We start from the raw sequence: 56,906 nt of genomic DNA, 5'->3' as shown, positions 1-56,906 counted from the left end.
TGAGGTCCAGGAGATTTGCCGGCGCTACGGCATCCCGTACAACACCGGCCCGCTGCACAAGCAGTTCGCCTCGGTGGTGCGCAAGATCGTCCGGCTCGCGCTGCCGAACCGCTGACCACGACCGGCGCCGCACCCTCGGCGCCGGACGTAGGTCTTGCCGTCAGCAAATCGGTGTGCTGAGGTGTGCGAGGGTCGAGACCATTCTTGGAAGGAAGCGTTGATGCGGGCTGCAGTGGCGGCGATGACGGTATTGGCTGCGGGTGCGTTGAGCGGGGCGGGGATGGCCTGGGCCGAACCCGCAGTGCCCAGCGCCGATCAGCTGACCTCCGAGCTACGGTACGTGCTCGACACCGGCGTGCCGGCCGCCGACCGCGCCGCCAAGCTGGCCGGTGGTCAGGCCGCCGTGCCGACCGCCGACAACATCGCCAACCGGCTGAACACCTACGGCGGCATGGTGAACTGGCAGGTGCAGAACCCGGTGGTCAACGGCGATCAGCTGGACGCCCAACTGGCGGTGTCGATTCCGTTGTTCGGCACCAAGACGCACAACATCTACTGGGTGAACCAGGACGGCACCTGGAAGCTGTCGAACCCGTCGGCCTGCGTGATCGCCAACAACGTCGCCGGCGTGGACTGCACGGTCTAAGTCAGCGCTGACAGGCCGGGCACCAGTACTGCACCCGGTCGGCGTCGCGGTCGGTGACGATCAACGTCCCGCAGCGCCGGCACGGCAGACCGGCCCGCCCGTACACCCACAGCTCACGACCGCGGCGGGTATCACCGGTGGTGACCCGCTGCACCCGTAATCGGTTGGCCCACAACATCTGTTGGGCCCGGGTGACCAGCCGGTGCGGATCGGGCAGTTCGGCTACCGCTGAGGTGGGTCGCAGGCCGAACAGGAAGCACAGCTCGTTGGCGTACACGTTGCCCACCCCAGCCAGCACCCGCTGATCCAGCAACGCCTCGGCCAACGCGCGCGACGGCTCGGCCACGAGGTTGGCCGCGGCGGTCTCCGCGGACCAATCAGCCCCCAGCAGATCTGGCCCCAGCTGCGCGACGACGTCCTGGTCGCCTGCGCGGGGCAGGACCTCCAGCACCCCGAGGTCGACGCCGACGGCGCGGGAATCGGCGGTCTCCAGAATGATCCGGATCTGGTGGGCGGCCGCCCGCACCCGGCCGGTCTGCCAACTGCCGTCCATCTTCAGATGCGAGTGGATGCTGGCCGCACCGACCCGGATGAACAGATGCTTACCGCGGCTGAGCACCTCATCGACGCGTTGGCCGCTCAGGTCGACGGTGGCGTACTGCGGCACCCGGACATCGCAGCGGGTCAGGGTCTTGCCGGTCAACGCCTGGCGCAACTTCTCGGCGGTGCGGTAGACGGTGTCGCCCTCGGGCATCAGCGCAGCCGCAGTCCGCGCGGTGTGCGGGCGAACCCGGCGGCGATCACGGCCTGCGCGACTGCGGCGTCCCAGTCAGCCAGCACCGGCACGCCGTCGATGCGTTCGATCACCAGCGCATCCACCCGCCGGGTGGTGACCAGTTCGGCCAGCGCGCGAGCGGCCGCGTCGTGCACCTGCGGGTCGGCGCTGAAGGACAGCAGTGAGCGTCCGCCGCGTTCGACGAAGAACGCCAGCTCACCGTCGACCAGCGCCACCAGCGCGCCGGCTTTGCGGCCGGGCCGGTGCGCGGTCTCGCTGTCCTCGGATCGGGTGGGCCAACTCAACGCGGCGCCGTACGGGTTGGCCGGGTCGGTGGCGGCCAGCGCCACGGCCACTCCGTCGCGGGTGCGGCCGTCGACGCCGTCGGCGAAACTGCGCAGCCGGTCCACGGTGGCCGCGGTGGCGAACTGCGCCCCGCCCAGCGATTCGATGAAATAGCCGCGCTGACAGCGTCCGGCCTCTTCCATCGTCTTGAGCACCTTGTACAGCGTCGCGAACCCGCCGGGCACGTTCTCGGCTGCCACTGCTCCCTTGGTCAGCACGCCGTGCCGACCAAGCAGCAGATCGGCGGTGAAGTGCGCCCGCACCGTGGAGTCCGGCTCCGGCGCCGGCAGCGCCGACCACCGGCCCGACACCCGGGCGTCGGTACTGCGCAGCTGCGGGTTGGCCACGTGGTAGCGGCTCATCCGCGGTGCCCGGCGCTGCCGATGCGCGGTCGAGCTGCGTCGACCCGAGCGGGGTTCCCCGAGCAGCCGGGCCCGCACCGGCGCGAACGTGTCGCCGGTGATGTAACCGGACCAGATCAATTGCCACAGAGCATCTTTGAGTTCGTTCTCGGGCACACCGGGGACGTCGAACTGGCGGAAGAAATACGCACCGCCGCCGGCCAGCGCGTCCAAGATGCCGTGCTGGGCCAGGTTCAGGTCCAACTGTGTGGGTGCGGTCAAGGTCAGCGGCGCGGTGTCGGCGGGATGGAAGGCCACCCAGCCGTCGCTGCCGGCCAGCTCGCCGGCACCCGACCACAACACCTCGCCGGAGGCCAGCAGTTCGTCGAGCATGCCGGGCTGATAGTCGCGGACCCGCTGACCGAAGATCAGCGGCTCGACCGCCGAAGCCGGCAGCGGCACCCCGGCCAACTGGTCGATCACCGCGGCCAGCCCGTCGATCCCGGAGGTCGCCTCGGCGCCCAGCTGCTGCCAGGCCGGCAGGAACCGGGCCAGCGCCGTCGTCGACACCGGCTCGATCTGGGCCCGCAACGCAGCCAGCGAGCGTCGGCGCAGGATCCGCAGCACCTCGGCGTCACACCACTGCTCACCGACGTCGTCCTCGGTGAACTCACCCCGGATCAGCTTGCCGTCCAGGGCAAGTCGGCCGAGCACGTCGGCGCAGACCCGCAGGCCCAAACCGAACCGGGCGGCGGCGGACGCGGTGCTGAACGGTCCTCGGGTGCGCGCATACCTGCCCAACAGTTCGCCCAGCGGGTCTAACACCGGTTCCAACAGCGCGGCCGGTACCCCGACCGGCACGGCGACCCCGACACCGTCGCGCAGCCGGCCGATGTCCTCGACCACGGCCCACCAGGTGTGCCCGGCGTAGCTGAGGGGCATCACGCGTTTGGCGGTGTGCAGCCCGTGCAGCCAGCCCCCGACGTCGGCCACCTCGGCCCGCTCGACGATCTCGTCCTCGGTGAGCGGGCCGAGCCGGCGCAGCAGGTCGGCCACCCCTTCGGCGTCGCGGGCCTTGCGGTCCTCGGACAGGTGCTGCAACTGGCGGTGGGTGGCGATGCTGACGTCGGCGTCGAGCAGCTCGCGCAGTTCGATCCGGCCGAGCAGTTCGGCCAGCAGTGTGGGATCCAAAGCCAGTGCGGCAGCGCGGCGTTCGGCCAGGGGGCTGTCGCCCTCGTACATGAACGCCCCGACGTAGCCGAACATCAGCGACGCCGCGAACGGTGACGGGCTGGGGGTCTCGACCTCCAACACCCGCACCCGGCGCGCGGCGACACCGGCCATCAGGTCGGTGAGCGCGGGCACGTCGTAGACGTCTTGTAGGCATTCCCGCACGGCTTCCAGCACGATCGGGAAGTCCGGGTAGCGCCGCGCGACGTCGAGCAGCTGGGCCGCGCGCTGCCGTTGATGCCACAGCGGGGACCGCTTGCCGGGGTGCCGGCGGGGCAGCAGCAGCGCCCGGGCCGCGCACTCCCGGAACCGGGACGCGAACAGCGCCGAACCGCCCACCTCAGCGGTCACCACGGGTTCGATCTCATCGGGTTCGAAGACGAACAGGTCTGCGCCGGGCGCAGTTTCGACGCCGGTGTCAGGCAGCCGCACCACGATCCCGGAGTCCGAGGCGGTCGGTTTCTCGTCGATGCCGTACCGCTCGTAGAGCCGTTTGCCGACCGCCAGCGCCAGCGGACCGTGCACCCGCAGCCCGTAGGGGGAGTGCAGCACCACTCGCCAATCGCCGAGTTCGTCGCGGAACCGTTCCACCACCAGCGTGGAATCCGACGGCACGGTGCCGGTGGCGTTGCGTTGCTCGTCGAGCAACTGCCACAGGTTGTCGCCGGCGTAGGACGCCAAACCCAGTTCGGCGCAGTGGGCATCGAAGGTGGCGCGGTCCAGGGCGGCCAGCTCACCGGTGAACGCCCCGATCGCGGCACCCAACTCGACCGGGCGGCCCACCCCGTCGCCGCGCCAGAACGGCAGCCGGGCGGGTTCGCCCGGCGCCGGCATCACCAGCACCCGATCGTGGGTGATCTCGGTGATCCGCCAGCTGGTCGCGCCCAGTGAGATGACGTCGCCGGGCCGCGACTCGTACACCATTTCCTCGTCGAGTTCGCCGACCCGCGCCGGTTTTTCGGTGTCCGCGGTGGCGGCCAGGTAGACCGTGAACAGTCCCCGGTCCGGGATCGCGCCACCGGAGGTGACGGCGAGTCGCTGCGCGCCGGGGCGGCCGGTCAGCACGCCGGCGTCGCGGTCATACACGATGCGGGGCCGCAACTCGGCGAAATCCGTCGAGGGGTACTTGCCGGACAACAGATCCAAGGTGGCCTCGAACGCGCTGGCCGGCAGCGTTGCGAACGGTGCCGCCCGGCGCACGATGTCGAACCAGCGTTGCGCATCGAGGGGTTCGGACGCGCACGCCGCCACCGTGTGCTGGGCCAGCACGTCGAGCGGATTGGCCGGCACCCGCATGGTTTCAATCTCGCCGGCGCGCATCCGCTGCACGCTGACCGCGCAGTCGATCAGGTCGGTGCGATGCTTCGGGAACAGCACCCCCTGGCTGATCTCACCGACCTGGTGCCCGGCCCGGCCGATTCGTTGCAGGCCGCTGGCCACCGACGGTGGGGCTTCCACCTGGATCACCAAATCGACTGCACCCATGTCGATTCCGAGTTCCAGGCTGGAGGTGGCGACGACGGCTTTGAGCTGGCCGCTCTTGAGCGCATCCTCGACGTCGGCGCGGGCTTCCTTGGACACCGAGCCGTGATGTGCGCGGGCCAGTACCGGTTCGGCGCCGTAGGTTTGGCCGCTGCCCAGCAGCTGCGCCGGCGCGCCGCCGGCCACCTTCGGGTTGTGCCCGCCCAGTTCGATGCCTTGCCGTTCGGCGTGAATCTCGTTGAGCCGCGCCGTGAGCCGCTCGGCCAACCGCCGGGAGTTGGCGAACACGATCGAGGAGCGATGCGTTTCGATCAGGTCGACGATGCGCTCTTCGACGTCGGGCCAGATCGAGCCGGCATCCAGCGTGCTCATGTCCGGTACCGGGACCTCGACCCGCAATTCGAAGGTCTTGGCCGCCGGCGGCGCGACGATCCGGGTCGGCGCCTGCCCGGACAGGAACCGGGCCACCTCCTCGGGTGGGCGCACCGTGGCCGACAACCCGATCCGCTGCGCGGGCTGGGCGAGCAGCGCGTCCAGACGTTCCAGCGACAGCGCCAGATGCGCGCCGCGTTTGGTGCCGGCCACGGCGTGCACCTCGTCGACGATCACGGTTTGCACCTCGGTCAACGTCTCGCGGGCGGCCGAGGTGAGCATCAGGAACAGCGACTCGGGTGTGGTGATCAGGATGTCCGGTGGCTTGGCGATCAGTTCCCGTCGGCGTTGCGGCGGGGTGTCCCCGGAACGCACGCCGACGCTGATCGCCGGCGGGGTCTGCCCATTGCGTTCGGCGATCCGGGAGATACCGGTCAGCGGGGTGCGCAGGTTGCGTTCGACGTCGACGCCGAGCGCCTTGAGCGGGGAGATGTAGAGCACCCGGGTGCCGCGGCGGGCGGCGTCGTCGTCGGAGCCGCGGCGGGCGAGCTGGTCGATGGCCCACAGGAACGCCGCGAGCGTCTTACCCGAGCCGGTCGGGGCGATGACCAGCGTGTTGTGCCCGTCGGCGATGGTGTCCCAGGCCTGCTGCTGCGCCGGGGTGGGCGCCGGGAAGGTACCGCTGAACCAATCCCGGGTCAGCGCCGAGAAGCGCGCCAGCGGATCGGTGAGCGGGGCCATCAGACCATGGTGCCAGCGGGCACCGACACTGCGGCGCCGGACGCCGTGGGGTAGGCAGCGGGGCCCGGACCGGAATACGATTTGCTGGTGGTAGCGGGGGATTGGCGGCCGAGCGTGCCCGCGGCCACCATCGGGGCGCCGGCCAGAGCCGGCTTCGTGCTGAGCCGACCGGCATTGCTGCACCGGTTGACTGCGACCACCCCCGGTGACCTGATCGTCGTCACCGCACCGGCCGGCTACGGCAAGACCACCGCCGCGCAGTTGTGGGACGAGGCCGACGGCCGCCCCTTCGCCTGGCTGCGTCTCGACGTCCTGGATGCCGATCCCGCGCATCTCGTGTTGCATCTGGCGAGCGCGCTGGACCAGGTGGTCTCGATCGGCGCAGCCACCCTGCGCTATCTGCGCGGTGCGGGTCGCGACCCGGTCAGTCAACTGGTGCCGGCCCTGGTTCGCGCGCTCGAGCAGCAGCAGGTCGTGATCGTGCTGGACGACGTCCACACCCTTACCGCCGAAGACGCGGTGCATACCCTGCAGTCCTTCGTCGCTCACCTCCCGGCTTCGGTCTCGGTGGTGCTGCTGGGCCGTTCGACGCCGCCGGTGGAGCTGGCACGACGTCGCTTGCAGCGCAACGTGTCCGAACTGGGCCCGGCTGAGCTGAAGTTCTCCGAACCAGAGGCCGCCGCGGTGCTGCATGCCGTCGGCGACGCCGACGAGCCCACCGTGCGCGCCGTGGTCGAACGCTGTGAGGGCTGGCCGGCCGGTGTGATGCTGGCGGCCTTGGCGCTGCGCGACGGTGCCGCGGCGGTCGGTTTCACCGGGCGCAACCGGCTGGTGGCCGACTACCTGGTCGAGGAGGTGCTGGCGCGATTGGACCCGGACACCCTCGAGTTCCTGACCGAGTCCGCGCTCCTCGACCGGTTCTGCGCCCGCAGCCTCGACACCATCCTGGGCCGTTCGGATAGTCGGCTGATGCTGGATCGGGCTCTGCGCTCGGTCAACGGTTTCCTGGTGGCTCTGGACGACGAGCGGCGGTGGTACCGCTACCACCACCTGTTCGGCGACCTGCTGCGGGCCCGGTTGCGGGACGACGATCCGGAGCGGTTCCGTGAGGTGTCGTTGCGGGCCGCGGACGCGCTGGCCGAAGCCGGTGACGTCGACGGGGCGCTGCAGCAGGTCGTCGCCGCCGGGGACCGGGCGCGCGCGGCGGCGCTGGTGGGCGCCGAGGCCGTCGTCCTCGGTTTCGACGGCCGGGCCGGCGTATTGGCCCGGCGCATCGCCATGCTGGATGACCGGACCCTGGCCGAGTACCCGGACGCGGCGATCGCGAACGCCTGGCTGGGGGTGACCGCCGGCGACGCCGCATTGATCCAGCGATCGCTGTTGGCCGCCACCCGAGCCGACCGCGGTCAGCCGCTCGCCGACGGCACGCCCTCGGTGAAAGTGGCTGTTGCGCTGGTCAATTCGTTGGTCGGAGTGCGCGGACTACGCGATGTGGCGCACAGTGCGGAGCAGGTGCGTGCGGCCGGCAACTACACCGTGAACCGCTGGTGGGGTGCGGCCACGGTGATGTACGGCGCAGCCGCCGCCATGCGCGGTGAGCCGCGGGTGGCGCGGGCGGCATTGGAATCCGCCTTACCGGCCACGACGAATCTGCCGGGTTTTCATGCTGCAGCGCTGGCGCATCTGGCGCTGCTCGACCTCGCCGAGGGCGACGACGCCGGTGCGCGGCAACGCAGTGCCAGCGCGCGGGCCATCGCCGACGAGCACGACCTGTGCGATCTGGTGCCGATGGTGGTGGTGTACGCCACCAGCGCGGTGCTCGCGGCACGGTCCGGCGACGAAGACCGCGCTCGGGCCGCAGTGGCGATCACCGAGCGGCTGCTGGGCGGGCTGGGCTTCTTGGCCGCTCGCACTGCTCTGTTGGGCCACGGGTTGTTGGCGTGGACCGCTGCGGTGCTGCGCGACGAGGACCTGCTGAGCGAGCATCTGGACGCCGCCGATCGCGCCGCCCGACGCGAACCGGACGCCCGGGCGCTGGCGCAGCGCATCGAGCGGGTCCGGGCGATGGCCAATACCGGCCAAAGACCGTTGTCGGCAGCCGAACTGAGGCTGCTGCCGTATCTGGCGACGCACCTGTCGCTGCAGCGAATCGCCGATGCGCTGATGATCGGACGGGAGACGGCCAAGAGCCAGACCGCCTCGATCTACCGCAAGTTCGGGGTGTCCTCGCGCACCGCTGCGGTTGCCGAGGGCAAGCGAATCGGACTGATCCCGCGGTAGCTCGGGTGTCGGGTCCTCAGAACGAGAATGCCAGCACGGTGTGCTCGAGTTGCAGCACGGTATAGAGGCACACTGCCAGCAGCAGGATCGTCACGATCCAGGCCACCCAGACCACGGCCCGGGTGCCCTTCCAATGCCGACCGTTCAGCCAGCCCCGCAGCCCGGACTGCTCGTGAGGTGCCTTGGCGTCCATGAGGGCAGCCTACCCAGCCGTCGTCGCGATTTCGGTGCGTTTAGGGGCGGTCACCGCACCCAAACGCACCGAAATCACCAAGTGGCGAGGTTGCGCCACAGGTTGCGCAGACTGTCGGTGCCACCGAACAGCGTGGTGAAATGCGTGGAATCGACGACGACGATGTCACCGACGCGCTCACCGGCGGGCGGCATCCAGACCACGGCGTTGAACTCGGTGTGGCCGGCCGCGGTGAACGGGTGCGGGCGGTGCGGATCGACGGGCTGACGGGCCAGCACCCGCACGGCGTCGCTTTCGGGCACGGTGAGCTCATAGTGCGGCAGATGCTGATGGAAGCTCAGCGTCGGCACGCCGGTGAGCAGGCCTGGCCCGTCCAGATCCGGGAACCGGGTCAGCGGTGCAATGTCGCGGGTGCCGGTGACGACGGCCGGCCGCAACCCCCAGACATTGTGGACGGGCACGTTCAGCGCTTGCATCAATGCCCGGGTGTAGTGACTGAAGCGCTGTTGCCGGGGCACCAGCGGGTCGCCGTGGTGTTCGTACTCGACCTGACGCTGGGCCAGATCGTCGGTGAAGCCGACATCGTGGTGCGGAGCCAGCACCAGACAGGTTCCGTCCCGGCGCAGCCATGCGGTGAGCGCCTCGACTTCGGCTGCGCTGGGCTGCAATCCGGAACCGAGGTGGTCCAGGCCGAACACCATCAGGGTGTCGACGTCGTCGAGCACCCGCTCGTCGATCGGCTGGTGGTAGCCGGCCTGATCGACGCGCTGGAACACCGCGACCGGATGCCCGGTCAACTCACCGGCCAGGTCCTGGAACGCCAAGGTGGACCGATGGAACAGCTCGAGGGTCCCGGCAATGCCCTGCAGGAAGTTCGCGGCGTCGAACTCCGGTGTCTCATAGGCCGGGTACACCGCGTTGCGCACCTCGGTCAGCGTCGAGAACCGGTTGGCCATCGCGGCCGGATCACGTTGCGCTTCCCAGGGATAGCTCCAGGTCCAGTAGATGCTGATCCGACGCCGCCCGTCGCGGGCTCGCGGGACGTGGCCCTGGTTGTAGGTGCGTGCCGGCCGAGTCGTCATGAGTCCTCCAGCCCTGCGAGGTAGTGCAGCGCCCTGATCCCGGGCAGGAAGAAGTACGCGCCTCCGGTCAGTGTGGTGAAGGCCGGGATGCCTTTGTGTACCTTGCGGATCGGACGTTTGGGCACGGTGAAGTCCAGGCTGCCGTCCTGGCTGCCGCAGATCGGGTCGTGCTCGTTGCTCAGTTCATGGAACGTCTTGTCGTTGATCCAGACGTTCTGGGCGAACTCGAACTGTCGGATCAGGCTGGCGCAGATGATGAACGCCGCGATGCCGCGGTCGACGCCGTCTTCCGGGGCGCCGTCGGGCAATGCCGGTCCGTAGGTGGCGCCGCGCCGAATCATTCTGCGCCGGTTCATGTTGTGCGCGGTGTCGCGCGGGTTGAGCCGCCGTGCATGGGATCCCAGCGGGCAGGCGTAGCCCAGTGGATCCATCTGTCCGTAGTCGAAGTCGTTGTTGCGCTGCGGGTCTGCACCCAGTTCGGGGTCATCGGCGGTCGGCGCCAGCACCAGCGGAGCGCCACTGCGCCAGCGGCCCATGAACTTGGCCGCCAGCAGTTCCTGTTCCTGCGGGGTCTCGGCGTTGTCGGCCAGATAGGAGCGGAATTCGCCGACGTGCTCGCGCAACCGGCGGTAGGCCATGAAGCTGCCGTTACGGGACAGGATCTCGGGCTCCGGTTGGCCGGTGGCCGGGCCGTCCTCGTCGGGATAGCCGAGCACGAACTCGCCGGGCTCGAGCGCGTTGCCCGAGCCGGGGGTGGGCTCTTCACCGGACCCCTTCATGACGGGCTGGGAGAGCCGGTCCCGGAAACCGAAATGGTCGTGCGCATAGTCGAACGGCGGGTTCGCGTTGAGATCGAGGTGGGAGATGCTCCGCACGCCCGGGCAGCGGGCCAACAGCGCGTCGTGCTCGCCGATGCAGCGTCGGTGTTCGGCCTCGGTGCGGGCGAACAGGATGGCGATGGCGTGCACGTCGTCGCCGGCCAGACCGTCGACCCAGTGCTGCGGTGCGTTGGCGCCGGTGTCCCCGAGGATGTCGGCGCGCGCTGCCATGCCTTCGCGGAACTCGGCCGGGAACGTCGCGAGATGCGCGTCGGGCACACCGAGAGCGCGTAGCCCGGTCCAGGTGAACGCCAAGGTGACCCAGCGCTCGGAGTCGTCCAGGGTGGCGCGGGCTGCGGTGGCTGACTGCACCACGTCGAGCATCTCGGTCAGCCAGGCCCGTCCGGCAGCGACGGTGTCGAACGACAGGAACTCGTAGCGTCCGGTCAGCGCCGGTGTGCGGGTGACCAGGATGTGCTGGATGTCGTCGAGTTCGAGCGTCATTGCATTTGATCGAGCATGTCCGAGAACGCGGACTTCAGGCGCAGCGCCTTCTTGATCTCGTCGGCGGTGACATACGGGTACTCGCCGTATTCCAGGAAGCTCGGGCATTGGTGCTCGCGGACGAACCGGATGAACGCCTCGGGGTTGGTCTGCCAATCCTCGGGGAAGCCCTCGAGATTGGTGAACACCGTGGTGATCCCGGTCTGGCTGAACAACTGCACCGCGTCCTCGGTGTACTTGTCGAAGTCGGTGTCGAAGATGCCCTGGTATTGGAAGTGCAGACCGGAGCCGACGTCGAACAGCTGCCAACGCAGGTAGTGCAGCCGTAGCGGGGCCAGGACGTCGGGAGTGGCCGCGACGGCCTCCTCGATCTGCTTGCCGTAGGCCCGGATCGCGGCCTCGCGTCCTTCCTTGACCTTGGCGATGATCGAGAAGCCGTAGCAGGCCGGGGTGCGCGGGTAGACCGGTCCGTAGCGGCCGCGTTCGAGCTCGAAGTAGCCCTCCGGAGGGATGGCGAGAGCCGCCGGGGCGGACCCGGGCTGCTCAGTATGTCGTGACATTCGATTCCCCTCTGCTCACGCGCCCCCATCCGTCGCTGTGAGGCGAATGGGCCTGGGATCAAGGCGAATTGGCGACTCTAGGGGTATCGCCGCAGGCCTCGACCCCAGGTGAGCACGGACGCTACCGCACACCTGTCACCAGAATCCCAGCCAACCGCCCCGATCGCAGGAATTTCCCCCGATCCGGGGGATGTCGCCGGGGTTGCCGGTCTCTACAGTGAGCGAGCCAATTCTTGGTGGGGCGGGGACTTCGTAATCACGCGGAGCCGCTCAGTCGGATCTACTATTTGGTAGGTGCGTAATTTCGGGGCGATGCACGAGGAGTCATATGATGCGGTGGGTGTATTTGCTCGTCGGACCCGCCATGGTGGCATCGGGTTTGGGATTTGCGGCGCCGGCGTTCGCGGAGTGCACCAGCGCGAACGGCACGACGATTTGTTCGCAGGGCGATGTGCGGGGACCCGATACCGGCGACGGACCCAGTGGTTCCGGTCCGGTGGTGCCCTACCCCTGCGAATACGACTGGTATTGCGACGATTGGGATCTCGACGTGATCGTCGATCCCGGACCGGGATGGGACCCCGGACTGCCGGGCCGACCTGGAAACCGACCGGGCATCGGTCCGCGGCGTTGATGACACGACAGACTTTGAAGGAGCAATCAATGGCCAACCTCACCATCCTGCGCCGCGCCGCCGTCACCGTCATCGGTGCGTCGGCCCTGCTCGGCTTGTCCTCGATCCCGGCGCTGGCCGACGATCCACCCGGTTGCACCTCGGCCGACCTGGCCGGCGTGATGGCCAACGTGGCCACCGCGACGTCGGTGTATCTGCACACTCATCCGGACGTCAACTACTTCTTCACCGACCTGAAGGACTTGTCGATGGAGGAGAAGAAGACCAAGGCGATCGAATACCTCGACGCCAACCCGCAGGTGCGGGCCGAGCTGCAGGCGATCCGGCAGCCCAGCAAGGACTTCCGGGCGCGCTGCGGCGGCACCGGGGCCACGCCGACCGAGGAGTGATTTCGGTGCGTTTGCGGGTCGTCAGCGCCCGCAAACGCACCGAAATCGCTAGGAGAACTGCACGCCCTGGGCCAGCGGGAGCTCCGACGAGTAGTTGACCGTATTGGTGGCCCGACGCATGTAGGCCTTCCAAGCGTCCGAGCCGGATTCGCGGCCGCCGCCGGTGTCCTTCTCGCCGCCGAACGCCCCGCCGATCTCGGCGCCCGACGTGCCGATGTTCACGTTGGCGATCCCGCAGTCCGACCCGTCGGCGGCCAGGAAGCGCTCGGCCTCCCGGACGTCGGTGGTGAAGATCGCCGAGGAAAGACCTTGCGGCACTGCGTTGTTCAATGCGATTGCTTCGTCGAGGGTGTCGTAGGTCAGCACGTAGAGAATGGGCGCGAAGGTTTCGGTGTGCACGACGGCGGTCTGCTCGCCCATCCGCACGATCGCCGGTTCGACGTAAAACGCACTCTCGTCGCCGATGTCGCGGCGCTGCCCACCGAACACCTCGCCGCCGTCGGCGCGGGCCTGTTCCAGCGCGCCCACCATGTCGCGGTAGGCGGTCTCGTGGATCAGCGGGCCCACCAGCGTCCCGGCCGCGGCCGGATCACCGATCGGCAGACTCGCGTAGGCGCTGCGCACCCGAGCCACCACCTCATCGGCTACCGAGTGGTGGACGATCAAGCGCCGCAACGTAGTACAGCGTTGCCCGGCGGTACCGGCCGCGGAGAACACGATGCCGCGCACGGCCAGATCCAGGTCGGCCGACGGCGTCACGATCGCCGCGTTGTTGCCGCCCAGTTCGAGCAGCACCCGGCCGAACCGGCGGGCCACCCGCGGACCGACCGCACGGCCCATCCGCACCGAGCCGGTCGCTGACACCAAGGCGACCCGGGTGTCATCGACCAGGGCTTCGCCCACCTCGCGTCCGCCCAGCACCAGCCGGCCGACCGCGGCAGGGGCGCCGACGTCGTCGGCCGCGCGCTGCAGCAGCGCCTGACAGCCGAGCGCGGTCAGCGGCGTGATCTCCGAGGGCTTCCACACCACGGTGTCGCCGCACACCAGCGCGACCGCGGTGTTCCACGCCCACACCGCGACCGGGAAGTTGAACGCCGTGATCACGCCGACCACGCCGAGCGGATGCCAGGTCTCCATCAGCCGGTGCCCGGGCCGCTCGGAGGCGATGGTGCGGCCGTACAGTTGCCGAGACAGTCCGACGGCGAACTGGCAGATGTCGATCATCTCCTGCACTTCGCCCAGTGCCTCGGACGTGATCTTGCCGGCCTCCACCGTCACCAACGTCGCCAGCTCGTTCTTGTGCTCGATCAGCAGCTCACCGAGCCGGCCCACCAGCGCACCGCGTACCGGCGCCGGAGTGCTCCGCCAGGTCGAAAATGCTTCGGCTGCTTGTGCTATCGCCTGCTGCGTCGCGGTGACGTCGGTCTCGGGAACGGTGAACAGCACATCCCCGGTGATCGGCGTGCTGGCGGGCAGACCATGACCGCCGGGCTCACCCAGCGCGACGTTGGCGCCGACGGCCTCGAGTGCAGCCCGGGCGCGGGCGCGCAGTTGGTCGGCGGTGACGGTGACGGTATCCATGGTGGTCATGATGCCGCTTTCTGGTAGAGGGCGTAGGGGTCGGCGATGTCCCGGTTGAGCGCGGCCGCCAGCCAGGATTGTGAATAGCCGCCGACGTCGTCGGCGTCGGTCATCTGGGCCGCCGAGTCGAGGTTGGAATGGAAGATCCCAGCCGCCGAGGCGGGCAGGAAATCCTCGTAGACGACGGGTTTGGCCGGGTCGCCGCTGCGGTAATAGGCCAGCTGTTCACGGGCCATATCGGCGTCGGTGGCTGGAAAATAGTCCTGCCAGACCGCGGCCGGATCGGGCTGGCTCATCGCCTGGTCATAGCGTTGCCGGCCTTTGGGTGTCAGCGCGACACCTCGGGCCTCCACCTCGCCGAACCGCACCCGCAGGGTGCCGTCGCGCACCGTGCCGTCCGGTTCCCGGAACCGACGCGGTTCGGCCAGTGCCCGAAATGAGGTCTGGCGCAACAACACTGCCGGTCCGGCCGTACGCGGTGGGCCCTGGATGGCGTCGATCATCTCGATGCCGCGCCGGGTCATCCGGGCGTACAGGTCATCGATGTCGAGTACCCGCGGGGTCAGGTGGTTGATGTGTGTGGTGCTCACCCCGGCGATGTCGGCGGCCAGCGCCGAGACCGCGGACAACTCGTCGTACCAGGCCCGGTCGATCGGGGTCCGGGACAGCGCGAAGGCCGCCACGGCCCGGTCGACGAACTCCTCGGCCGCCCCGGCCGGGCAGCCCCCGTCGGTGCCGATCTGGCGGGCCTGCGCGATCAACGCCGGGTCGAACAGGCTGCGTTGCGCCAGGAAGCGCTCGACGCGGGCGCGCAGATCCGGGCTGAAGAACCGCGGATCGGCGGTGGTCAGCATCGAGGTGAACACCCGAAATGGGTTGTGCGCCAACTCGTCATCGTCGGTGGGCCGAAACGCTGTGGAGATGACCGGCAGCGCGGAAGTGGCGTCGCGCAGATCGTAGTAGCCGACCGGGTACATGCCGAACGCGCCGAACAGGTCGGCGACCGCGGCCAGTTCGGTGGCGCTGCCGACCCGGATTGCACCGTGCCGTTCGGCGGTGACCCGCTGCAGGCTGCCCAGCCGCTCGGCGCCGGGATTCGCCGCGACGTAATCGGCATTCACCTGGGCGCTGACTTGCACCAGGGTGGTGTAGGCGGGGACTTCGGCGCCGTACATCCGGGACAGGGCATGCGCGAAGCGGGCGCGCAAGTCGCGGCTGGGGATCATGCGCGACTCGCTCACCACGCGCCCGTCCTGCGATAGTCTCCGGCGGTGGTCTCCGACGAACTCGACGGCATCGACCGGGTCCTACTCCGAGAATTGATCGCCGATGGTCGAGCGACGCTGGCGCACCTGGCGGCCACGGCCGGGTTGTCGGTGTCGGCGGTGCAGTCGCGGGTGCGGCGGCTGGAATCGCGCGGCGTGATCACCGGGTACACCGTGCGAATCAATCCCGACCTGGTGGGCCAACAACTTTCGGCGTTCGTCGCGATCACTCCTCTGGATCCCTCCCAACCCGATGATGCCCCCGCTCGCTTGGAGGGGATAGCCGAAATCGAATCGTGCTCGTCGGTCGCCGGTGAGAACAGCTATGTGCTGCTGGTCCGGGTGGCCTCGGCGCGGGCGCTGGAGGGGCTGCTCCAACGGATCCGTACCGCGGCCAACGTGCAGACCCGCAGCACGATCATCCTACAGACATTCTTCGATGACAGACGCTCTGTGCCGGAATAATTCCGGTAGAGCGTGGCTTTGACGGCATAGGCTCCGAAGGCCGGGCCGGGCGTCGGAACTGACGGCGTAGGTTCCAGCCTCCGGGCGGGGTGTGGCTCGGGTGTCGAGGTGCGCCGCAATCCTGTTTTCAAAGCTCTGGCTGCGCCCAACGCCATGGCTGCGATTTCTGTCGACCCCGACAAAGCGGCAGCCCTGAGGTAGGCCCCGACACTGCGCCCTACCTCAGGGTTGCCACCAGGTAGGGGGACGGCGAAATCGCAGCCCTGAAGACGGTCGGGGTCCTAGCAAGAAAATCGAACGGCCCTGCCCTGGGCCCCGAAAGTTTCAGGGCTGGTGGGCCCGGGGGATTCAGGCCTTCTTCGCCGGGGCCCGCTTTGTCGCAGCCCGCTTGGCCGGGGCTTTCTTTGCGACGGTCTTGGCGGCCGTCTTCTTGGTGGGGGACTTGGCCGGCGCCTTCTTCGCAGCCGTCTTCGTCGGCGTCCGCTTGGCCGCAGTCTTCTTGGCCGGCGCCTTCTTTGCGGCCGGCTTGGCCGCCGGTGCCTTCTTGGCCGGCGCCTTCTTCGCAGCCGTCTTCGTCGGCGTCCGCTTGGCCGCAGTCTTCTTGGCCGGCGCCTTCTTTGCGGCCGGCTTGGCCGCCGGTGCCTTCTTGACCGGTGCCTTCTTGACCGGCGCCTTTTTCGCAGCTGCCGAAACGTTCAGCTCGGCCAGCGCTTCTTCGACGGCCTCTTCCACGGCTTCCTCGGCGGCCTCTTCGGCAGCTTCGGTCGCGGCGTCGGTGGCGTGCCGGGTGGCCAACGCATGCCCGACGCCCAGGCCCAGCGCCACCGGCCAGGGGATCAACTCGGTGACGCCGAGCAGCACCAACACGCCATAGAAGGCCAGCTGATCCGGCGGCGGAACGCCCACCTTGCCGATAACCGGCAGGTTCACCGAGAACCTGCGGGCATCGCGCACCAGCTTGGACAGGTCGTTGTGCGTCGAAACGTACTCGCGAGTGGTATCCAACATTTCATTTCCCATTCAAAGTTAGGTAACCCTTGCCTCAAGGCGCGCTAGGGCTTAGGCTCCCTGTTGTGAGCGACGTCATGCGCAACATCGACACCGACACCCTGGTCAAGTCCGGGGCCCGGTTGTTGACCCCGGCGGTCGAGCACTTCTACGCCGTCCTGGTCCGTGTCGGCATTCTCTCCATCGACGACTGACTCCTCCAAATCCTCGGCCATCCGGTCGATGAGCGAGGGCACCAGCTGCGAAACAGCGCCTGCCGCGACGGCAGCACCGATCGCCTGCGCCCACCCCACCGGGCCCACCGGAGTGCAGCCGAACAACTGACTGACACCCGGCGTGCTGATGATCCCGGCCATCATCGCGACCGTCCCGACATTGGTGGTCACCACCAACGGGTCATGCGAATCCGACAGTGTCTGCATCATCTGGCTGAGCACCAAACCGATCAAACCGACCGTCGACGCGCGCGCCGGTGACCCCACCGGCAGCGCCATCGCCCAGGCCAACGTGCCACCCAGCGTGGTGAACACGCCACGTGCGGCGACCGCACGCCAGATCGCGGCCTCGTCGTGCCGGACTTCCTCGTCGGTCTCGAGCTGCTGGCTGACCGCCACCGCCGCGGCCGGCAGCGCATCGGTCAACATGTTCACCAGCAGCATCTGCCGGGCGTTCAGAGCCGGTCGGCCGGTCAGCGCGCTCGAGATCAACCCGAAGCTGACCTCACCGACGTTGTGGCCCAACAGCATCGACACCGCTGAGTGCACTCGTCGCCACAGCTGCTCGCCCTCGTCCAAGGCCTGCACCAGTGCGCCGATCTGGCCGTCGAGCAGCATCACGTCAGCAGCCATCCGGGCCGGGTCGGAGCCGGCCGACACCACACCGACACCCACCGATGACGCCCGGATCGCGGCGGCGTCGTTGGCGCCGTCGCCGACCATCGCGGTCACCAGCCCGGCGGTCTCCAGCGCCTGCACCACCTCGACCTTGTGCTCGGGTGCCATCCGGGCGAACACCAGGTAGCGCTGCGCGGCCTGCTGGCGTTGCGGTGCGGTCATCGCGTCCCATTCGGTGCCTGTCAACACCTCCTCGGTGCTGACCGGCAGGCCCAACTGGTTGGCGATCACCGCTGCGGTCAGCGGATGGTCGCCGGTGATCAACCGGACGCCGATGCCGCGGCGCTGCAACTCCTCCAACAGCGGCCGTGACCCGGCACGCGGGGTGTCGGCCATCCCGAGCAACCCCAGCGGCGACAGGTTCGCAGTGCACAGCTTGGCGAACTCGATCGGATCGGCGGCTGCCCGGCGAGCCTCGGCGTCGGTGACGGTGCGTTCGGCCACCGCCAACACCCGCAGACCGTCGGCGGCCATCTCCGCCAATGCCTTACGGCGACGGGTCATCTGGGCGCGGGTGCCCTTGACGGCCGGGCCGAGCTTCTCCGGTGCGCCCTTGACCACCAGCCGGTTGCCGATCAGCGCCGCGGCGAACGGCCGGTCGGACTGGAACGGCAGGAACGCGTCGAAGGGCACCGGAACGACACCGATCTCGTCGGCGTACTCGCGGATCGCCTGATCGGTGGCGTGCGTGGCGCGGCCGGTCTCGTCGATCACCATGGTCTGCACGGCCGCACCGATGACGTCGGCCTCGGTGACGCCGGTGATGCTGCGCACCGAGATCACCCGCAGTTGGTTCTGGCTCAGCGTGCCGGTCTTGTCGAAGCACACCACGTCCAGACGCGCGAACGCCTCGATGGCCTTCGGGTTGCGGATCAGCACCGAGGACCCGGTCAGCCGGCGCGCCGACGCCGACTGCGCCAGCGTCACCACCAGCGGCAGACCCTCGGGCACCGCAGCCACCGCGATCGACACCGTGCCGGAGGCGGCCTCGTGGATCGGGGTGCCGCGCAGCAGGCTCAACACCCCGACCAGCCCACCGCCGGCCAAACTCCACGGCAACGCGCGCCGGGTGATCTTCTGCAACTGCGCGGCCAGACCGACCTCGCTGGACTTCACCGGCGACATCGCCATCGCACGTCGCGCCGCGCTGGCGGCACCCGGCGCGGTGACCATCGCCACGGCCCGGCCGGCCACCAAAGTGCTTCCGGCATAGATCATTCCGGTGCGGTCGGCCAGCGTGACGCCCGGCGTGGCCTCGGTGTCCTTGCTCACCGGCAGCGACTCACCGGTCAGTGCGGATTCGTCGACCTCGACGCCGTCGACATACACCAGTCGGGCATCGGCGGGCACCACCTCGCCGGAGCGCACCTCGATGACGTCGCCGGGCCGCAGCTGCCGGGACGGCACCGATTCGCTGCGCTCGGGGTGCTCCCAGTCGCCGATCACCCGGCGCGCCGGCGGTTCCTGCACGGCCAGCAGTCGGCCCAGCACACGCTCGGCGTGCACGGTCTGATACGCGCCGATCGCCGAGTTGACCACCAGCACCGAACCCACCATCACCGCATCCAACGGCGAACCCAGCAGCGCACTGGCCGCGGCGCCGGTGGCCAGGATGGGGGTGATCGGATCGGAGAACTCCTCGCGGATGGTGTTGACGTAGTCGCGCACCGCATCCAGCGCCGAACTGATCCGCTGGGCCGGCGGGGTTTCGGCCAGCGCAGCCAGGGCGGCGACCGCACCGTTGGCGCCGTTGTCATCCTCGTCCGACTGCGCCAGCAACCGCACCACTTCCTCGACCGGCAGCGCATACCAGTCGTGGCCGGGCTCCGGCGCCGGCAGCTCCTCGTCGAAAACCTTGCGGCCCAGGTTGAATCCGGACCACAGCCCGGCGGTGGCGGTCAGGTCCACCGAGGCCGGTCCGCTGCCGGGCACGGTCGGGATCAGCATCAACGCACCCAGCACCGAGCTTCCCGCCGACATCGCCACCCCCTTGCGGGCGGCCTCGCGGGCGGCCGGCAGGGTGCGCAGCACCCGCCAGGCGGCCCCCAAGTTGGGCACCAGGATGTCCGAACCCCACGGTGGGGCATCGCCGTCGCGCACGACGCCGACGGCGACGTCGGCCTCCAGCGCGGCGGTCTCACCGCTTTGGGCCAGCAGCAGCACGGTGGAGCCGTGGCTGCGCAATTCGGCGACGATCTCGGCCAGCGTGTCATCCAGTGAGTCGCCGGGCTCCCGCAGTTCGTCGAAAGCCTGTCGCAGCGAATGCAATCCGTCGTCGGCAATCGAGATGACGCGGGCTTTGGCGTTGCGGGCCTCGGTCAGCAGCGCCGCCGCGCGGGTGTCACGCACCGACGAGATCAGCGCTTCGCCCTCGCCGCTGTGCTTGCCGGGCAGTCCGGCCATCGAGTTCCAGCCCGGTGCGAACAGGCCGTCGTCGAGTGCGGCGACGGCGGCTTGCCAGGTGTTCGAGCGCTGCCCGTTGTCCACGCCGCGGACCCGGCTGACGGTCAGTTGGTAGGTGAACAGGATGCGCGGGTCGACGACGATGGTGTCGACTTCGGCCAGCCAGCGCAGCGTCTGCGGGTGCAACACCAGGCAGCCGTGGTTGTGCAGGCCGCGGCCGATGCCGATGGCGAACGATTCGCGCACCGTGCGGATGGCGCGCGGGGTGGCGACCTGGGTGGCCGCTGCGGCCGTCGCCGCGGTCTCGTTGCGGTTGAACAACGCCAGCAGGGCGGCCGCACCCAACCCGACGCCCATCGACGTCTCGGCGTAGCGGGCCCCGGTCTTGGCGTGCACGCCCTGGTTGCCGTTGCGCGCGGTCAGCACGTCACCGGACTTGGCGGCCAGTTCGGTGAGTTTGGCTTCCGCGGCCCGCCAGGCCACCCGACCGTTGAGCGCTTCGGCGGCCAGCATGGCGCGGGTCATGGTGCCCGACAACAACGTGGCCGGCGAGGCCGACAGCGTCGCGACCGCGGCGCCCACACCGGCGAACGCCAGATCGGCCCCGTCCACGCCGAGTACCTCTTCGATCCGGCGGCGCACCGCGGGATGGTGATCGGCGATCGACAGCGGCACGGTCAACAGCTTCGGCAACCCGCGCACCGGCAACAGGCTGCCGACGAACGCCGCGCCGAAGCCGGCCGAGGACACCGCGGTGGCAGCCATCCGGCTGGCCAGCACGGCGTCGTCGCCGGGCAGCGAGTGGGCGCGTTCCCGGACCGCACCGGCCTTCGGGTCACGCAGGCCGGCCTCGGCGGTGGCCACCACGTGCGCCAGTGCCTCGGCGGTGGGCCCGCCGGGCCCCACCGTGATGACCGCGCGCGCGGTGGGCCCGTTGATGTGCACGGTGTCGACCCCGGGAACATCACGCAGCGCGCTGATCACGGTGTCGGCCAATGCTTTTCCGCCGGTGTCCAATCCGCGCACCTCGACCCAGCGGGATGCGCCGGCCGAACTGTAGCGGCGGGCGGGGGTGGCGCCGGCGGCTTCGGCGATCACGCCGGCCACCGACTGGGTGGCAGCCAGGGTGTCGGCCAGCGCACCGGCCGCCGCGGACGTCGCGCTGCCGACCACTGCCTCGCCGACCGCTCGGCCGATCCCGACGGCTGATTCACCGGTGACGAGCGCGGCGCCGGTGACGGCACGAGCAACTCGCAGCGGTGCGCTGAACAGACCCATCGCCACCTCTCTAAGGATGCGGGTTCAGTCTATCCACGCCCGCGCGTGTCCCGGTCCGAGCTGAGCAGGTCAGCGGCCCAATGTAGGCAAGTGTCAGCTCATATTCGGCCCGGCTCCGGACACCGTCGACTGGTCCCCGCACGGCCCGGTTCAAGCCCGGGTCGCCTGAACCGTGCGCACTTCCGGGAACCGGTCCTGCACGGCCTTGGCCACCAGATTGCGCAACGTCGCGGTGCGCAGCGAGCACTTCCCGCAGGTGCCACCGAGATGTACGACCAGGGTGCCGTCGTCGCTCAGCGACTGCACCGTGATGTCGCCGCCGTGCGAGTCGACGTACGGTGCCACCTCGCGGCGCAGCACCGCGCCGATCTGCTCCAGCAAGGTACCGCGGTCCAGAGATGAAAGTGCCTGGAACAGAACAGTTCTCACGCGCTGGCCGTCGCGGACCCAGCTGCGCCCGTCGGCCAGCCGGGTGCGGATCTCGCCGGGGGAGATGACCAGATCGACCAGGGTGCCGTCGGCCAGCAGACCCGACATCTCGGCCGTCGGCTCGGTGAGCGTGCCGGTGTCGGCCACCCACCGCAGCGTCATCGGATCGGCCGTGGTCTCCGGGTGCAGCTGCGCGAGCGCACTCATCCGGTCAACCACATCGTGATGTAGCGGCCGGCCACACCGCCCACCCAGGCCAGCGCGAACATGTACACCCAGGCCACGATGGGCCAGCGCCAGGTGTTGGTCTCGCGCCAGATGGTCGCCACCGTCGACATGCACAGCAACGCGAATGCGAAGAAGATCAGCAACGCCACCAGCGTCGGTGCGGTGAACAGCGTCTGGCCGGCGTCCGGGCCGGACAGCCAGGTCGCGGTGCGCACCGCGTCGATCGGGTTCTCCGGATCACCCGCGGCGAAGATCTGACCCATGGTCGCGACGAACACCTCGCGGGCGGCCAGCGCGCCGATCAGGCCGACGCAGATCCGCCAGTCGAAGCCCAGCGGGTCGAACAGCGGCTGCAGGAACTTGCCCAGGCTCGCGGCGTAGGAGTTGTCCACCACGAACGAGGCGGCTTCGTCGGGCTCCATGCCCGCGGTCTCAGCCGCGCGCGCCGGCAGGTTCAGCAGGAACCACAGGACGATCGAGGCGGCCAGGATCACGGTGCCGGCCTTGCGCAGGAACGCCTTGGCCGAATCCCACATGGACAGGAACACCGACCTGACCGACGGGAACCGGTACGGCGGCAACTCCATGTAGAACGGCAGCATGTCGCCACCGAGCACGACCTTCTTGAACAGCCAGGCCGTGGACATCGCGCCGATCCCGCCGAGCAGGTAGAGCCCGAACATCGCCAGACCCTGGGTGGACACCGGGCCCCAGCGCGAGGACGGGTCGATCAGCAGACCGATCAGCAGAATGTAGACCGGAAGTCGGGCCGAGCAGGTCATCAGTGGTGCGGCCATGATGGTCGCGATCCGGTCCCGCGACGACGGCAGCGTGCGGGTGGCCATGATGCCCGGCACCGCGCAGGCCACCGAGGACAGCATCGCCACGAACGCCCGGCCTTCCAGCCCGGTGGTGGCCATGATCCGGTCCACCAAAAACGCCGCGCGGGCCATGTAGCCGATCTGTTCCAGCAGCGATATCAGCAGGAACATCAACACGATCTGCGGGATGAACACCAGCACCGCGCCGACACCGCCGATGATGCCGCCGCCCAACAGCCCGGAGATCGTTTCGTTGGTGATGTTGTCGCTGACCAGACCGGACAGCCAGCCGAAGAACTCCTCGATCAGGCCCTGCAACGGTGCGGCCAGCGTGAAGATCACCTGGAAGAACAGGAACATCACCGTGATGAAGATCAGCGTGCCCCAGATCGGGTGCAGCAGAACGCGATCGATCATTGCCGAGCGTTTGTCGGCCTCGGGTGCCCGGTACTCCGCGGCGCGCAGCACCGAGGAGATCCAACTGTTGAACTCGTTGTCGTCGCGAGGCGGCGGAATCGGTACCCGCGGCCAGTTGTGCGGTGCGGCCATCAGTTCGCGCAGCGGTTCGAAGCCCTTGCCGCGGCTGCCGACCACACCGACGACCGGCACCCCGAGTGCGGCCGAGAGCTTCTCGGTGTCGACCCGGCCGCCGCGGTGGGCCAACTCGTCGGTCATGGTCAGGATCACCATGGTCGGTTTGTCCAGCGCGATCACCTGGGCCACCAACGACAGCGAACGTTCCAGCACGGTGGCGTCGACGACGACGGCCAGCGCGTCCGGCGGGGAGATGCCTTCCATGTCACCGTGCAGCAGATCGGCGACCACCTGCTCGTCAGGGCTGACCGGGTGCAGGCTGTAGCTGCCGGGCAGATCCTCGACGGTGAACTTGACCGTGCCGCAGTGCTGGCAGGTGTGCTTACCGGTGCCGACGCTGCGGCTGACGGTGACGCCCGGGTAGTTGCCGGTGCGTGCGCGAATGCCGGTGAGCTGGTTGAAGACGCTGGTCTTGCCGGCGTTCGGGCTGCCGACCAGCGCGATCCGGACCTGTCCTTCCGGGGCGTCGACGGCGCCGACGCCGTGGCAGGCCGGCGCGCTCATTCGGCACCCTCAACGAAGATGTGCCGGGCCTCGTGCCGGCGCAAACACATCTCGTAGCCCAGGATGCGGTACACCGTCGGATCGCCGAGTGGTGCTACCCGCAGCGCCTGCACTTCGTTGCCGGCGCGAAAACCCAAGTGCCGCAGGCGCAACGCGACGTGGTCCGGGGCGGCGTCGCCGATGGCGGCGATGCGGGCCGAGGTGCCGACCGCGAGGTCGGGCAGTTTGCCGAAGCTTCCGGTACCGGCACCGGACGGTGCACTCTCACCCATTGCCATCGCCCCCGTCTTTGACGTGTAGGACAGTTCCTACTTAGGTGAGGTTAGCCAACAGCTGGGTGGTTTACCTGCCGCATTGGTCCCTGAAAAATCCTCGTTCCCTAGCCGGTTATGTAGGAAAAATTTCGATAGACTGTGACTTATGTCGTCATCTATTTCGAATGCGAGGGACTTTGGGCCCATTCAGGTCCTGCCCCGAGATGTTCGCGACGTACTGAGCCGCCGGATGCTGACCGACGGGATGGACTTTGTGCTCGACCTGGAGCGCTCGCAGGGGATCTGTTTGGTCGATGCGCGCGACGGCCGACGGTATTTGGACATGTTCACCTTCTTTGCCTCCTCGGCATTGGGGATGAACCATCCGGCGCTGACGTCGACGTCGTTCCGCGAGGAGCTGGCCTCGGCGGCGGTGAACAAGCCCAGCAACTCCGACGTCTACAGCGTGCCGATGGCCCGCTTCGTCGAGACGTTCGCCCAGGTGCTCGGGGATCCGGCGCTGCCGCATCTGTTCTTCGTCGACGGGGGAGCGCTGGCCGTCGAGAACGCACTGAAGGTGGCGTTTGACTGGAAGAGTCGGCTCAACCAATCCCGCGGACTCGGCGCCGAATTAGGCACTCGCGTATTGCATTTGACCGGCGCGTTCCATGGGCGCAGCGGCTACACCATGTCACTGACCAACACCGACCCGGCCAAGGTGGCGCGGTTCCCGAAGTTCGACTGGCCGCGGATCGAGGCGCCGTATCTGCGGCCCGGGGTGGACATGGATGCGCTGGAGGCTGCTGCCTTGCGGGCGGCGCGGACGGCGTTCGAGACGTGGCCGCATGACATTGCGTGTTTCATCGCCGAACCCATCCAGGGCGAAGGTGGCGACCGGCACTTCCGGCCGTCGTTCTTCGCCGGGATGCGGGCACTGTGCGACGAGTTCGACGCGCTGTTGATCTTCGACGAGGTGCAGACCGGCTGCGGGCTGACCGGTACCGCGTGGGCCTATCACCAGTTGGGCGTTACCCCGGACGTGGTGGCATTCGGCAAGAAGACTCAGGTGTGCGGGCTGATGGCCGGCCGGCGGGTCGACGAGGTTCCCGACAACGTCTTCGAGGTCGGTTCCCGGCTGAACTCCACCTGGGGCGGCAACCTGGTCGACATGGTGCGGTCCCGGCGGATCCTGGAAGTCATTGCCTCCGAGGGGCTTTTCGACAATGCCGCCCAGCAGGGCGAGTATCTGCTGGGCCGGCTGGGTGAGCTGGCCCGGGCGCATCCGGATTTGGTGCGCGACGTGCGCGGACGAGGGTTGATGTGTGCGTTCAGCCTGCCGGACGGCCAGCAGCGCGACGAACTGCTGCGCCGGCTGTGGGATCGCGGCGTGATCATGTTGGCCAGTGGTGTGGACAGCGTGCGCTTCCGCCCGCCACTGACGGTGTCCCGGTCCGAGCTCGACATCGCGGTGCGCGCAGTGGGTGATGCGTTACCTTCTGCGTTACCTTCCGCATTCATTTAGCGTCCAGGTAGGCGTTTTGCGGGTAAGTCGCTACCACGATTCGCACTCAATGCAGCTTGGGTAGCACTGCGCCTCACTGCGCAGCTTGCGCGGCACTACGCCGCAAGATGCGCCGCAACTGAGCCAGGTCCGACCCGCCGACCAGCAGGCAGCCGTGTCGCTCGGCAAGGCGGTGCGCGGCCGGGGTGAACGTCTGGTTGGACACCACCATGGTGTGGGCGCAGTCGTGCATGGCCGCGCCGGCCACCACCTCTTGCACGGCGCCGGGGCCGACCGGCCGGGCCTGCCGCTTGCATTGAATGGCAAGACGATTGGGCCGTCGTCCCGCGATCAGGTCGACCCCGAAATCGCCGGACAGCGCCGTGGTCATCACCGGCAACCCACTGCTGCGCACCACCTGCGCGATGTGGTCTTCGAATTCGGTGCCGGACATCTCCGCCTTCGAGAGGTGCAGCAGTTCGCGTCGACTCGGCGTCCGCAGTCCCCGTAGGAATGCCGGCGTCATCGACACCAGCGTCGGCGCGCCGATGCCGGCCGCCAGACTCCACCACGGCCCGCCGCCGTAGGCGTAGCCGGCCACCCCAGCGACGGTTCCCAGCGCCAAGAACCACTTCACCCGGGACACGCTCGAGATCGTAGAGCCGGCCACCGACATCTATCGTGAAGACATGACCGTGGCCAAACGAGAACGCGCCGCTCTGGTGACCACCTTGCGCTCGGCTGACCCCGACGCGCCCACCCTGTGTGAAGGCTGGACCGTGCGCGATCTGACTGCACATCTGGTGCTGCGCGAATACCGACCCGACGCCAGTGCGGGCATCGCGATCGCGCGGTTCGCCGACTACACCGCCAAGGTGCAAGACCGGATGGCCGCCGAGAGGTCGTACGCCGAGCTGGTGGACAAGGTCGCCGACGGTCCACCGCTGTACTCGCCGTTCAAGCTGATCGACGCCGTCGCCAACCCGGTCGAAATGTTCGTCCACAACGAAGACGTCCGACGAGCCCAACCCGGTTGGCAGCCGCGCCCGCTCGATGATGCGACCTCGGCTGCGCTGCTGCGGCCGTTGAAGTTGCAGGGCAAGATGATGGTCGGCAAGGTGCCCGCCCGGTTGACGTTGCGGCTGCCCGACGGCACCGACGTGCTGACCACGGGTTCGGGCCCTGCGGTCACGGTGACCGGTGATGCCGGGGAGTTGATCCTATTCGCGTTCGGCCGCAAGGAAGTTCGCGTCGAGTACGACGGCGATGAGGCGGCGGTGGCCGCGGTCAAGGACTCCAAACGCGGTATCTGACCTGGGCCGGCGAGTCGCGCCGGCGCCCGAGCTCACACGCGAGCGATTGCGGCAGCGTCTGACACCGCGAGGCCCAGCGAAACTGCATTCCACCGGGCAGGTTGGCGTCGTTTCGGCAACCCGGGGACAATGGCAGTCATGACCGAGCCCGAAGCACCTCGTCCCGGCGGAGACAATCTAGGTCGTGAGGACAGCTACACCCGCGCGGCCATTCGCTTCGGTCTGATCGGCACCATCATCGGCGTCGGGGTCCTGATCATCGCCGCGTGGCTGGTGAGCAGCTGCGGCGAGGCCACCGACACCGCGATGTGCGGCACACCGGCGCGCCTGGCTTTAGGTGCCGCTGCTCCGGTGGTGCTGTTCATCTTCGGCGCCACCGCGTTCTGGCGGACCTACCGGGTCTGGAAGACCCGCGGCACCTGGTGGGGCTGGCAGGGCGCGGGCTGGTTCTTGATGATGGTCATGCTGATCACCCTGACCATGGGCTTCCCGGCGATGGCCGGCCCCGTTCTCAACTAGCCCACTCGTAGCTCAGCGGTTTCGCTCTACCATCTCCTTCCCGCTCTACGGGCCTGAAGAGCGGGACGGAGACGGAAGAGCGAATAGCGGTAGGCACCCGAAGAGCGGGACGGAGACGGAAGAGCGAACAGCGGTGGGCACCTGAACAGCGGCAGGCACCTGGGATCTAGCGTGCTTCGTCGGGGTCGGGCAGGTCCACGATCACCTGCTGGTCCTGCCAGTCGGCAGGATCGGCCTCCATCGGGGCGGGCGAGGCGGGGTCGGTGCCCTCGTGGTCGTCGTCGCCGTTCAACCGCTGGTCGACGGCGTCGGCCTCGGGCACGTCATCGGGAAACACGGCATCGTGGGGCACGGACATCGGGTTGCCTCCTCGCAGTGAGCTGAAACACCTGTCGCCGGCCAAGGTTTGACCATTGACAATCGGTGGGTATCCGGACCTCACCATGATCTCATCGACGACAGGTTGCGATATCAATGCGCTATGGCTCGGGTGCTTGCGTGGCTGACGCGGGCCGTCGCTGGGGTAACCTCAGTCCGATATCGCCGGGAGGCCAGCACATGTCGAACAACGGAGGCGCACGCCGCGTGGGCCCGCAGGGTCCGCGTTCCATCGAGATCCGCATTGCCGCGCAGTTGGAAAACCTCGCTGTGCTGCGCACCATGATCGGCTGCGTCGGCACCTTCGAAGACCTCGACCTCGACGCCGTCGCCGACCTGCGGCTGGCCGTCGATGAGGCCTGTACCCGACTGATCCGATCCTCCTCGCCCGAGGCCACCTTGGTCGTGGTGCTCGACCCGCGCGACGACGAGATCGTCGTCGACGTTGCCACCACCGGGCTGGCCGAAGGCGCCGAACTGATCCCCGAGGGCAGCTTCAGCTGGCATGTGCTGACCTCGCTGACCGACGACGTACACACCTTCGAGGATGCCGACGGAGCCGGCTCGGGGGCGGGGATCTCGATGTTGACGAGACGAGCGAGTTCCGCCCGGTGAGCCCCCGCGCGTCACGGTCACGCTCGACTTCGGAGTACGCCGACGTCCCCGATATGTTTCGGGAGCTGGCGCAGCTCGAGGAGGGCTCGGCGGCGTTTCAGCGACACCGGGACACCATCGTGGAGCGCTGCCTGCCGCTGGCCGATCACATCGCCCGCCGGTTCGACGGCCGCGGCGAGTCCCGCGATGACCTGGTTCAGGTCGCGCGTGTCGGCCTGGTCAATGCGGTGATCCGCTACGACGTCGAAACCGGCTCGGACTTCGTGTCTTTCGCGGTGCCGACGATCATGGGCGAGGTTCGTCGGCACTTCCGGGACAACAGCTGGTCGGTGAAGGTGCCGCGTCGGCTCAAGGAACTGCATCTGCGGCTGGGGACCGCGACCGCTGAGTTGTCGCAGCGGCTGGGTCGCGCCCCGACCGCCAGCGAGTTGGCCGCCGAACTCGAACTCGACCGCGAAGAGGTGGTCGAGGGCCTAGTGGCCGGCAGCTCCTACAACACGCTGTCGATCGACAGCGGCGGCAGCGGCGACGAGGACGCTCCGGCGATCGTCGACAAGCTCGGCGACATCGACACCGCGCTGGACCAGATCGAGAACCGGGAAGCGCTGCGTCCGCTGCTGCAGACGCTGTCCGAACGCGAACGCACCGTGGTGGTGCTGCGGTTCTTCGAGTCGATGACGCAGACCCAGATCGCCGAACGAGTTGGGGTATCGCAGATGCACGTCTCGCGGCTACTGGCCGGCGCGCTGGGCAAGCTGCGTGAACGCCTCGAATAGGCCCGCCGCCGAGCATGTCTCCGATGCCGCGTCCGGGGCCATCCGGCACCATGGGTCCTCGGCGCGGGCGCGGGCGATCGGCATCCTGCTGGCGGCCGGCGCCGGGACCCGCTATGGACAGCCGAAAGTTCTTGCTGAAGACGGTGATTGGCTGGCCAAAGCCGTCGCAGCGCTGAGCGAGGGCGGCTGCGACGACGTCGTCGTGGTGTTGGGGGCCGCGCGCCCGCCGGTCCCGGCCCCCGCCAGAGCGATCCTCGCCGAGGACTGGCAGCAGGGGATGTCCGCCTCGCTGAAGGCCGGACTGCGGGCCGCCGATGGCACCGACGCTGATTACGCGGTGCTGCATGTGGTCGACACCCCCGATGTCGGCGCCGACGTCGTCGCCCGAGTCCTGCAGGCCGCCACCCAGACCGGCCTGGCCCGCGCCACGTTCGGTGCCCGCCCCGGCCACCCGGTGGTCATCGCCCGCCGCCATTGGCAGCAAGTCAGCGCTACAGCACGCGGCGACCTAGGTGCCCGCACCTTCCTCGAAAACCGCGACGACGTCGTCGCCGTGGACTGCGCCGACCTCGCCGGCGGCCACGACATCGATCAACGTTAGGCCGGATCGCGCGCGGGACGGCGACTGCGCAACGGCCGGAGCGTGGTCGATCCGGCCAGATCGGGGAGTTGGTGTGTTCTCTCTGGATTGCTATGGGCCAGTCCAACACCATGGCTGTGAATTCGCCGCCGGCCGACGAATTCACAGCCACGGTGTTGGGCTCGGCCTCGCCACCTACATCACGGCTGCCACTGCGTAGGTCTCACGCCCGCCGGCAACCCTGAGGTCGGGCCCGCGCCTAGCACCGAAATCGGTCATGCCGGGCAGAAAGAAATGGCACAACGCCGAGGATTGCAGTCACTATCGAGCCAGGATCCTCGGCATAAGTGCCAGGCGGCCAACGGGCCAGCGGCCAACGGGCCAGCGGCCAACGGCCAACGGGCCAACGACCAACGGCCAGCGGCTAGAGCAGTCCCAGCGCGGCGACCGCGTCACGTTCGGCCCGCAGTTCGGCCACCGAGGCGTCGATGCGACTGCGCGAGAACGGATTGATGTCCAAGCCCTCGACGATCTCCCAGCGCCCGCCGACCGAGCGGCACGGGAACGAACACACCAGCCCCTCGTCGACGCCGTACACCCCAGGCGACGGCAGCGCCACCGAGGTCCAGTCGCCTGACGGCGTGCCGTGCACCCAGTCGTCGATGTGGTCGATCGCGCCGTTGGCCGCCGAGGCCGCCGACGACGCCCCGCGCGCCTCGATGATCGCGGTGCCCCGGCGGGCCACGGTGGGGATGAAGTCGTCGGTGAGCCAGTGCGTGTCGGCGGCGTAGTCCGCACCGGAACGCCCGGCGACCACAGCGTGGAAGATGTCCGGGTACTGGGTGGGCGAGTGGTTGCCCCAGATGGTCATCTTGGAGATCTCGGTGACCGGCACCTTGGCATGCCGGGCCAGCGCGGCCACCGCCCGGTTGTGGTCCAGCCGGGTCAGCGCGGTGAACCGCTCGGCCGGAATGTCGGGGGCGTGCGCGGCAGCCACCATGGCGTTGGTGTTGGCCGGGTTGCCCACCACCAGCACCCGAACGTCCGAGCCGGCGCCGTCGTTCAACGCCTTGCCGGCCGTGGCGAAGATCTGCGCGTTGGCCGAGAGCAGGTCGGCGCGTTCCATGCCCTTGCTGCGCGGCTTGGCACCGATCAGCAGCGCGACGTCCACACCGTCGAACGCCTTGACCGGATCGGCATGAATTTCGGTGCCGGCCAACAGCGGGAAGGCGCCGTCGTCGAGTTCCATCACCACGCCCTCGGCGGCGCGCACCGCGTCCGGCAGCTCGAGCAGGCGCAGGATGACGGGAGTGTCGTGGCCCAGCATGGCGCCCGCGGCGATCCGGAACAGTGCGGCGTAGCCGATCTGGCCGGCCGCCCCGGTGACGGTGACGATCTGAGGTTGCATGAGCCCCACACTAGGGGAGCGGCGTCAACGGTCAGCCCCGCCAGCCGAACGTCGGATGAACATCACAACGAATCGGCGAACCGGCGCACCGAGTCGGCGGCGGCCTGGGCGGCCTCGGTGTGGCCGGCACGGGCGCGCGCCTCGATCGCCCCGCTGGCCGGGGTCAGCGCGACTTCGGCGAGCATCTCGCCGGTGGTCGGTTCGCATACCGCCCAGGTGTAGCGCCGGTCGGTGTCCCAGTCGCGTTCGGATTGCGCGACGTAGTCGTCGTCGGTGCTGCCCAGGTCGGCCAGCGCCGGGCGGTCGTCCATCCGCTCGTCGGCGCGCAGCGCCCGCAGATACCAGTTACCGGCATTGATTTCGACGGGTTGCATACCTGTCAGGGTTGCACATCGCCAAGCCGGGAATTCAGGCCCCGGCGAGCGGGGTTCGGTAAGACAGTGAACGTCGATGAGAAGGAAGAAATCATGAAGATCACAGTGATGGGGGCCAGTGGCCTGATCGGCAGCAAGGTCGTCGAGATCCTGAAGGCCGGTGGCCACGACGTCGTCGCCGCATCCCGCGGCTCCGGCGCCGACGTGCTCACCGGCGAAGGCCTCGATGACGCGCTCGCGGGCGCCGACGTGCTGGTCGATGTCACCAATTCGCCGTCGTTCGAAGACGATCCGGTGCTCGACTTCTTCACCACGGCCGCGACCAACCTGTCCGCGGCGGCCAAGGAGGCCGGCGTCGGGCACTATGTGGCGCTGTCGATCGTCGGTGTGGACGACATCCCGGACAGCGGCTACATGCGCGCCAAGGTGGCCCAGGAACGGGTGATCAAGGATTCCGGCCTGCCCTACACGCTGATCCGGGCCACCCAGTTCATCGAGTTCGCCGAGTCGATCATTGCCTCGCTGACCACCGGCGACCAGGTCCGGGTGCCGGACGGCCGGATCCAGCCGGTGGCCGCCGAGGAAGTCGCTCAGCGGGTCGCCAAGGCCGCCCAGGAACAGCCGGTCAACGGCGCCATCGACTTCGGCGGACCGGACAAGATCCCGTTCGCCGACCTGGCCCGGGCACTACTGGCACGCAACAACAACACCGTCGACGTCGTCGTCGACCCGGACGCCACCTACTTCGGCGCGCACGTCAATGCCGACACCTTGGTCACCAAAGACGGTGCCGAGTTGGGGACCACAGCCTTCCGACGCGAGAAGCCACTTTTCCGCGCGCCGTGACGGGCGGAAAAGTGGCTTCTCGACGGAAAAGCTAGTCCTTGATCTCGCAGACCACGGTGCCCTGCGTGATGGCAGCGCCGGCCTCGACCGCCAGGCCGGTGATGGTGCCGTCCTTGTGCGCGGTGACCGGGTTCTCCATCTTCATCGCCTCGAGCACCACGACCAGGTCGCCGGCGGCGACGGTCTGGCCCTCTTCGACGGCGACCTTGACCACGGTGCCCTGCATGGGCGCGGTGACCGAGTCACCCGAGGCGGCCGCACCGCCGCCGGCGCCGCGCTTGCGGGCCTTGGGCTTCTTGCGGACCGCGCCGTGCGTGGCGCCGCCGTTGCCCAGGGCCATATCGCCGGGCAGCGACACCTCGAGCCGACGGCCGCCGACCTCGACGACGACCTTCTGCCGCGGCTCGGACTCCTCGGCGTCCACGGCACCGCCGCCGGTGAATGGCTCGACGGTGTTGTCCCACTCGGTCTCGATCCAGCGGGTGTGCACGTCGAACTTGTCGCCGTCACCGATGAAGGCCGGGTCGGAGACCACGGCGCGGTGGAACGGGATGACCGTGGCCAGGCCCTCGACGTTGAACTCGGCCAGCGCGCGGCGCGAACGCTCCAGCGCCTCGTCGCGGGTGGCGCCGGTGACGATCAGCTTGGCCAGCATCGAGTCGAACTGACCGCCGATCACCGAACCGGACTCCACGCCGGAGTCCATCCGCACGCCCGGGCCGGTCGGGGCCTCGAACTTGGTCACCGGGCCGGGGGCGGGCAGGAAGCCGCGGCCGGCGTCCTCACCGTTGATCCGGAACTCGAAGCTGTGCCCACGCGGGGTGGGGTCCTCGGTGATGTCGAGCTTCTCGCCGTTGGCGATCCGGAACTGCTGGCGCACCAGGTCGATGCCGGAGGTCTCCTCGGTGACCGGGTGCTCCACCTGCAGACGGGTATTGACCTCCAGGAAGGAGATCAGGCCGTCCTGGCCGACCAGGTACTCGACGGTGCCGGCACCGTAGTAGCCGGCCTCCTTGCAGATCCGCTTGGCGGACTCGTGGATCTCCTTGCGCTGCGCGTCGGTCAGGAACGGCGCCGGGGCCTCCTCGACCAGCTTCTGGAAGCGGCGCTGCAGCGAGCAGTCACGGGTGCCCGCGACGACGACGTTGCCGTGCTGATCGGCGATCACCTGCGCCTCGACGTGGCGCGGCTTGTCCAGGTAGCGCTCGACGAAGCACTCACCGCGACCGAACGCGGCCACGGCCTCGCGGGTGGCCGACTCGAACAGCTCGGGGATCTCTTCGAGGGTGCGCGCGACCTTCATGCCGCGGCCACCGCCACCGAAGGCGGCCTTGATCGCGACCGGGACGCCGTACTCCTGGGCGAAGGCGACGACCTCGTCGGCGTCCTTGACCGGGTCCGGGGTGCCGGGCACCAGCGGGGCCTTGGCCTTGGCCGCGATGTGCCGGGCGGTCACCTTGTCGCCGAGGTCGCGGATGGACTGCGGGGACGGGCCGATCCAGATCAGCCCGGCGTCGATGACGGCCTGGGCGAAGTCGGCGTTCTCGGACAGGAAGCCGTAGCCGGGGTGGATCGCGTTGGCGCCGGACTTGGCGGCGGCGTCCAGGATCTTCTCGAAGACCAGGTAGGACTCGGCTGAGGTCTGGCCACCGAGGGCGAAGGCCTCGTCGGCGAGCCGGACGTGCGGGGCGTCGGCGTCGGGCTCGGCGTAGACCGCCACACTCTCGAGGCCGGCATCCTTGGCGGCCCGGATCACCCGGACGGCGATTTCGCCGCGGTTGGCGACGAGCACCTTGGAGATGGTCGAGCTGGCGTGACTGGGCACGTGGCCTCCTGGGGGCAGGTCTCTAAGAAATGTCTTTAAGAATGTATCGGGGGAAGTTTATGCCCCGCGAACCCGGGTCCGTACATCCGGTGTCGCTTACCGGCGGGTAAGTATTTCGGGTCGTGGTCGGGGCGGGCCGAGACGGGTTTTCCCTACACCCGTCAGGCCTCCTGCAAACGCCGTTTGATCCGGGTGAGCATGGCCGACAGGCCGCGGATTCGCAGCGGGCTGATCAGCTTGGCCAAGCCCAGGGCGGCGTAGAAGTCATCCGGCACGGCCAGGATCGCCTCGCGGGATTGACCGTCGAGTCCGGCGGCCAGGATCGACGCGAAACCGCGGGTGGTCGGGGCTTCCGGGGGCGCACTGAAGTACAGCCGCACCGCCGCCGGGTCAGCGGCATCGACGTGCAGAAACAGCGGCGACTGGCACTCCGGCACCGGCTCCATGGCCGCCTCCTCGAGGTCGGCCGGCAACGGCGGCAACTCCTGGGAGAACTCCAGCAGCAGCTGCAGCTTGTCCTGGCCGTCGACCTCGGCGAAGTCGGCGACCACCTCGGCCAGCGGCGCCGGCATGGTCATGGCGCGCCGGGCTGTTCACCGGTGACGATCGGCACCCGCACGGTGTTGCCCCATTCGGTCCAGGAGCCGTCGTAGTTGCGCACGCCTTCGACGCCCAGCAGGTAGGTCAGCACGAACCAGGTGTGGCTGGAGCGCTCACCGATGCGGCAGTAGGCGATGACCGGGTCCTCGGAGTCGCGAGCGAAGGCGTAGATCTCCTCGAGTTCGGCGCGGCTGCGGAACCGGCCCTGCTCGTCGGCGGCCTTGGCCCACGGCACCGACACCGCCGAGGGAATGTGGCCGCCTCGCAGCGCGCCCTCTTCGGGGTAGTCGGGCATGTGGGTGCGCTCGCCGGTGTACTCCTGCGGCGAGCGCACGTCGATCAGGGTGGTGGCGCCCAGGCCGGCCAGCACGTCGTCCTTGTAGGCCCGGATCGGGGCGTCGTTGCGCTGCACGACTGGGTAGCCGGTGGAGGTCTTGTGCGGCACGTCCAGGGTGGTGTCGCGGCCGTCGGAGATCCACAGGTCGCGCCCGCCGTTGAGCAGGCGCACGTCCTCGTGGCCGAACAGGGTGAACACCCACAGTGCGTAGGCGGCCCACCAGTTGGACTTGTCGCCGTAGATCACCACGGTGTCGTCGCGGCTGATGCCCTTGCGGTCCATCAGGGCCGCGAACTGCTCGCCGTCGATGTAGTCGCGCACCGCCGGGTCGTTGAGGTCGGTGTGCCAGTCGATCTTGACCGCGCCGGGGATGTGGCCGACGTCGTAGAGCAAGACGTCCTCATCGGATTCGACGATGGATAGGCCCTTGCTGCCCAGGTGCGCCGACAGCCAGTCGGGCGTCACGAGGCGTTCCGGGTGGGCGTAGTCCTTCAGGGCGGGGCTGGGATCTGCAGGAAGAGGCACGGGTCTGAGCCTACCGCCAGGCCGTACCGACCTGTCGGTCAGACGACCGTGCTGCCGAGCTATCCCGACGATGACCAGATCGCGGAAGGGCGGACCGCCAAGCGACCGAGCAGCTTGTGGGTCAGCGGCAGGCTCAACCCGATCACATTCGACGGATCGCCCTCGATTAGGTCGACGAACCAGCCCCCCAGTCCGTCCAAGGTGAAGCCGCCGGCCACCCCCAGTGGCTCCCCTGAGGCGATGTAGGCGTCCAGATCCTCTGCTGACAGAGTGCCGAAATGAACTGTGGTCGACGCTGTTTCGGATTCGACCTGAACGACAGCGCCGTCGGACATCCGGATCACGCAGTGCCCGGTGAGCAACTCACCCGAGTGGCCGGCCATCTGCTGCCACTGTGCGCGAACTCGCTCCGGGGTGCCGGGTTTGCCGCACAGCTGCCCGTCGAGCAGCAGCATCGAATCACAGCCGATCACAACGCAATCGGCAGCCAGCCCGGCAGGAACCCGAGCGGCCACATCGTCGGCCTTGGCCTTCGCCAACTCCCGCACCACCTCGGCAGGGGAGGAACCGGCGTGCGCGGAAATGACGGCATCCTCGTCCACCTCGGAGACGATCACCACGGGTTGCACGCCCGCGTTGCGTAGCACCGAAAGTCGGCCCGAGGAGGCCGAACCCAGGATCACCCGGGTCATCGGCGCATGTGGGTCCGTTCCAGCAGCGTGACGCGCTGCCAGCTGAACACCGAGTAGCGCAACTTGTCCACCGGATGCCCCCACGGGTTGAGTTCCTGCGGGCCCGGCGTGTGCTGACCACCGCCGGCCGCGGCCAACACGGTGGCCAACGCGGCCACGTCGGCGTCACTCGGGTTGCCCTTGAGTACCTGGATCAGCGGCGGCGCCGGGCTGGGATCGTCGATCGTCAGATCCCGCGGGTCGCTGACCTCGGTGATGTCGGCGTCGTGCTCCATGGCAGGTGTTCCTTACCGATTTCGGCGCGCCAACTGACGGTGTGTGGCCGGTGCGCCGAAATCACAACGGGGAAAAGGGCTTACAGTGGGATGTTGCCGTGCTTCTTCGGCGGGCTCTGCACGATCTTGCGCTCCAGCAGTCGCAGCGCGGTCGAGATGTAGCCGCGGGTGTGCGAGGGCGGGATCACCGCGTCGACGTAACCACGCTCGGCGGCCACATACGGGTTGACCAAGGTGTCCTCGTAGTCCTGCTGCAACTCCAGGCGCAGCGCGTCGACGTCGCGGCCCTCGGCGGCGGCTTCCTTGAGTTGGGAGCGGTAGACGAACCCGACCGCGCCGGAGGCGCCCATCACCGCGATCTGCGCGGTCGGCCAGGCCACGTTGACGTCGCAGCCCATGTCCTTGGAACCCATCACGCAGTACGCGCCGCCGTAGGCCTTGCGGGTGATCACGGTGACCTTGGCGACGGTGGCCTCACCGTAGGCGTAGAGCAGCTTGGCGCCGCGGCGGATGATGCCGTTGTACTCCTGGTCGGTGCCGGGCAGGAAGCCGGGCACATCGACCAGCATCACGATCGGGATGTTGAACGCGTCGCAGGTCCGGACGAACCGGGCCGCCTTCTCCGAGGCGTTGATGTCCAGGCAGCCGGCGAACTGGGTGGGCTGGTTGGCCACGATGCCCACCGGGCGCCCGTCGATGCGGCCGAAGCCGACCACGATGTTCTGCGCGTAGCCGGCCTGGATCTCCAGGAACTCCTCGTCGTCGAGGATCCGCCGGATCACCTCGTGCATGTCGTAGGGCTGGTTCGGCGAGTCCGGGATCAGGGTGTCCAACTCGAGGTCCTCGGGGGTGAGGTTGTCCTCGATCGCGCCCGCGTGCGGCGGGGCCGGGTAGCGCGGCGGCTCGGCGTAGTTGTTCGGCGGCAGGTAGCTGAGCAGGTCGCGGACGTACTCCAGGGCGTCCTGCTCGCCGGAGGCGACGTAGTGCACGGTGCCGGACTTGGACATGTGCGTGTGCGCACCGCCGAGCTCCTCCATCGTGACGTCCTCACCGGTGACGGTCTTGATGACGTCGGGGCCGGTGATGAACATCTGGGAGGTCTGGTCGACCATGACGACGAAGTCGGTCAGCGCCGGCGAGTAGACGTGCCCGCCGGCGGCAGCACCCATGATCAGCGAGATCTGCGGGATCACGCCGGAGGCCTGGATGTTGTTGTAGAAGATCCGGCTGTACAGGCCCAGCGAGACCACGCCCTCCTGGATGCGGGCGCCGGCGCCGTCGTTGATGCCGATCAGGGGACGGCCGGTCTTGATGGCCAGTTCCTGGACCTTGACGATCTTCTCGCCGTACACCTCGCCGAGTGAGCCGCCGAAGACGGTGGCGTCCTGGGAGAACAGGCACACCTCGCGGCCGTCGATGGTGCCGTAGCCGGTGACCACGCCGTCGCCGACCGGGCGGTTCTTGTCCATGCCGAAGTTGTTCGAGCGGTGCTTGGCCAGGGCGTCCATCTCGACGAACGAACCCTCGTCGAGCAGGGCCAGGATGCGCTCGCGGGCGGTCAGCTTGCCCTTGGCGTGCACCTTCTCCACGGCGGCCTCACCGACCGGGTGCAGCGTCTCGGCGGCGCGCCGGCGCAGGTCGGCCAGCTTGCCGGCGGTGGTGTGGATGTCGGTCTCGGCGGACTGCTCGGGCTCGGTGACACTCGTCATGGGAGTTGATGTTAATCGGCGGGGGCGCTGCCGTGACGGGTGGCCCTTACTTTTTCCTTAATGTGTCGGAGCGCGCCCTGCGGATCGACCGGCTGAGCCGAAATTCTCGCCTGAGCCGCAGAAGGGGCCCCTGCAAGAGCAGGGGCCCCTTCATGGTGTTGGCGGTCGTGCGGTCAGCTCTCGTCGCCCGAGCCGCCCTCGTCCTTGTTGTCCTTCTTCTGGAAGGTCTTCTTGACCTTGTTCACGCCGTTGTCGATGTCCTTCTGCAGCCGCTTGGCCCGGTTCTCGACGTTCTTGCCGATCTGCTTGGCGGCCCCGCCGAGGTCGCCCTTGCCGGCCAGATCCGTCACGGCCTTGGTCCGACTCTGAGCTCCGGCGATGCTCTTCTCGGTCTTGGCGATCCGCTTGTCGGCTCGGGCCTGCAGGTCACCGCCGGCCTTCTGCAGTGTCCCCGCCGGATCCTTCGTCAAGGCATCGGCGAGTTTCTTGCCCTGTCCGCCGGTGACCGACGCGTCCAGGTCCTCGACGCCCTGGTTGATCGCCTCGACGCCCTGCTGGACCGATTTGAGTGTCTTACCGACCGAGGTCTGGACGCCGGCCAGCCTCTCTTGTTCGTCGGGGTCGTCGGTCTTGATCAGCTGGGGCAGTCCGTTGCTGACGGCCACCAGCGTGTCACCCACGGCGTCGCCGATCTGGGCGCTCACCTTGGTGATCGCCTTGCCCGGCTCATCGAGGACGCTGCTGACCTCCAACACATCTGCCTCGTCGACGCCGAGGCTGCGGAGCAGCCGGGTGATGGTGCCCTGCAGGGCGCTGGTGAATCCGATGCCGAAACCCTGCCCGGCCGCGGTGATCAGGTCGCCCTGCAGGCGCGCGATCTCCGACTGACTCAGCGTCTGGGTACCGAACAGGGTCGGGTTGTGCATCTCCATGTAGGTGCGGTCGTAGGCCACGAACTCCTTGCCCGCGTAGAACTCGCTGTCGTAGTAACCGCTCTCCAGCTTCTCCGGCGTGACGACGTCGGTGTAGCCGATGTTCACCAGGATCTTGGCCAGCGGCTCGAGTGAATCGGCCAGCGGAGTCTCCACTTGCTCACCGGTGACTGTGCTGATCAGATTCGCCGGCAGCCGCAGCGGAGCCAGCAACGGGAGGCCGTTGGTGGTCAGCGTCGCGTAGTAGCTGCCGGCGTCCGGCTCGCCTTTGGGCACTGCGTAGAAGGTCAGACCTACCCCGGCGTTGCTCTGTCCTTGGCTCGCGCCGAGCAATTCATTGGCCATGTTCACCAGGAACAGCGACGACATCGCCGAGTTGGCCCATGCGATCGGATTGGCCGTGACGGGGGCATCGGAGAGCAGGTCATAGGCCCAGGTGGCGTCCGCCTTCACGGTGACGACGAGCTTTTCACCGTTGGCCTTGTTCATCAGGGTGATCAGGTCGCCGAGGCCGTTGATGTCGAATTCGATGTCGTCGGTGTTGCCGGTGAGCAACTTGGTGACCAGTTCCGGATCCACATCCTTGGGCAGGATGTCGGTGCGTTCCGGGGTTACCGGGTTGATGCCGGTGAGCTGCTCGTAGATCGGTGCGAACCGGGAATACAGCCCGCCGTTCGGCCGGCCCGGATTGCGCAGTAGCGCCAATCCGACGAGCGTGAAATCGATGACGCCGCCGGGCGTGATCTTGGTATCGAGATCAGACGCGTCGACCGTGGGGACCGGCCCATCCAGGTTCACCTCGTTGGGGAGGGGATATTCCGAGATCCCGCCAGTCTTTTTGTCCTGGAATTTGACGACCGGGTTGCCGTCCCCATCCGACAGGATTTCCAGGTACCGGCCTTCGGTACGGGCCGGACCGGCCGTGAGGGTGCCGTCGTTGATATCAGCGATGAATTGCCGGTAGCCCTCGCCGATCGCGATGTTCCCGTCGCCATAGCCGATCAGATTCACATTCTGGATATAGGTGGTCCAGTTGAGAAGCGGCGCGAGGATCGACAGCCTCTGCCAATCCAGATCGGAGACGTCGATGTTGCCGAGATCCGAGACGTCGGTGACGCCGAGGACTTTGGCCAGGTAGAAGAGGTCGCGCGAATCCATGCCGTCGAGATTGATCTCGCCGCCGTTCAGCAGCGGTTCCAGGCGGGCGAAATACTCGGTGGGCGAACCCCATTGGCCGGACACCTCGGTCGACCAGTAAGCCTCCGGATTCATGATCGGGTACTCGACCTGGTGCTGCTTGGGAATGTCACTTTCGGCCATGGCGGCCTCGGCTTGCGCGTCCCAATTCGTGTCGACGACGTCCGCCGGCGTGAACGTGTGGTCCATGGTGACGGGATAGCTGTCAGTGGAGCCGCCGTACACGTAGGTCCAATGTCCACTGAGAGGCCATGGTTTCGGCACTTTGATGGTGTAACTGGGGATCTCGTAGGTGACGTTGAAGGTGACGGGTCCGGTGTATCCACTGTCGCCGTGGATGAACGCCTGCGCCTTTTCGACGGTGTTGAAGGGGTTTTGTACCGTAACGACCTGGGTGTCGAGCGTCAGCGTTCTGGAACCGCAATCCACGTAGTTGCAGACCCTGTAGCCAAAGATCTCGGCGTCGTAGGCGGGGTTAGCCATCGTGGGAGTGACTTCGATGTCCAATGTCGGGCGACCGGCGAGTTCTTCGACGCCCTCTTCCATGGCGATTCTGCGCGCTTCATCGTAAGCCGACTGCCACGCCGGGTTGTCTTCCCATCGAAGTTCCGTTTCGCCGGTGTCGACTGTCCCGGCGGGGTGGTGGGACTGATCTTCGAACGGGATGTACCAGGTGTTCCACTCCGGCCGCAGCGGCACGCCGCCGGTGCCCCAACCGACCAGCGGATTCTCGTCCTGCTTGGCGAGCATGTCGTAGACGTTCTGTGCGCTGGTGCTCGACGGCGCGACGATGCCGCCGTCGATGCCGATCGTTGAAGTCAGCCAGTCCGGCAGTCCGATGATCTGGGTGTTCGATTCGGCCATCAGCGCGATCTGCGCTCGAAGTTCGTGGAACTGCTGCTTGGTGATGGCGACCTGCCCGCCCGCCAGCACCTGTGGCGCGGCAGTGGCGCCGATACCGACCGCCAACGTGACTGCTGCCCCTGCGATCGCGGCCTTCTTGGCACCGACCCGGCGAAAGCACTCCCCCATGGATCCCCCTCAGTATTTTATTAGTCCGCTACTGGGCAATTCTCAGTTAGCTGAGAGCGACGCTAGCACGGTGATGCGCGTCCCGCGCGCCAATTGACGGGGCTGAAGGTCGTGTCTTCCTGTGGGGCCGGATCGTGGGCAGCTGTTCTGCGTCCGGCGCCTGGTCTGGTGCCCGTGGGCGGCTCTGCTTGCGAGCCGACCGGGCCTCGTCGCGTACCGGAATCGGCGGTCGACAAACCCGCCAGTTTTAGTCATTGATCCTGCCGAAGGCTGAATCATGTTTGAATCAACAATATTCGAATCGCCGCGGTCGGCCACTGAGGCGCGCAAGCAGGCGATACGCCAGACTGGGCGTCACTTCAGGGGGGCATGCTTCCAGTCCGACCGTGGCGATGATCGGGTGCGCAGTCAATGCCGATCCGACTCCGTTGCGTGGAGTGTTCTGCAGCGGAGTCCGCTGTGTCCGCAGTCTTTGCGGCAGCGGCGTCGGCGCGGCAGCCGGGCCCGGGTATTGTTTGCTAGTGCAAGGAGCTGTGCTCGCGTTCGGATTACTCGACCGTGGCGCCTAACCTCGTTACGCTTTCTCCGTGGGATACCCCGACAACGTCCTGGCCCGTGACGAGCAGGTGGTGTTGCACCGGCATCCGCACTGGAAGCGCCTGATCGGACCGCTGCTGATCCTGCTGGTCGTCACCGCCCTGGCCAGCTTCGGTGCGGCCTACGTCAGCACGCTGACTTGGGCCGACAACGCCAAGCTGGTGGTCTCGTTGGTGATTCTGGCCGTCTGGCTGGTGATTGTCGGCTGGGGGTCGCTGTGGCCGTTTCTGACCTGGTGGACCACGCACTTCGTGATCACCGACCGTCGGGTGATGTTCCGGCACGGCTTGTTGACCCGCAGCGGCATCGACATCCCGTTGGCGCGGATCAACTCGGTGGAGTTCCGGCACGGCCTGGTCGACCGGATGCTGCGCACCGGCACCCTGATCATCGAATCAGCGAGTCAGGATCCGCTGGAGTTCTACGACATTCCGCGCGTCGAGCAGGTGCACTCCCTGCTCTATCACGAAGTCTTCGACACGTTGGGCTCGGAGGAATCGGCCAGCTGACGCGCGGCCCGGCGGCGCATCGCGCGGCGAAGCGGAGTGACGTTTTCGCCCAGCTTGACCGCGTCCTCACCCAGGTGCTGAGACTCGTAGCGGTCCTCGAGCGCTTCGGCGATACCGCCACCGGTCAGCGCTTCCAGCGCCTGAGCGGGCTTGCGGCCGTTCTCGTCAGGGAACACATAGCGGCGGAAGGCCCAGAACCGGAACGCCATCTGCAGCAGGTTGCCCAGGATATAGGCCGAGATGAAGTCGGCGATGTTCTCGGTGGCCAGCGAAACCTCGGGCACGCGCAGCATCAGCACATAGCTGGACACCCACAACGGAGCCATCGACAGCAGCACGCCGATCCCGCTGACCCCGAAGAACAGCAGCGCCTCGTGGTGGCGCTCACGGCCACCACGGTCGCGGAAGCTCCACTCCCGATTCAGGATGTAGGACGCGATCACGGCCACGATGCCGGCGATGATCTTGGCGGTCACCGGCTTGGGCTCGAGGATCGTCAGCTTCAGCGAATAGAAGATCGCCATGTCGATGACGAACGTCGTCGCACCGACGATGGCGAACTTGATGAACTCATGGTGCCGTTCGGCGAACGGACGGATCGGTCCCGGCAGGCGGGCGATCGTGGCATCGGCGAAGGACACGAGTATCCAGTGTACGGAAACATGCTGGGCAGTACTTAATCGTCGGGCTTTAGTGGCGCATGCCACCATGGTCAGCGTGCCGATTCCCCCTGCAACACGTTCCTCGGCGGCCGTACCCGTCGTGGCTATGGTCGGCGGCGGCCAACTGGCCCGGATGACCCATCAGGCCGCCATCGCGCTGGGCCAGACCCTGCGCGTGCTGGCCGTCGACCCAGCCGACCCGGCCGCCCAGGTCAGCCCCGACATCGTGCTGGGTTCGCACACCGACTACGACGCACTGTGCCGGGTCGCCGAGGGTGCCACCGTGCTGACCTTCGACCACGAGCACGTGCCCACCGAGCACCTGGAGAAGCTGGTGGCCGCCGGCGTGACCGTCGCGCCGCCGCCGCAGGCCCTGGTGCACGCCCAGGACAAGCTGGTGATGCGGCAGCGACTCTCGGCGCTGGGGGCGCCGGTGCCGCGGTTCGCCGAGGTGCACACCGCCGACCACGCCGAGGAGTTCGCCCGCGCGGCCGGCGGTCCGGCGGTGATCAAGACCATCCGCGGCGGCTACGACGGGCGCGGCGTGGTGATCGTCGACGACGCCGAGGCGGCCCGCGACGCAGCCGCCAGGTACCTCGACGACGGCGTTCCGATCCTGATCGAGGACCGGGTGCCGATGCGCCGCGAGCTTTCCGCGTTGGTGGCCCGTTCAGCGTTCGGGCAGGGCGCGGCCTGGCCGGTGGTGGAAACCGTGCAGCGGCAAGGCATCTGCGTCGAGGTGATAGCCCCCGCCCAGGAGCTCTCCGACGAACTCGCGGCCAGCGCCCAGCAGCTGGCGCTGCGGCTGGCCGACGAACTGGGCGTGGTGGGGGTGCTGGCGGTGGAACTGTTCGAAACCCACGACGGGAAGATCCTGGTCAACGAACTGGCGATGCGTCCGCACAACTCCGGGCACTGGACCATGGACGGCGCGGTCACCAGCCAGTTCGAGCAGCACCTGCGCGCGGTCCTGGACTATCCGCTGGGTTCACCGGCGCCGACCGCGCCGCTGACCGTGATGGCCAACGTGCTGGGTGCCCCGGAAATCCCGGCGATGAGCGTCGACGAGCGGGTGCACCACCTGTTCGCCCGGCTGCCCGAGGCCAAGGTGCACCTGTACGGCAAGGGCGAGCGCCCCGGCCGCAAGCTGGGGCACGTCAACGTCGTCGCCGCCGGGGAGGACCTGACCAGCGTGCGGGAGCGTGCGCAGCGGGCGGCACACTGGTTGTCGCACGCGCAGTGGACCGACAACTGGAACGAGCATGGGACCGGTATCGATGAGTAAACCCCGGGTGGGCCTGATCATGGGCAGCGACAGCGACTGGTCGGTGATGGCCGATGCCGCCACCGCGTTGGCTGAGTTCGAGGTCCCGTTCGAGGTCGGCGTGGTCTCCGCGCACCGCACCCCGGCCCGGATGCTCGACTACGCGCAGAGCGCCGCCGACCGCGGCATCGAGGTGATCATCGCCGGTGCCGGCGGGGCCGCGCACCTGCCCGGCATGGTGGCCTCGGCCACCCCGCTGCCGGTGATCGGCGTTCCGGTGCCGCTGGCCCGGCTCGACGGCATGGATTCGCTGTTGTCGATCGTGCAGATGCCGGCCGGCGTGCCGGTCGCCACGGTGTCCATCGGCGGGGCCCGCAACGCCGGGTTGCTGGCGGTGCGGATCCTCGGGGCCACCGACGAGGCACTGCGCACCAAGATGGTGCAGTACCAGGCGGACCTGGCAGAGATGGTGCTGGAGAAGGACGCGGCGCTGCGCGAGAAGCTGCTGGGGGAGTAGACCCGAGCGAGTCCCGCTGCTCAGCAGCGAATCGTCGAGATGCTGTCCTGCCTGTTTGCCCGCGACCTACGCTGGGTTCATCGAGTCGGCGAGCGCCAGGATTTCGTTTCGGTCAGGGCTCTCGAGTAAAGTTACCGACGAGTAGCTTGAGGAGGCGTCACCATGGCCAGTTGGGCAGGAAACCCGTCGTTCGATCTGTTCCAGTTGCCCGACGAGCATCAGGAACTGCGGGCCGCCATCCGCGCGCTCGCCGAGAAGGAAATCGCTCCGCACGCCGCCGACGTCGACGAGAACGCCCGCTTCCCGCAGGAAGCCCTCGATGCGCTCAACGCGTCGGGCTTCAACGCCGTGCACGTGCCCGAGTCCTACGGAGGCCAGGGTGCGGACTCGGTGGCCGCTTGCATCGTGATCGAAGAGGTCGCCCGGGTCGACGCGTCGGCGTCGCTGATCCCGGCGGTCAACAAGCTCGGCACCATGGGCCTGATCCTGCGCGGCTCGGATGAACTCAAGGCCAAGGTGCTGCCCGAGATCGCCGACGGCACCGCGATGGCCTCCTACGCGCTGTCCGAGCGGGAAGCCGGCTCCGATGCTGCCGCGATGCGGACCCGGGCCAAGGCCGACGGCGAGGACTGGATCCTGAATGGCACCAAGTGCTGGATCACCAACGGCGGCAAGTCTTCCTGGTACACCGTGATGGCGGTGACCGATCCGGACAAGGGCGCCAACGGCATCTCGGCGTTCATGGTGCACGTCGACGACGAGGGCTTCACCATCGGGCCCAAGGAACGCAAGCTGGGCATCAAGGGCTCACCGACCACCGAGTTGTACTTCGAGAACTGCCGGATCCCGGGGGACCGGATCATCGGCGACCCGGGCACCGGCTTCAAGACCGCGCTGGCGACCCTGGATCACACTCGCCCGACCATCGGTGCGCAGGCCGTCGGCATCGCGCAGGGCGCCTTGGACGCGGCCATCGAATACACCAAGGACCGCAAGCAATTCGGCAAGTCCATCAGCGACTTCCAGGCCGTGCAGTTCATGCTTGCCGACATGGCGATGAAGGTCGAAAGCGCGCGGCTGATGGTCTACACCGCGGCTGCGCGCGCCGAACGCGGTGAAGGCAACCTGGGCTTCATTTCCGCGGCCTCGAAGTGCCTGGCCTCGGATGTGGCCATGGAGGTCACCACCGACGCCGTGCAGCTGTTCGGCGGGGCCGGCTACACCGTCGACTTCCCGGTGGAGCGGATGATGCGCGACGCCAAGATCACCCAGATCTACGAGGGCACCAACCAGATTCAGCGCGTGGTGATGAGCCGCGCACTGCTGCGCTGAGCTACTGCTGCTTGCGCAGGTGGGTGATGTCGCCGGCGGCCACCGTGTGCCTGTCGGTGCCGTCGTCGATGACCAGCCGGCCCAACTGGTCGATGACGGCTGCGGTGCCGGTCAACTCCTGCCCACCCGGTAGCTGCGCGCGCACCTGCGCGCCCAGGGTCACGCTCAGGCGGCGGTAGTCCTCGCGCAGTCTTTGGTCCGCGCCACCGTTTTCGCGCCAGTTCTCGATGCGCTCGGCGAGGTTGTCGAGGATCTTGGCGGCCAACACCGTCCGATCCACATTCCGGTGGCCGAGCATGCTCAGCGAGGTCGCGGTGTCCACCGGGGCCTCCTCGGCGGTCAGCGACACGTTCACCCCCAAGCCGATCACGATCACCGACTGCGGTGCGGCCACCTCGGCCAGGATGCCGGCCAGCTTGCCGCCGTCGACCTCGACATCGTTGGGCCACTTCAAACCCGGCTGCACACCGGTGATCTCGTTGATGGCGTCGGCGACCGCGACTCCGGTCAGCAGCGGCAGCCAACCCCAGGCGTCCGGCTGCACCCCGTTGACGTCGACCCCGACCGACAGTGCAATTTGCGCGCGCGCCGGGGTGGCCCAACTGCGCCCGTGCCGGCCGCGTCCGGAACTCTGCTGCTCGGCCAGCAGCGCATGCCCGGCGATCGACTGCCCGGCCGCGGCGCGGGCCAGCAGATCGGCGTTGGTGGAACCGGTGTCGGCGACCACGTCGATGCGCGGCCAGTCTTTGCCGGCCAGTTCACGCAGCCAGCCGGCCTTCAGTGGCGGGCGTTCTTCGATGCTCACAGGCGAACCCTAGCGTCGACCGGCCGGCCGTGGGCGGTAGGGCGGCTCGCGCGCCGAGGTCAATCCAGCGTCTTGGTGACCTTCTCGGTCTGGATGCGCCGCTCGCGCGCCGCCGGATCCGGATTGACCACCTGCACCAGCGAGGCGCCGACCGCCAGCACCGAGACCAAATTGGTGACGACGTCGTCGGCGCCGGCCCAGCTGCGCGACGACAGCACCCGATCGGTTGCGTCGATGCCCTGGTCTCGAGCGGCCGCACGGGCGTCGTCGAGCACCTGGGCCACCGAGCGGCCGTGCAGCGCCGGGCCGGGGGAGCGTTCCGGGACGATCTGGTCGCCCTGGGCGCGCACCGCGGTGGCGTAATCGGTGATGCCGACCGGTAATTCGTCGAGGCCGCGGCCGAACGCGTCCAGCGACAGCGCGGCGATCTCACCCATCCCGACGGCAGCGTCGGCGTCGTCGAGCCGCTCCTGGGTGCACAACGCGACGTCCCCCTCGCCGTCGAGCAGCGCTTCGGCGCCGATCCACCAGATGCCGAGCAGCACCGCCAAGGTCTGCCAGTGCTCGGGCAGCAACACCACCACACGGGTGCCGGGGCCGGCGCCCAGCTCGTCGCGCAGCAGGTTGGCGGTCTTGGCCGCCCAGTTGGCCAGGGTGGCGGTGGACAGCTCGACGCGTTCGCCGGTGCCGTCGTCGTAGAAGGTGATGCGCGGGCCGGCGGGGTTGTCGCGCAGCAGCGGGTCGAGCAGTTCGCCTGTCAGCGTGGCCATCGCACCATTGTGGCCTGTTGCGTTCGGCGCTGGAGGTTCAGGTCAGTTGACGCACTTGGGGTCATCGGAGCCGGCCGTGATGATCGGCGACGGCGGCGGGGGACTGGTGATGTCGAGCGCGGCGGTGCTGGACAGGTCGCTGCCGGTGTACTCCGGGAAATCTTCCAGGCCCGAGCCGGGGCCGGTGTAGTCGTCGGCGAGCACCACGTGCACGGTGCCTTCCGGGACGGTGGAGTCGGCTTCCACCGGCAGGCCACCGAGATCCTCGGCCACCCGGGTGGCGCCGCGGTCCTCGGCCGAGGCGGCCAGCACCTTGGATTCCGACACCTGCCCGCTCTCGTAGTTGGCGACATGACCGGCGAGGAATCCCTTGCCGCTCAACGCTTGTGACACCGCGGCGGCCAGACCGTTGACCTCGGAGGCGTTATACACGTCGACCGTGGTGTCCGACGGGTTGTAGGCGATCTCCTCGGTCTTGCCTTCCTCCTGGTCGTGCAGCAGGCTGGTCACCCAGTCCTTGACCTGGTCGTCGTCGATGCGCACCACCGACTGCATGCCGTCGTCGCTCCAGCCGGCCTCGTCGAGCACCGGGATGGTGGCGAACGCGACGGAGCCGGCGGCCAGCTTCTGCAGCTGGTCGATGAAATTCATGATGTCCCAGCCGTCGGAGAGCACCACCGAACGCTGCACGGCCTCCTCGAGCCGGTTCAGCCGCGTCGGGCTGGACAGCGTCTTACCGGAGATCACCTTGTGCGCCAGGTTGGCCATCACGACCTGCTGACGCACCACCCGGTCCAGGTCGCCGCGCGGCAGGTCGTGGCGTTGCCTTACGAAGCTCAGGGCTTGCGCGCCGTCCAGGGTCTGCCAGCCGGCGGCGAAATCCGCGCCCGAAAGAGGTTCGTAGACATCCTCTTTGAGGCACACGTCGACGCCGTCGAGGGCGTCGGTGATCAGCGCGAAGCCGAGCAGGCCGATCTCGGCGTAGTGGTCGACGGTGACGCCGGTCAGTTTGGCGACGGTCTTGATCAGGGCTTCCCGGCCGGCTTCGGCGCCGCGCTTCTCACCTTCGGCCGGGTCCATGCCGTCCTCTTCGATGAGCTGCTTCATGGTGCTCAACCGGGCATCGCCGTAGACGCCGTTGATCTTCATCTTGCCCTCGTCGTCGGGCAGTTCGACGTAGGTGTCGCGCGGGATGGAGATCGCGGTCGCCGACTTCCCGTTGTTGGGGATGCGGATCAAGATGATGGTGTCGGTGTTGGTGGACTCGTCGTCGCCGACCCGCAGGGTTTGCAGTTCCTCCTGGCTGAGCGGGTTGCCGTGCGCGTCGGTCCGGCTGTCCACGCCGACCAGCAGGATGTCGATCGCGCCGTCTTCGCCGCCACCGCCGAGCGCGGCCGTGCTGATGTGGTTGATGCCGCCTTCGAACGAGCGGATCTTGCTCCAGGCCACCCCGGTGACCAGCACGATCGAGACCGCGATCACGGTGGAGACGACGCGGCTCACCCGAAATGGCATTGCCTCAGGCTACTGGCGCGCGCGCCCGGATCGGGGTAGCCCGCCTCGGCGTGCCAGACTCGACGGCGTGTCTGGGCGGATCGTCATCACCGGCGGGGCCGGTCAGGTAGGTCGTGCTTTGGCAACCGCTGCGGGGGCGGCGGGCCATCAGGTGTTGGCGCTGGGCTCCTCGGAGTGGGACATCACCTCGGGTGGCGCTCCCGCGCTGCGCGACGACGACGTCGTCGTCAACTGCGCGGCCTACACGAATGTCGACGCTGCCGAGGGGGACCGGGACCGCGCGTTTGCCGTCAATGCCGTCGGTGCTGGGGCTGTGGCCACCGCGTGCTGTGCGGCGGGGGCGCGGCTGATCCATATCTCTACCGACTACGTCTTTGGTGGGGCTTCGGCTCCTGGGCGGCCGTATGAGCCGTCGGACCCGACCGCACCGCTGAGCGTGTACGGGGCGTCCAAGCTGGCCGGCGAGAACGCGGTGCTGGGGGTGTTGCCGTCGGCCGTGGTGGTGCGCACGTCCTGGGTGTACACCGGGGTGGGGTCGGACTTCGTCGCGGTGATGGCCCGGCGGGCTTTGGCCGGCGAGGCCGTGGACGTGGTGGACGACCAGGCGGGCTCGCCTACCTACTCGGCGGACCTGGTGGCGGCGTTGTTGCAGATCATTTCATCGGGCGTCCGGGCGTCGGTGCTGCATGCGGCCAATGCCGGGGCAGGCAGCCGGTATGACCAGGCCGTGGCGGTGTACACGGCGTGCGGGGCCGATCCTGCGCTGGTGCGGCCGGTGTCCAGTGCGGTGAATCCGCGACCGGCGCCTCGCCCGTCGTACTCGGCGCTGGGGTCGGTGGAGTCTGCTGCGGCCGGGTTGACCCCGTTGCGGGACTGGCGTGCGGCGGTTGATGCGGCATTGGAACACGTCACTTAGGGGCGGGCATTAGAACACGTTCACGTAGAGGCGAGCACTAGAACACGTTCACTTAGGGGCGAGCACTAGAACACGTTCACTTAGAGGCTAGGTACGGGTTTTCGCCTGGAATGCCTACCTCAGCGCTATGTGAACGCAAAGGTGGGGCTATCTCAATGCGGGAGGTGGGGGCTCAATGCGGAGGGGAGGGCAGACCGTGAGCCAGACCACGCCCAATTGGCGGCTAACCTCTAGCGGATGAGCGACGAACTGCCCGTGGTGACGGTGACCTATTCACCGGGTGAACACCTGGAGCGGTTCTTGTCGTCGCTGACCGTGGCCACCGACCGGCCGCTGCGGGTCACGATCGCCGACAACGGCTCCACCGACGGTGCGCCCGAGGCCGCGGTGCGGCGCCACGACGCTCAGCTCTTGTCCACCGGCGGCAACCTGGGCTACGGCACCGCGGTGAACCGGGCGGTGTCCTCGCTGCCGGACAGTGAGTTCGTGGTGATCTCCAACCCGGACGTGGTGTGGTCGCCGGGCAGCATCGACGCGCTGCTCGAGGTCGCCGCGCGCTGGCCACAGGCCGCGGCAGTGGGCCCGCTGATCCGCGACCCGGACGGCGCGGTCTACCCGTCGGCGCGGCACCTGCCGAGCGTCATCCGCGGCGGCATGCACGCCGTCGTCGGGCCGTTCTGGAAGCGCAACCCGTGGACCGCGGCCTACCGCCAGGACCGCGCCGAACCCAGCGAACGGCCGGTGGGCTGGCTGTCCGGGGCATGTCTTCTGGTGCGACGCAAGGCTTTCGACGCGGTCGGCGGTTTCGATGAGCGGTATTTCATGTACATGGAAGACGTCGATCTGGGCGACCGGTTCGGCCGCGGCGGCTGGCTGAACGTGTATGCGCCGTCGGCCGAGGTGCTGCACGACAAGGGACATTCCACCGGCCGGGACCCGGCGGCGAATCTGGCTGCCCATCACCGCAGCACCTGGACCTACCTGTCGGACCGGCACACCGGCTGGAGCCGAGCGCCGCTGCGCTGGGCCATGCGGGGCGCGCTGGTCGTACGATCACGCCTGGTTGTTCGCAGTGCGCGTCGGGCAACTGATGGCGGTGGCGACAAGGCGTTGAGCCGTCGTGCGCGTCGGGCGGCGAGAAGGGAACAGCGATGACAGATCCGAAGAAGGTCGACGCCGTCGTCCTGGTCGGCGGTAAGGGCACTCGGCTGCGGCCGCTGACCCTGGGGCTGCCCAAGCCGATGTTGCCGACCGCCGGCCTGCCGTTCCTGACGCATCTGCTGTCGCGGATCGCCGCGGCCGGTATCGAGCATGTGGTGCTGGGGACGTCGTATAAAGCGTCGGTGTTCGAGGCCGAGTTCGGCGACGGGTCCAAGCTGGGTCTCGAGATCGAGTACGTCTTCGAATCCGAACCGCTGGGCACCGGTGGCGGTATCGCGAACGTGGCTTCATTGTTGCGGAACGACACCGTGATGGTGTTCAACGGCGACGTGCTGTCCGGTGCTTCCCTGACCGATCTCCTGAATGCGCATTCTTCGACCGGCGCCGGGCTGACTTTGCACTTGACTCGGGTGGCCGATCCGCGGGCGTTCGGGTGTGTTCCGACCGATGAGAGCGGACGGGTGACGGCGTTCCTGGAGAAGACCCAGGACCCGCCGACCGATCAGATCAACGCCGGCTGTTATGTGTTTGACCGGTCTGTGATCGACCGGATCCCGGTGGGGCGTGAGGTATCGGTGGAGCGAGAAGTGTTCCCGGCCTTGCTGTCCGACGGTGTCAAGGTGTGCGGTTTCGTCGACTCGACCTACTGGCGCGACATGGGGACCCCGGAGGACTTCGTGCGAGGCTCGGCGGATCTGGTGCGCGGCATTGCGCCGTCGCCGGCGTTGGGCGGGCATCGTGGCGAGTCGCTGGTGCACGATTCGGCGTCGGTGGCACCCGGCGCGGTGCTGGTCGGCGGAACCGTGGTGGGCCGGGGCGCTGAGATCGGTCCGGGTGTGCGCCTCGACGGTGCAGTGATCTTCGAAGGCGCGCGGGTCGAGGCCGGTTCGGTGATCGAACGCTCGATCATCGGCTTCGGTACCCGGGTCGGCCCGCGGGCGTTGATCCGCGACGGTGTGATCGGCGACGGCGCTGATATCGGTGCCCGCTGCGAACTGCTGCGCGGTGCGCGGGTGTGGCCGGGGGTTACCTTGCCGGACTGCGGAATCCGGTACTCCAGCGACGTCTAATCTTTCGCGTTGAGCGACGTCTACCCCTTTGCGTTGAGCGACGTCTAACCCTTTGCGTTGAGTTAGAGCTGGCGTAGGCGAAAACGGCGTTTTGACCTACGTAGCGTCTAACTGAATGAGCTTGGGGCCGCGTCGCGTCTGAAGAGTATTTTAGGCCCGAATTTCCTCACCAGCACACCGGGTTCGGCTACCCGAGGCGCGCGAGTTCTTGCGACCCGGGCCAAGATGTCCGGGTTGCGGTCGCCGGCGACCACCCGGGTGCGTTGCCACCCCAAATGCTCGATGAATTCAGAGCGGATGATGTCGTTACGGTACTGTTCTGAGTCTTCGCGATGCTGTTGACCGTCGTACTCGGCTGCGGCGAGCTCATCCTCCCAACCCATGTCGAGGAAGTAGAAACGACCGTCCGGCCGCGGGATCGGGATCTGGGTCCTCGGTGGGGCAAACCCGCCGTTGATCAGCACCAGACGCAGGTCGGTTTCCTTCAGCGATTCTGCTCCGGAGTCCACGAGGCTCAACACATCGGGAATGCGCCGAAGCCCGCGGACATGGGGGTGACGCTCGGCAATGGCCAGGACATCCTCGACCTTGAAATGCGTGGCGTTGGCGAGAGCATCCAAGTGCTTGATCGCCGTCCACACCGGTGCGAGCCGGGCGAAGTCGAACGCGGTGCGTTCCACCGTGGTGACCGGGATGCCGTTGATGGAGGTGATCTCGTCGGCCAGGAGCGTGTCTTGCCGAGCGACCACGCCGGGCGGCGTCCGGTTGTTCGAGTAGTTCAGCGCGATCACGCAGTCGTCGTCGACCCATTTGTGGCCGTGCAGCGCGGCAGCCGCCAGACCTGACACGACACCCTGTCCCTTGGACCACAGCCATGCCCCGACGATGCGGTCCCACAGTGTGAGCGGTGCGTCCTTGCGCGCGTAGATGTCAGGAAACAGCCGCAGATGCTCAGCGCGCAAGCCGTGCCGTGTGACCGCGCCGGAACGCAATGCCTTGCTGCCGTTGAAGATCGACTCCATGAGTCGGAGAGTGGCAGAGGAGTGGCGTTCGTGTGATCAGCCATCCACAGCCGCGTTGAGTTAGCGCGTAGGTAGGCGTTCTGGCTGTCTTGACGTACCTAGCTTCTATGTGAACGCAGGTGGGGTAGCACAGCCGCGTTGAGTTAGCGCGTAGGTAGGCGTTCTGGCTGTCTTGACGTACCTGGGTTCTATGTGAACGCAGGTGGGGTAGCACACCCGCGTTCAGTTAGTACGTAGGTAGGTGTTCTGGCTGTTTTTGCGTACCTAGCTTCTAAGTGAATGCAGTTGGTGGTTCTAACTGAACGCTTTGGCTGACCAGGTGGCGCAAGGCGGGGTCGGCATCGGGCGGCAACGCGTCCACCGGCCACCAGGCCAGATCCAACGATTCGTCGCTGACCGCGATCACCGCATCCTTGGCTGCCCGCGCGGCGAACTGCAGGTCCAGATGCCGGGTCGGCACACCCAGCGAGCAGGTCACCGGATGGACGTGCAGGGCCACCAGTTCGGGCTGCAATACCAACCCGTTGATCCCGGACTCCTCGGTGCCTTCCCGGAGCGCGGCCGCGCGGATGTCGACGTCCTCGGGCTCGCAATGCCCGCCGAGTTGCACCCAGCGGCCCAACCGCGGATGCAGGGTCAACAACACGTTCTCGCCGGCGGCGTCGAGCACGGCCACCGAAGCGGTGATGTGTCCCGGCACGCAAGCTCGCTCGCAGGCATCGGGGCGGGCCAGCACGAAGGCCAGCACGGCGTGCCGCAGCGCATCCTGCCCCGGGTCGTCGGTGGTCCACTCCGACAACCTGGCCACCACCGAGTCATGCAAGCTCATCGCTGTACCAGCAATCCGTCGACGTCGACTGCCTCGCGCGGGCCGGACGGTTCCGCGGGATAGCCAATGGCGATCGCACCCAGGGGTTCCCAATCGTCTGGCAGATCCAGCTCGGTGCGCACCAGGTCGGCGGCGAAGATGGTCGAGCCGATCCAGCAGCTGCCGACCTCGCGCACGGCCAACGCGACCAGCAGCCCCTGCACGGCGGCGCCGACCGCCACGGTGAACATGGTGTGCTCGGCCTGGGTGCGGGCCGCATCCGGATAGTGGTGGGCGCCGTCGGGCACCATGAACGGGATCACCACTTCGGGCGCGTCGTAGAGGATCTGGCCGCGGCTGACGCGACGTTCGATCGCCGCGGCAGACTTGCCGTCCCCGGCGAGATCGGCGCGCCACGCGGACTTCATCGCGTCCAGCAACGCCACCCGCCGCTGCGGGTCGCGCAGCCAGACGAAGCGCACCGGCCGGGTGTGATGCGGGGCGGGTGCGGTGAGGGCCTCTGCCACCGCCGATTCGATCAACTCCGGCTCGACCGGATCGGCGGCGAACTGTCGCACCGAGCGGCGCAGCAATAATGCCTGCCGGCGGCCCAACTCGATCGCTTCGGCGGTGCCGAGCCAGAACAGGTCATCGGTGCCGGAGCGCACCAGGTCATGTCCGGTGGACCCGTCGTCATCGAAACGCAGGCCGCGCACCACCGCAACCGGGATGCCGGTCAACTTGCCCTTGACCAGATCAGCGGCGGCTGCGACCTCGTCGGCCACCGCGATCTCGGTGACCACCAGTTCGTTGCCGTGCACGTCGGCCGACCCGGCGTAACCGTGCAGCACCGGCAGGCCGGCCGAGCCGATCGCGACATCGGTCTGCCCGTTGCGCCAGGCTCGGCCCATGGTGTCGGTGATCACCACCGCGACCGTGATGCCGAGCTGGTTGTCCAGGCCGGACCGCAGCGTGGCGGCACTGGCATCGGGATCCAGTGGTAGCAAGGCCAATTCGCCGCTGTCGACATTGGAGCCGTCCACGCCGGCAGCGGCCTGCACCAGACCGTAGGCGTTCTCGGTGATCAGGGTACGACCCTTGCGGGCCAGTACCCGCACCGCCTCCTCGTCGATCAACCTGCGGCGCAGCGCGTCTCGCTGCTCGGGGTCCGACGGTGCCTCCACCATGCGGCCCTCGCACTTGGAGACCACTTTGCTGGTGACCACGACCACGTCGCCGTCGCGCAGCCAGGGCGCGGCCGTGGCGATCGCCTCGGCGAGGTTGTCGCCCGGGCGGAACTCGGGAAGTCCCGGAATGGGCAGGATGTCGATGACGCTGCCGGCGCCGTGTTCGGTCATGCCCGCGCACCCACCAGTTCGAGTCCGGCGTGCACCATCTGCGCGGTGGCCGACGGGTCGCTCATCAGCAGCGGGATCGCAGCCACCTTGACGCCGTCGATCTTGGCATCATCGGTCTCGGCGATCAGCCAGGCGTCGAGCAGACCGGTGCCGGCGCGGGGACCGTAGTGCTCACCGACGGCCTGCGAGGTGGACTCCACGCCGATCACCGACAGGCATTCATCGGCCATGCCGCGCAGTGGCTTTCCGGAGATGATCGGGGAGTAACCGACGACCGGAGCGGGTGTGGAGCGCAGCGCGCCGCGGACGCCGGGGATGGCCAGGATCGCGCCGATGCTGACCACCGGGTTCGATGGCGCCAGGAAGACGACGTCGGCCTCGGCGATGGCCTCGGTGACCTCGGTTGCCGCGGCGGCCTTTTCCGCACCGACGAACGCGAAGCTGTGGGTGGGCACCTGCGCGCGGTAGCGAACCCACCACTCCTGGAAGTGGATGGCGCGACGATCGCCGGTTTCCGGGTCGGTGATCACGACGTGGGTTTCGCAACGGTCGTCGGACGCGGGAAGCAGGCGTGCGCCGGGCTGCCAGCGTGCGCACAGCGCCTCGGTGACCTGGGTGAGCGGGTAGCCGGCGCGCAGCATCTGACTACGCACGAGATGGGTGGCCAGGTCGCGGTCGCCCAGGCCGAACCAGTCCGGCTGTACACCGTAGGCCGCGAGTTCCTCCTTGGCGTTCCAGGTTTCGTTGCGGTGCCCCCAGCCGCGTTCGGGATCGATACCACCGCCTAGGGTGTACATGCAGGTGTCCAAGTCCGGGCAGATCCGCAGCCCATGCATCCAGGCGTCGTCGCCGACGTTGACCACGGCGTTGAGTTGGTGCTCGTCGGGCGCCACCAAACCGGACCCGGCAAACTGCCCCAGGCCCAAAAATTGCTGTACGCCCAACAAGAAGCGGGCCCCGCCCACTCCACCAACCAGTACAGTGATCTTCACGGTGATCGAGACTAGGCGTTGCCGGTTTGAGGCCGGTAGCTGGGCAGGCGCTGTGTGAA

The 56,906-nt window shown here is 68.1% G+C and carries 51 protein-coding genes (1 of these 51 only partly in view); 19 read left to right on the top strand and 32 right to left on the bottom strand.

Features of this window, described 5'->3' with window-relative positions:
• Positions 1-115: the end of a fatty acid desaturase family protein gene (locus AC5Y3P_RS08930; protein WP_500045542.1), read on the top strand. The gene continues 1,037 nt to the left of window position 1, outside the view; the window shows 115 of its 1,152 coding nt (coding positions 1,038-1,152); its start codon lies beyond the left edge, outside the window; its stop codon occupies positions 113-115.
• Positions 116-220: 105 nt separating this feature from the next.
• Positions 221-646: an MTB12 C-terminal domain-containing protein gene (locus tag AC5Y3P_RS08925; RefSeq protein WP_500045541.1), complete on the top strand. Its 426-nt coding sequence runs from the start codon at positions 221-223 to the stop codon at positions 644-646.
• 1 nt (position 647) lies between these two features.
• On the opposite strand, the gene nei2 is transcribed toward AC5Y3P_RS08925, so the two are convergent.
• Both nei2 and AC5Y3P_RS08915 read right to left on the bottom strand, forming a co-directional pair.
• Positions 648-1,400: an endonuclease VIII Nei2 gene (gene nei2 / locus AC5Y3P_RS08920; RefSeq protein WP_500045540.1), complete on the bottom strand. Its 753-nt coding sequence runs from the start codon at positions 1,398-1,400 to the stop codon at positions 648-650.
• Positions 1,400-5,932, bottom strand: a complete 4,533-nt coding sequence (locus tag AC5Y3P_RS08915) for an ATP-dependent helicase (protein ID WP_500045539.1) — start codon at positions 5,930-5,932, stop codon at positions 1,400-1,402. Before AC5Y3P_RS08915 ends, nei2 begins: the two co-directional genes overlap by 1 nt.
• An 87-nt stretch (positions 5,933-6,019) precedes the next feature.
• Here AC5Y3P_RS08915 and AC5Y3P_RS08910 point away from each other — a divergent pair, with 87 nt between their 5' ends.
• Complete coding sequence (locus tag AC5Y3P_RS08910; protein ID WP_500045538.1) at positions 6,020-8,212, top strand: winged helix-turn-helix domain-containing protein; 2,193 nt, start codon at positions 6,020-6,022, stop codon at positions 8,210-8,212.
• A 16-nt stretch (positions 8,213-8,228) separates the two neighbouring features.
• On the opposite strand, the gene AC5Y3P_RS08905 is transcribed toward AC5Y3P_RS08910, so the two are convergent.
• The 4 genes from AC5Y3P_RS08905 to AC5Y3P_RS08890 all read right to left on the bottom strand — a co-directional run bounded on the left by AC5Y3P_RS08905 (position 8,229) and on the right by AC5Y3P_RS08890 (position 11,369).
• Positions 8,229-8,405, bottom strand: a complete 177-nt coding sequence (locus AC5Y3P_RS08905; protein WP_500045537.1) for a hypothetical protein — start codon at positions 8,403-8,405, stop codon at positions 8,229-8,231.
• Positions 8,406-8,479: 74 nt separating this feature from the next.
• Positions 8,480-9,487 (bottom strand): hypothetical protein, encoded by a 1,008-nt coding sequence (locus tag AC5Y3P_RS08900; protein ID WP_500045536.1) that lies wholly within the window; start codon positions 9,485-9,487, stop codon positions 8,480-8,482.
• Complete coding sequence (locus tag AC5Y3P_RS08895; RefSeq protein ID WP_500045535.1) at positions 9,484-10,809, bottom strand: Dyp-type peroxidase; 1,326 nt, start codon at positions 10,807-10,809, stop codon at positions 9,484-9,486. Before AC5Y3P_RS08895 ends, AC5Y3P_RS08900 begins: the two co-directional genes overlap by 4 nt.
• Positions 10,806-11,369, bottom strand: a complete 564-nt coding sequence (locus AC5Y3P_RS08890) for a hypothetical protein (RefSeq protein ID WP_500045534.1) — start codon at positions 11,367-11,369, stop codon at positions 10,806-10,808. Before AC5Y3P_RS08890 ends, AC5Y3P_RS08895 begins: the two co-directional genes overlap by 4 nt.
• A 663-nt stretch (positions 11,370-12,032) precedes the next feature.
• On the opposite strand from AC5Y3P_RS08890, the gene AC5Y3P_RS08885 reads away from it, so the two are divergent.
• The gene (locus AC5Y3P_RS08885; RefSeq protein ID WP_500045533.1) at positions 12,033-12,392 is read left to right on the top strand and encodes a heme-binding protein; all 360 of its coding nucleotides are present in this window, start codon (positions 12,033-12,035) and stop codon (positions 12,390-12,392) included.
• A 48-nt stretch (positions 12,393-12,440) separates the two neighbouring features.
• Here the strand turns inward: AC5Y3P_RS08885 and amaB are convergent, their stop codons facing one another.
• The gene (gene amaB, locus AC5Y3P_RS08880; RefSeq protein WP_500045532.1) at positions 12,441-13,982 is read right to left on the bottom strand and encodes an L-piperidine-6-carboxylate dehydrogenase; all 1,542 of its coding nucleotides are present in this window, start codon (positions 13,980-13,982) and stop codon (positions 12,441-12,443) included.
• Entirely contained in the window at positions 13,979-15,199 is a 1,221-nt protein-coding gene (gene hglS / locus AC5Y3P_RS08875) for a 2-oxoadipate dioxygenase/decarboxylase (protein WP_500045571.1), read from the bottom strand. The genes amaB and hglS overlap by 4 nt, the downstream gene beginning before the upstream one ends.
• 45 nt (positions 15,200-15,244) lie before the next feature.
• Here hglS and AC5Y3P_RS08870 point away from each other — a divergent pair, with 45 nt between their 5' ends.
• Entirely contained in the window at positions 15,245-15,703 is a 459-nt protein-coding gene (locus AC5Y3P_RS08870) for an Lrp/AsnC family transcriptional regulator (RefSeq protein ID WP_500045531.1), read from the top strand.
• Between the two features lie 348 nt (positions 15,704-16,051).
• On the opposite strand, the gene AC5Y3P_RS08865 is transcribed toward AC5Y3P_RS08870, so the two are convergent.
• From AC5Y3P_RS08865 to AC5Y3P_RS08845, 5 genes are all read right to left on the bottom strand, one after another.
• The gene (locus tag AC5Y3P_RS08865) at positions 16,052-16,711 is read right to left on the bottom strand and encodes a hypothetical protein (RefSeq protein ID WP_500045530.1); all 660 of its coding nucleotides are present in this window, start codon (positions 16,709-16,711) and stop codon (positions 16,052-16,054) included.
• A gap of 44 nt (positions 16,712-16,755) precedes the next feature.
• Positions 16,756-21,285, bottom strand: coding sequence for a cation-translocating P-type ATPase (locus AC5Y3P_RS08860; RefSeq protein WP_500045570.1), 4,530 nt, complete (start codon positions 21,283-21,285; stop codon positions 16,756-16,758).
• Positions 21,286-21,435: 150 nt separating this feature from the next.
• Positions 21,436-21,921 (bottom strand): NifU family protein, encoded by a 486-nt coding sequence (locus AC5Y3P_RS08855; RefSeq protein WP_500045529.1) that lies wholly within the window; start codon positions 21,919-21,921, stop codon positions 21,436-21,438.
• On the bottom strand, positions 21,918-23,861 hold the full coding sequence (gene feoB / locus AC5Y3P_RS08850; RefSeq protein ID WP_500045528.1) for a ferrous iron transport protein B: 1,944 nt from the start codon (positions 23,859-23,861) through the stop codon (positions 21,918-21,920). The genes AC5Y3P_RS08855 and feoB overlap by 4 nt, the downstream gene beginning before the upstream one ends.
• Positions 23,858-24,133 carry a FeoA family protein gene (locus AC5Y3P_RS08845; RefSeq protein ID WP_500045527.1) on the bottom strand — a complete coding sequence of 92 codons (276 nt, stop codon included), beginning with the start codon at positions 24,131-24,133 and terminating at the stop codon, positions 23,858-23,860. Before AC5Y3P_RS08845 ends, feoB begins: the two co-directional genes overlap by 4 nt.
• 148 nt (positions 24,134-24,281) lie before the next feature.
• Here AC5Y3P_RS08845 and lat point away from each other — a divergent pair, with 148 nt between their 5' ends.
• Positions 24,282-25,637 carry an L-lysine 6-transaminase gene (gene lat / locus AC5Y3P_RS08840; protein WP_500045526.1) on the top strand — a complete coding sequence of 452 codons (1,356 nt, stop codon included), beginning with the start codon at positions 24,282-24,284 and terminating at the stop codon, positions 25,635-25,637.
• A gap of 73 nt (positions 25,638-25,710) precedes the next feature.
• Here the strand turns inward: lat and AC5Y3P_RS08835 are convergent, their stop codons facing one another.
• Positions 25,711-26,262, bottom strand: a complete 552-nt coding sequence (locus AC5Y3P_RS08835) for a restriction endonuclease (RefSeq protein WP_500045525.1) — start codon at positions 26,260-26,262, stop codon at positions 25,711-25,713.
• Positions 26,263-26,305: 43 nt separating this feature from the next.
• Between AC5Y3P_RS08835 and AC5Y3P_RS08830 the strand changes: the two genes are divergently transcribed.
• Positions 26,306-26,929 (top strand): TIGR03085 family metal-binding protein, encoded by a 624-nt coding sequence (locus AC5Y3P_RS08830; protein ID WP_500045524.1) that lies wholly within the window; start codon positions 26,306-26,308, stop codon positions 26,927-26,929.
• Positions 26,930-27,067: 138 nt separating this feature from the next.
• The gene (locus tag AC5Y3P_RS08825; RefSeq protein WP_500045523.1) at positions 27,068-27,448 is read left to right on the top strand and encodes a hypothetical protein; all 381 of its coding nucleotides are present in this window, start codon (positions 27,068-27,070) and stop codon (positions 27,446-27,448) included.
• 166 nt (positions 27,449-27,614) lie between these two features.
• On the opposite strand, the gene AC5Y3P_RS08820 is transcribed toward AC5Y3P_RS08825, so the two are convergent.
• Positions 27,615-27,806: an Rv3202a family protein gene (locus AC5Y3P_RS08820; RefSeq protein ID WP_500045522.1), complete on the bottom strand. Its 192-nt coding sequence runs from the start codon at positions 27,804-27,806 to the stop codon at positions 27,615-27,617.
• Between the two features lie 200 nt (positions 27,807-28,006).
• Here AC5Y3P_RS08820 and AC5Y3P_RS08815 point away from each other — a divergent pair, with 200 nt between their 5' ends.
• From AC5Y3P_RS08815 to AC5Y3P_RS08805, 3 genes are read left to right on the top strand one after another with little or no spacing between them, the layout of a single operon-like run.
• Positions 28,007-28,441, top strand: a complete 435-nt coding sequence (locus AC5Y3P_RS08815) for an ATP-binding protein (protein WP_500045521.1) — start codon at positions 28,007-28,009, stop codon at positions 28,439-28,441.
• Between the two features lie 53 nt (positions 28,442-28,494).
• Entirely contained in the window at positions 28,495-29,217 is a 723-nt protein-coding gene (locus AC5Y3P_RS08810; RefSeq protein WP_500045520.1) for an RNA polymerase sigma factor SigF, read from the top strand.
• 40 nt (positions 29,218-29,257) lie between these two features.
• A complete protein-coding gene (locus tag AC5Y3P_RS08805) occupies positions 29,258-29,818 on the top strand; it encodes a nucleotidyltransferase family protein (protein ID WP_500045569.1) in 561 nt (186 codons plus the stop codon).
• Between the two features lie 403 nt (positions 29,819-30,221).
• Here AC5Y3P_RS08805 and AC5Y3P_RS08800 read toward each other — a convergent pair whose 3' ends face one another.
• Entirely contained in the window at positions 30,222-31,205 is a 984-nt protein-coding gene (locus AC5Y3P_RS08800; RefSeq protein WP_500045519.1) for a malate dehydrogenase, read from the bottom strand.
• Between the two features lie 62 nt (positions 31,206-31,267).
• Positions 31,268-31,579, bottom strand: a complete 312-nt coding sequence (locus AC5Y3P_RS08795) for a hypothetical protein (RefSeq protein ID WP_500045518.1) — start codon at positions 31,577-31,579, stop codon at positions 31,268-31,270.
• 93 nt (positions 31,580-31,672) lie between these two features.
• Between AC5Y3P_RS08795 and AC5Y3P_RS08790 the strand changes: the two genes are divergently transcribed.
• Positions 31,673-32,425: an SDR family oxidoreductase gene (locus tag AC5Y3P_RS08790; RefSeq protein WP_500045517.1), complete on the top strand. Its 753-nt coding sequence runs from the start codon at positions 31,673-31,675 to the stop codon at positions 32,423-32,425.
• Positions 32,426-32,456: 31 nt separating this feature from the next.
• Here the strand turns inward: AC5Y3P_RS08790 and AC5Y3P_RS08785 are convergent, their stop codons facing one another.
• From AC5Y3P_RS08785 to AC5Y3P_RS08755, 7 genes are all read right to left on the bottom strand, one after another.
• Positions 32,457-34,250: an acetyl/propionyl/methylcrotonyl-CoA carboxylase subunit alpha gene (locus AC5Y3P_RS08785; protein ID WP_500045516.1), complete on the bottom strand. Its 1,794-nt coding sequence runs from the start codon at positions 34,248-34,250 to the stop codon at positions 32,457-32,459.
• Positions 34,251-34,411: 161 nt separating this feature from the next.
• Positions 34,412-34,828 carry a SufE family protein gene (locus AC5Y3P_RS08780; RefSeq protein ID WP_500045515.1) on the bottom strand — a complete coding sequence of 139 codons (417 nt, stop codon included), beginning with the start codon at positions 34,826-34,828 and terminating at the stop codon, positions 34,412-34,414.
• Positions 34,825-35,712, bottom strand: a complete 888-nt coding sequence (locus AC5Y3P_RS08775) for a sulfurtransferase (protein WP_500045514.1) — start codon at positions 35,710-35,712, stop codon at positions 34,825-34,827. The genes AC5Y3P_RS08780 and AC5Y3P_RS08775 overlap by 4 nt, the downstream gene beginning before the upstream one ends.
• Positions 35,713-35,771: 59 nt before the next feature.
• Positions 35,772-36,404, bottom strand: a complete 633-nt coding sequence (locus AC5Y3P_RS08770; RefSeq protein ID WP_500045513.1) for a Maf family protein — start codon at positions 36,402-36,404, stop codon at positions 35,772-35,774.
• Complete coding sequence (locus AC5Y3P_RS08765; RefSeq protein WP_500045512.1) at positions 36,401-36,679, bottom strand: acyl-CoA carboxylase epsilon subunit; 279 nt, start codon at positions 36,677-36,679, stop codon at positions 36,401-36,403. The genes AC5Y3P_RS08770 and AC5Y3P_RS08765 overlap by 4 nt, the downstream gene beginning before the upstream one ends.
• An 80-nt stretch (positions 36,680-36,759) precedes the next feature.
• Positions 36,760-38,388 (bottom strand): acyl-CoA carboxylase subunit beta, encoded by a 1,629-nt coding sequence (locus tag AC5Y3P_RS08760; RefSeq protein WP_500045511.1) that lies wholly within the window; start codon positions 38,386-38,388, stop codon positions 36,760-36,762.
• Positions 38,389-38,561: 173 nt separating this feature from the next.
• Complete coding sequence (locus AC5Y3P_RS08755) at positions 38,562-41,549, bottom strand: hypothetical protein (RefSeq protein ID WP_500045510.1); 2,988 nt, start codon at positions 41,547-41,549, stop codon at positions 38,562-38,564.
• A gap of 587 nt (positions 41,550-42,136) precedes the next feature.
• Here AC5Y3P_RS08755 and AC5Y3P_RS08750 point away from each other — a divergent pair.
• Positions 42,137-42,655, top strand: coding sequence for a PH domain-containing protein (locus AC5Y3P_RS08750; RefSeq protein WP_500045509.1), 519 nt, complete (start codon positions 42,137-42,139; stop codon positions 42,653-42,655).
• On the opposite strand, the gene AC5Y3P_RS08745 is transcribed toward AC5Y3P_RS08750, so the two are convergent.
• A complete protein-coding gene (locus tag AC5Y3P_RS08745) occupies positions 42,610-43,296 on the bottom strand; it encodes a GtrA family protein (RefSeq protein WP_500045508.1) in 687 nt (228 codons plus the stop codon). The genes AC5Y3P_RS08750 and AC5Y3P_RS08745 overlap by 46 nt on opposite strands.
• 67 nt (positions 43,297-43,363) lie before the next feature.
• On the opposite strand from AC5Y3P_RS08745, the gene AC5Y3P_RS08740 reads away from it, so the two are divergent.
• From AC5Y3P_RS08740 to AC5Y3P_RS08730, 3 genes are all read left to right on the top strand, one after another.
• Entirely contained in the window at positions 43,364-44,602 is a 1,239-nt protein-coding gene (locus AC5Y3P_RS08740; RefSeq protein ID WP_500045507.1) for a 5-(carboxyamino)imidazole ribonucleotide synthase, read from the top strand.
• Positions 44,595-45,098: a 5-(carboxyamino)imidazole ribonucleotide mutase gene (gene purE, locus AC5Y3P_RS08735; protein ID WP_500045506.1), complete on the top strand. Its 504-nt coding sequence runs from the start codon at positions 44,595-44,597 to the stop codon at positions 45,096-45,098. The genes AC5Y3P_RS08740 and purE overlap by 8 nt, the downstream gene beginning before the upstream one ends.
• Before the next feature lie 162 nt (positions 45,099-45,260).
• Positions 45,261-46,430, top strand: a complete 1,170-nt coding sequence (locus tag AC5Y3P_RS08730) for an acyl-CoA dehydrogenase (protein ID WP_500045505.1) — start codon at positions 45,261-45,263, stop codon at positions 46,428-46,430.
• A gap of 1 nt (position 46,431) precedes the next feature.
• On the opposite strand, the gene AC5Y3P_RS08725 is transcribed toward AC5Y3P_RS08730, so the two are convergent.
• From AC5Y3P_RS08725 to AC5Y3P_RS08715, 3 genes are read right to left on the bottom strand one after another with little or no spacing between them, the layout of a single operon-like run.
• Entirely contained in the window at positions 46,432-47,235 is an 804-nt protein-coding gene (locus AC5Y3P_RS08725) for a biotin--[acetyl-CoA-carboxylase] ligase (protein ID WP_500045504.1), read from the bottom strand.
• 59 nt (positions 47,236-47,294) lie between these two features.
• Positions 47,295-48,005, bottom strand: a complete 711-nt coding sequence (locus AC5Y3P_RS08720; protein ID WP_500045503.1) for a TIGR03089 family protein — start codon at positions 48,003-48,005, stop codon at positions 47,295-47,297.
• A gap of 42 nt (positions 48,006-48,047) precedes the next feature.
• Positions 48,048-49,520 carry an LCP family protein gene (locus tag AC5Y3P_RS08715; protein WP_500045502.1) on the bottom strand — a complete coding sequence of 491 codons (1,473 nt, stop codon included), beginning with the start codon at positions 49,518-49,520 and terminating at the stop codon, positions 48,048-48,050.
• Positions 49,521-49,587: 67 nt separating this feature from the next.
• Here AC5Y3P_RS08715 and rfbD point away from each other — a divergent pair, with 67 nt between their 5' ends.
• From rfbD to manB, 3 genes are all read left to right on the top strand, one after another.
• Positions 49,588-50,436, top strand: coding sequence for a dTDP-4-dehydrorhamnose reductase (gene rfbD, locus AC5Y3P_RS08710; protein ID WP_500045501.1), 849 nt, complete (start codon positions 49,588-49,590; stop codon positions 50,434-50,436).
• A gap of 237 nt (positions 50,437-50,673) precedes the next feature.
• Positions 50,674-51,591: a glycosyltransferase family 2 protein gene (locus AC5Y3P_RS08705; RefSeq protein WP_500045500.1), complete on the top strand. Its 918-nt coding sequence runs from the start codon at positions 50,674-50,676 to the stop codon at positions 51,589-51,591.
• Positions 51,588-52,667 carry a mannose-1-phosphate guanylyltransferase gene (gene manB / locus AC5Y3P_RS08700; RefSeq protein WP_500045499.1) on the top strand — a complete coding sequence of 360 codons (1,080 nt, stop codon included), beginning with the start codon at positions 51,588-51,590 and terminating at the stop codon, positions 52,665-52,667. The genes AC5Y3P_RS08705 and manB overlap by 4 nt, the downstream gene beginning before the upstream one ends.
• A gap of 107 nt (positions 52,668-52,774) precedes the next feature.
• Here the strand turns inward: manB and AC5Y3P_RS08695 are convergent, their stop codons facing one another.
• The 4 genes from AC5Y3P_RS08695 to cofD all read right to left on the bottom strand — a co-directional run bounded on the left by AC5Y3P_RS08695 (position 52,775) and on the right by cofD (position 56,847).
• Positions 52,775-53,689 (bottom strand): hypothetical protein, encoded by a 915-nt coding sequence (locus AC5Y3P_RS08695; RefSeq protein WP_500045498.1) that lies wholly within the window; start codon positions 53,687-53,689, stop codon positions 52,775-52,777.
• A 271-nt stretch (positions 53,690-53,960) separates the two neighbouring features.
• A complete protein-coding gene (locus AC5Y3P_RS08690; RefSeq protein ID WP_500045497.1) occupies positions 53,961-54,518 on the bottom strand; it encodes an NUDIX hydrolase in 558 nt (185 codons plus the stop codon).
• Positions 54,515-55,855: a coenzyme F420-0:L-glutamate ligase gene (locus AC5Y3P_RS08685; RefSeq protein WP_500045496.1), complete on the bottom strand. Its 1,341-nt coding sequence runs from the start codon at positions 55,853-55,855 to the stop codon at positions 54,515-54,517. The genes AC5Y3P_RS08690 and AC5Y3P_RS08685 overlap by 4 nt, the downstream gene beginning before the upstream one ends.
• A complete protein-coding gene (cofD, locus tag AC5Y3P_RS08680; protein WP_500045495.1) occupies positions 55,852-56,847 on the bottom strand; it encodes a 2-phospho-L-lactate transferase in 996 nt (331 codons plus the stop codon). The genes AC5Y3P_RS08685 and cofD overlap by 4 nt, the downstream gene beginning before the upstream one ends.
• Between the last annotated feature and the right edge of the window lie 59 nt (positions 56,848-56,906).

The organism is Mycobacterium sp. NGS45, assembly GCF_059812645.1.
The sequence above is the reverse complement of the archived record's forward strand: the minus strand, read 5'-3'. Positions and strand labels throughout refer to the sequence as shown.

Coding starts and splice junctions, on each gene's coding strand:
- AC5Y3P_RS08740 (WP_500045507.1), top strand. CDS start 43,364: ATGGTCAGCGTGCCGATTCCCCCTGCAACACGTTCCTCGGCGGCCGTA.
- AC5Y3P_RS08800 (WP_500045519.1), bottom strand. CDS start 31,205: ATGCAACCTCAGATCGTCACCGTCACCGGGGCGGCCGGCCAGATCGGC.
- AC5Y3P_RS08905 (WP_500045537.1), bottom strand. CDS start 8,405: ATGGACGCCAAGGCACCTCACGAGCAGTCCGGGCTGCGGGGCTGGCTG.
- nei2 (WP_500045540.1), bottom strand. CDS start 1,400: ATGCCCGAGGGCGACACCGTCTACCGCACCGCCGAGAAGTTGCGCCAG.
- AC5Y3P_RS08685 (WP_500045496.1), bottom strand. CDS start 55,855: ATGACCGAACACGGCGCCGGCAGCGTCATCGACATCCTGCCCATTCCG.
- AC5Y3P_RS08860 (WP_500045570.1), bottom strand. CDS start 21,285: ATGGGTCTGTTCAGCGCACCGCTGCGAGTTGCTCGTGCCGTCACCGGC.
- AC5Y3P_RS08810 (WP_500045520.1), top strand. CDS start 28,495: ATGTTTCGGGAGCTGGCGCAGCTCGAGGAGGGCTCGGCGGCGTTTCAG.
- AC5Y3P_RS08715 (WP_500045502.1), bottom strand. CDS start 49,520: ATGCCATTTCGGGTGAGCCGCGTCGTCTCCACCGTGATCGCGGTCTCG.
- AC5Y3P_RS08790 (WP_500045517.1), top strand. CDS start 31,673: ATGAAGATCACAGTGATGGGGGCCAGTGGCCTGATCGGCAGCAAGGTC.
- AC5Y3P_RS08815 (WP_500045521.1), top strand. CDS start 28,007: ATGTCGAACAACGGAGGCGCACGCCGCGTGGGCCCGCAGGGTCCGCGT.
- purE (WP_500045506.1), top strand. CDS start 44,595: ATGAGTAAACCCCGGGTGGGCCTGATCATGGGCAGCGACAGCGACTGG.
- AC5Y3P_RS08865 (WP_500045530.1), bottom strand. CDS start 16,711: ATGTTGGATACCACTCGCGAGTACGTTTCGACGCACAACGACCTGTCC.
- AC5Y3P_RS08695 (WP_500045498.1), bottom strand. CDS start 53,689: ATGGAGTCGATCTTCAACGGCAGCAAGGCATTGCGTTCCGGCGCGGTC.
- AC5Y3P_RS08690 (WP_500045497.1), bottom strand. CDS start 54,518: ATGAGCTTGCATGACTCGGTGGTGGCCAGGTTGTCGGAGTGGACCACC.
- AC5Y3P_RS08755 (WP_500045510.1), bottom strand. CDS start 41,549: ATGGGGGAGTGCTTTCGCCGGGTCGGTGCCAAGAAGGCCGCGATCGCA.
- AC5Y3P_RS08895 (WP_500045535.1), bottom strand. CDS start 10,809: ATGACGCTCGAACTCGACGACATCCAGCACATCCTGGTCACCCGCACA.
- AC5Y3P_RS08900 (WP_500045536.1), bottom strand. CDS start 9,487: ATGACGACTCGGCCGGCACGCACCTACAACCAGGGCCACGTCCCGCGA.
- AC5Y3P_RS08770 (WP_500045513.1), bottom strand. CDS start 36,404: ATGACCCGGGTGATCCTGGGTTCGGCCTCCTCGGGCCGACTTTCGGTG.
- AC5Y3P_RS08855 (WP_500045529.1), bottom strand. CDS start 21,921: ATGAGTGCGCTCGCGCAGCTGCACCCGGAGACCACGGCCGATCCGATG.
- AC5Y3P_RS08705 (WP_500045500.1), top strand. CDS start 50,674: ATGAGCGACGAACTGCCCGTGGTGACGGTGACCTATTCACCGGGTGAA.
- AC5Y3P_RS08830 (WP_500045524.1), top strand. CDS start 26,306: ATGACCGTGGCCAAACGAGAACGCGCCGCTCTGGTGACCACCTTGCGC.
- AC5Y3P_RS08720 (WP_500045503.1), bottom strand. CDS start 48,005: ATGGCCACGCTGACAGGCGAACTGCTCGACCCGCTGCTGCGCGACAAC.
- hglS (WP_500045571.1), bottom strand. CDS start 15,199: ATGATCCCCAGCCGCGACTTGCGCGCCCGCTTCGCGCATGCCCTGTCC.
- AC5Y3P_RS08730 (WP_500045505.1), top strand. CDS start 45,261: ATGGCCAGTTGGGCAGGAAACCCGTCGTTCGATCTGTTCCAGTTGCCC.
- manB (WP_500045499.1), top strand. CDS start 51,588: ATGACAGATCCGAAGAAGGTCGACGCCGTCGTCCTGGTCGGCGGTAAG.
- AC5Y3P_RS08760 (WP_500045511.1), bottom strand. CDS start 38,388: ATGACGAGTGTCACCGAGCCCGAGCAGTCCGCCGAGACCGACATCCAC.
- feoB (WP_500045528.1), bottom strand. CDS start 23,861: ATGAGCGCGCCGGCCTGCCACGGCGTCGGCGCCGTCGACGCCCCGGAA.
- AC5Y3P_RS08890 (WP_500045534.1), bottom strand. CDS start 11,369: ATGTCACGACATACTGAGCAGCCCGGGTCCGCCCCGGCGGCTCTCGCC.
- AC5Y3P_RS08795 (WP_500045518.1), bottom strand. CDS start 31,579: ATGCAACCCGTCGAAATCAATGCCGGTAACTGGTATCTGCGGGCGCTG.
- lat (WP_500045526.1), top strand. CDS start 24,282: ATGTCGTCATCTATTTCGAATGCGAGGGACTTTGGGCCCATTCAGGTC.
- AC5Y3P_RS08820 (WP_500045522.1), bottom strand. CDS start 27,806: ATGTCCGTGCCCCACGATGCCGTGTTTCCCGATGACGTGCCCGAGGCC.
- AC5Y3P_RS08915 (WP_500045539.1), bottom strand. CDS start 5,932: ATGGCCCCGCTCACCGATCCGCTGGCGCGCTTCTCGGCGCTGACCCGG.
- AC5Y3P_RS08825 (WP_500045523.1), top strand. CDS start 27,068: ATGACCGAGCCCGAAGCACCTCGTCCCGGCGGAGACAATCTAGGTCGT.
- AC5Y3P_RS08925 (WP_500045541.1), top strand. CDS start 221: ATGCGGGCTGCAGTGGCGGCGATGACGGTATTGGCTGCGGGTGCGTTG.
- AC5Y3P_RS08885 (WP_500045533.1), top strand. CDS start 12,033: ATGGCCAACCTCACCATCCTGCGCCGCGCCGCCGTCACCGTCATCGGT.
- AC5Y3P_RS08845 (WP_500045527.1), bottom strand. CDS start 24,133: ATGGGTGAGAGTGCACCGTCCGGTGCCGGTACCGGAAGCTTCGGCAAA.
- AC5Y3P_RS08780 (WP_500045515.1), bottom strand. CDS start 34,828: ATGACCATGCCGGCGCCGCTGGCCGAGGTGGTCGCCGACTTCGCCGAG.
- amaB (WP_500045532.1), bottom strand. CDS start 13,982: ATGACCACCATGGATACCGTCACCGTCACCGCCGACCAACTGCGCGCC.
- AC5Y3P_RS08765 (WP_500045512.1), bottom strand. CDS start 36,679: ATGGAGCACGACGCCGACATCACCGAGGTCAGCGACCCGCGGGATCTG.